Raw genomic sequence first — 57,671 nt, 5'->3', positions numbered from 1 at the left:
GGCTGGGGCGCCTTTTTGTTCCGCCACGGGGGAGAGGTGTTCCGCCGTACTTCATCGCTTCCACACCGTTCACCGAGTTGTCCTAGCCTTTTACCGATGCGTGGAATATACTTTCATTAACACGTTGCTTCGTGAAAGGAACATTCATGATTTACACGCTCACTGCAAATCCCGCCATTGACTACAACATCGCCTGCGACGGTCTTGCTGCCAACACCGTCACGCGTACCCGCAACGCGGTCTACACGCCCAACGGCAAGGGCCTCAACGTCTCGTTTACGCTTGACCACTACGGCGTCGACACCACGATCCTGGGCTTTTTCGCCGGTTTCTCGGGCGAGTTTATCGTTAAGGGCGCCGAGGCCCTGGGCGTGCCCGTCAAGCCCGTGTGGACCGACGGCATTACGCGCGTCAATGTGTTCCTCAACGCCGGCCCCGACACCGAGTACAACATGGTCAACGCCGGTGCCGCCATCAACGAGGCCAACGAGCGGGAGATGTTTGAGCTCATCGATTCGCTCGATGACATGACCTGCCTGGTCATCAGCGGCTCGCTGCCTCCCAACACTTCCGAGGGCTTCTTGGCCGAGGTCCTGCGCCGCGTCAAGGCCAAGGGGGCCGAGTTCGTCCTCGACATCTCGAGCCATCAGCTGGCAGACCTCATTGCCATGGAGCCGCTGCTGATCAAGCCCAATGACGATGAGCTGCTCGACATCTTTGGCATTAAGGTGAGCGGTGGCGACGACGAGTCCGTCAAGGGCGCGATGGCCGAGCTGCACGCCAAGGGCGCCAAGAACGTGCTGCTGACCCTCGGTGGCGCCGGTGCGTACTTCTCCAACGGCGAGCATATCTGGTTTGCCAACCGCACCTTCGACGTCAAGCTGCTGTCGACCGTCTGCGCCGGCGATTCCTCGCTGGCCGCCTTCCTGTCCGTGTGGCACGACGCCCCCGAGCGTGTTGAGGATGCCTTGCGTCTTTCGATGGCCACCGGCGCCAACGTGGTCGAGTGCCCCGGTCTGGGCGATTTTGCCAAGGTGGACGAATATAAGAAGCACATCGAGGTTCGCCAGGTCTGCTAACCGCATCGTTACATCGTTGCCGAACACCCGCTTTGGATCTCCGAGGCGGGTGTTTTTTGCTCGCTGAACGTATGTGGCGTCTGCTGTCTCGTTTTATCTAATCGACGACGCGATTGCGTGTGCGCGCTTTCTCGTTTCTTGTTAGACTTCTTGAGAACTATCGATTAACGCTCACAAGTGCAGGAGGCCATAGGCATGTGCAATGTTTCGCTCAACGGTACTCAACCGTCCGATGCGTCCCTGCGCGTCCTGCGCGCGCTTGAGGCAGCTGGTCTTGAGGCTTGGTACGTGGGCGGTTGGGTGCGCGACGCCCTGATGGGTTGCCCCAGCCACGATGTTGATATGTGCTGTAGCGGCCTGTGGCAGGAGTCCAAGGCGGCGCTCGAGGCCGCTGGTATCGCGGTCGTGGAGTCGGGCATTAAATTTGGCGGCATCACGGCTATTTCCGATGGCGAGCGTATCGAGGTCACCACGTACCGTCTGGATGGCTTTTACACCGATGGTCGCCATCCCCAGAGTGTGGAACGTGCCGCCTCGCTTGAGGACGATCTGGCGCGCCGCGACTTTACCGTCAACGCTATGGCCTGGCATCCCGAGCGCGGGCTTGTCGACCGCTACGACGGCCAGGGTGACTTGGAGCGCAAGCTGATTCGCGCTGTCGGCGATCCCAAGCGTCGCTTTAACGAGGACGCCCTGCGCATGTTGCGTGCGGTGCGCTTTGCCTGCCGCCTGGACTTTATGATTGAGCCCGAGACTAAGCGCGCGCTTGCCGAGTGCGCGCCGCTGCTCGACGCCGTGGCGCGCGAGCGTGTGGGTATTGAGCTTGAGGGCATTCTTTCGACCGGTCATGGGGGAGACGCGATGCTGCGCTACCCCGAGCTCATCTGTGCCTCTGTGCCTGAGCTGGCAGCGGGTCGCGGCTTTGATCAGCGAAGTGTCTATCATGCGTTTAACGTTTACGAGCATATCGCCCGTGTGCTGACGGTGGCAGGGGAGCTCGCGCTGTGTGACGGCGTCGCGCCCTCGTCGAGCCTTATGTGGGCAGCGTTTTTGCACGATGTGTCCAAGCCCGAGTGCTTCACGGTCGATCACGCCGGCAGCGGACACTTCTACGGTCATCCCGAGCTCGGCGCCAAGAAAGCGCGCGTCATTATGGATCGCCTGGCGCTCTCGCACGACCTGGTGCGCGACGTGTGCCTGCTCATCAAATATCACGACAAGCCGCTGCGCCCAGAGCGCTCCTGCCTGCTCAATATGATGCGCGCGCTTTCGGGCGAGGGCGTCGACACGCCGCGTTTGATGGACGAGCTCATGGATCTTAAGCGTGCCGATACGCTCGGCAAGGCCCCGTCGTGCTTCTATTACGTAGAGACGATCGAGGAGATGCGCGCGATGGCGCACGAGCTACTGGAGGCGGGGGAGCCCTATACGCTCAAGATGCTCGCCATCAACGGCGGCGACCTGATCCACGCCGGTGTGAAGCCGGGACCCGAGCTAGGCCAGCTACTCAACGCCGCCTTCGATGCCGTGATCGAAGACAACATTCCCAACGAGCGCGAAGCTCTTTTGGTCCATCTCAACTTGAATTAGCTACCCAGTTTACCTGCGTGTTCCATAACCTGCCGACAATTTTTCGGCAATTTGGAATTTCTTCTTGCGCTGACGTTTTTTGTCCCGTAATATATTTCCTCGCAGCACGGCAGTGCAGATGTCATGTGGCCCGTTCGTCTAGCGGTTTAGGACGCCGCCCTCTCAAGGCGGAGATCACCAGTTCGAATCTGGTACGGGCTACCATTCTTTTCTGCTGAGGCTTATGGCCCGTTCGTCTAGCGGTTTAGGACGCCGCCCTCTCAAGGCGGAGATCACCAGTTCGAATCTGGTACGGGCTACCACGCATCTGATACCCGGTCTTCCCACGGAAGTCCGGGTTTTTTATTATCAAACAGCCGTCTGCAATTCCCGTTTGTACCAGAGCTTTGCGTTCTGCTTATGGCCCTTACGGGTACAATATCCAAGAAATTTTGACTGTTAGAAGGAGCCTCATGACGGAGTCCTCTCAGCATACGTTTAAGCCCCAGGTCGAGGTTGAGGCCTCGGGCGGCGATGACAATAAGAGCGCACGCCGCGGCGCCATCTTTATCGGCGTCGTGCTGGTGGGTTATATCGTCTATCTGGTGGTAACCGGGCAGATGGGGCAGTTCTGGGCCGCAATGTCGAGCGTCCAGGCGCCTTGGCTCTTTGTCGCGTGTCTTTGCATGTTCATGTATCTGTTCTTTGGCATTGTGGCCTATGCGATCGCTGTCTGGCTCGACCCCAATTCACCCGTCGGCATTCGCGACCTGATCTCGGTCGAGGCGAGTGGCATCTTCTTTGGCAACCTCACGCCTATGATGATGGGATCGACTCCCGCCCAGATCTACCGTCTGACCAAGGCGGGCCAAAATGTCGGCGAGGCTGGCGCCACGCAGTTCACACGCTTTATCGTGTACCAGTTTGGCCTCGTTGCCTGGGGCGCTATCCTACTGCTTGCTCGCATGCCGTTTTTTGCCGAGCGCTATGGCGACATGACGCTGCTGTGCGTCTTTAGCTTTGGTGGGCACTGCTGCATCTTGCTGGGCATCTTCGCCGTCGCGCTCATGCCTAAGACCGTCACGCGCGTTGTCCATTGCATCATCAATTGGCTTGAGCGCATTGGTGTCTCGGCCACTAAGATCGAGGGATGGCGCACGTTTGTCGATGGCGAGATCTACTCCTTCTCCGAGAAGTTCAAGCTTTCGGCCGGACATTTTTCTTCCATGCTGCTCACCGTGTTTATTACCATGCTGCAGCTCGCGTTTTTCTATCTGGTTCCGTATTTCCTGATGCTTGCCTTTGGCCACCACGAGGTCGACTTTTTTTCGGTCATGGCCGCGAGCGCCTTTGTCCAGTTGCTGAGCTCTGCGGTCCCCTTGCCCGGTGGTACCGGCGGTGCCGAGGGCGGCTTCGCACTGTTTCTGGGTCATTTCTTTGGGTCGGCTTCGACCGCCGGTTATCTGCTGTGGCGCCTCATTACGTTTATTGCGCCGACCATTTTGGCTGCGCCCCTGCTGGGACTTAAGAGCGCCCACAACGAGAGCATCCATGCGCGCTGGGATCGCGTGATGCGCAAGCTCGGCCGCACGCCTCAGATACCCTCTGTGGCCGCGAAGCCGCACCCCACGAATGCTGTTACCGTTGATCCCAAGAAGCACGCTCAGAAGGCTTCTGGGGCCGCTAAGCCGGCTCATAAAGCCTATGTGCGTCAGACAGGCGATGGTATTCGCGTATCTCCGTCGGCACTCAATAAGAAGAAGCATCCTAAGTCGCAGTAGGGCAGTCGTGCGTTCTTCATGACGCGGGGCATATTTGTGCCGTATGGGGGATAATCCTCTTACGTAGATTATCTCTCATCTGTTGATGAATGCTCGCATATCGAAGGGACACGCCCATGGCAACCAGCAAACCGCGTCTTGACCGCCGCATCGTTCGCAGCCGCAATGCCATCCTTTCTGCTTTCGAGCGCCTGCTCATGGAAAAGCCGCTGGCAGACATTACGGTGAGTGCCATCGCGCGCGAGGCCAATGTCGACCGCAAGACCTTTTACGTTCACTTTGGCACGGTTGACGGCCTGCTCGATGCCATTGCCGTCGATGTGGTGGAGATGATTGTCGACTCGGTCGAGAAAACGCTTGCTTCCATGGACGGTGACACCAACGAGCGCGCTCTTGGCGCGGCGGCGACCTTCTTTAAAACCGTTAACGAGGCGCTGTGCAACAACTTGGTGCTCAATCGTCAGTTGATCGAGAATATTCCGCTCGATGATTTCATGGCTCGTCTTCGTGCGCCGCTCGAACACGAGATTGCCGAGCGCGATCTGCTGCCCCAAGGTCTCAAGGACGAGATGTTCGACTACTATCTGGCGTTTTTGCTGTCGGGCATTATCGGTATCTATCGCACGTGGGCACTGTCTGACGGCTCGGTTCCTATCGAGCGTGTCTCTGAGGTCGCCAACGATCTGACTCTCAATGGTCTGTCGAGTCTGGAATCTCGCTTGGATTAGGCCTAGTTGGGCTCGTCGGCGTGGAAATACCTGTTCACGAGGTTCTCCGGCGCCTTGTAGACCTCGCCGACGTAGGAGCTGTAGCCTGAGGATCCCTAAAAGAAAGTCCAGTTTATCCTTCCCACTCCAATTTGGAATCCTCCGATGCGCCTTCGCACGCTCGCATGACCTCGATACCATGCGAGCGTGCGAACTCGACGAGCTCTGCGTTGCGGGCGTTTATGGTGCCGAAGGCGGCGGGGCACACGATAAGGCGCGCGCAGTGGACGAGGAGCTCTTTGGCGCGGGCTATGGTTTTATCCCCGATCGGCTCAAAGGCGCGCTCGGCCACGCATTCCGTCGCCAGGTCGCGCGCGAGCTCGCAGTCGATGTCCCCTTCGTGCAGAACGCCCGCGTAGAACGCCTTGCCCTGCCGGATGAGCTGGCGAAACACAGCTGACCCCGTACCTGCGCCGGCGATGACGAACGTGTGCGCATCGCCGTGCGGGCGCCCAATTTCCACGCTGCCGAAGCGCTCGTTGAAGGTGCCATGTTGAAGGCCGTAGAGCTCGCCAATCGTCTCGCGCGTGAATATGTCCTCGGGTGCGCCGGCGCTGAAGACCCGGCCGTCCTTCACGCAAATCACCTTGTCGGCGCTTTTCTGCGCGAGCTCGAGTTCGTGGATGGACATGATGACAGCCACATTCCGCGATTTCGCAAGGTGGCGAAGTATTCGCAGCAGGTCGATCTGGTAGCGGATATCGAGATACGACGTGGGCTCGTCGAGCACGAGCACACGCGGATCCTGCGCGATGGCGCGTGCGAGCATGACGCGCTGGCGTTGCCCGTCGCTTATCTGCATGAAGTCGCGCTCGGCGAGCTCTTCCACATGCGCGGTTTTCATGGCCTCATCGACCCGATTATGGTCGTCAGGCGTGAGTGTGCCCATTCGCCCGGTGTAGGGATGCCTTCCCGCCTCTACGATATCGCGGCAGGTGAGGAGCTCGGTCCGGGGGCGATCTGTCAGCATAACGGCAAGGTTCCTTGCGAACTCCGCCGTCTTCCATCGGGAAATCTCTCGCCCGTCGAGCTCGACCGCGCCGGCAAGCGGTGCCAGATGGCGTGTGATGGTTTTCAAGATGGTCGACTTGCCCGAGCCGTTCGGCCCGATGAGCGCCACGACGTCGCCCGCGCGAACCTCCAGATCGACGCCTTCGACTACGACCTTCTTGTCGTAGCCCGCCGACAGGTCGCTTATGCGGAAAAGCGGCGCTCCGTCAGTCTGCGTTTTGGGCCGCGGCACGAATTTCCCCATCTACCTCACCCGCTTCTTCAACATGAGTGCGATAACCGCCGGCGCGCCAAAGATAGCGGTGACGGCGCTAATGGAAAGCTCGACGGGAGAGAACAGTGTGCGCGCGATCAAATCGCAGCCCGCGCAGAAGATGGCGCCTCCCAAGAAGCACGCAGGAATCACGCGGATGGGCTTCGACGACTTCAGCGCCGACTTCACGAGATGTGGAACCGCGATGCCTACGAACGATACCGGACCAGCGAACGCGGTCACGCAGGCGGAGAGCATGCTCGCTAGTAAGACGAGCACCACGCGGAAGCGTGCGACGTTCACTCCGACGCTTTTCGCGTAGGCTTCTCCCAGCTGGAAGGCGGAAAGGGGCTTCGATATCGCGAATACGCATGCGCTCACGGTGATCACCACGACCGCGATGACCGCGACGTCGTCCCAGCTCGAACCCGAGAAGCTACCTAAAGACCAGTTGTGCAGGTTCACGATGGACTGGTCGTCGGCGAAGGCGATGAGAAAGTTCGTCGCCGCCGAGCAGATGTATCCCACCATGACGCCTGCCACGATGAGCATGGCCATGGAACTTATGCGCCGTGCGATGAGGAGCACGAAGCCGATGGTGATAAGCGAGCCCAGAAACGCTGCGGCCACCATGGCCGGCGAGGACATGGCCTGGTTCGCGCCCAGAAGTACGATCATCGTAAGCGCGACGACGAACTTTGCGCCCGAGGAGACGCCCAAGATGAACGGGTCGGCGATGGGGTTGTTAAAAAACGTTTGCAGCAGGAACCCGGAAAGCGAAAGTGCTCCGCCGAGAAGCACGGCTGAAAGCACGCGCGGAAGGCGAATCTCCCAGATGACCTGGCTTTCCATGGAATTGGCCGCGCCGCCCGAAAGGATGCCGGGGATGTGGTCTGCGGGCACGAGCACGCTCCCGATGCACAGGTTGGCCCCGACGAGCACGATGAGGGCAACAGCGAGCAGCGCCGTCACGACGCGACACCGCGCGGCGCGCCCCGATTCGTCGTATGCCATGGAAAGTCGGCTTCTCATGGCGCTAGCCGAGCTTTCTCAGATAATGGAAGTCGCTCGCGTCATCGCCGGTGAACGCCCCGTGCAGCTCGTCGATAATGTCGGCGGTAGAAGTCATCTGCTGGTACATGTCGGCGCTTGTGACCCAGACGTTGCCGTTCTTCACGGCTTTGAACTGCGACAATAGTGCGTTTTTGCCTACGAAGTCGTTCAAGGTGGCAACCGATTCGTCGATGGTGCCGTTGTAGACGATGATGTCGGCATCCTTCGCCGTCGCGTAGAAGCGCTCCATTTCGAGCGTTACTGACGAACCTGACGTCGACGCCGTCTGCGCGTCATCGAGCGCGTAGCTGCCGCCTGCAAGCTCGATCATCTGCGCCACGTAGTCGCCCGCCCGCCGCGTGACGGCGGCCCCGTTCGAGTTAATGTAGAAATACGCCACGGTTTTACCTGACGACGCGAGCCCCGACGTTTGCTCGACGCGGGCCTTCTGCTCGTTGAACAGGTGCGCGGCCTCGTCTTCCTTGTCGAACAGGACGCCGAAAAGCTTAATCCACTCGACGCGCCCGAGTGCTTCGGGCTCGCTCGACGACTGTTCGGTGAGCACGACGAGCCCGAGCTTCTGCAGCTTTTCCTTCACATCGGGCGTGTGGTTGATCATGGTGTTCTCGATGGCGAGCGTGCAGCCCGAGGCCGATATTCGCTCGTAGTCGGGCGCGCTGTACTTGCCGCCGTAGGCGATCGCCCCACTTTCGAGCGCACTTTTGAAGCCCGCGACCGAGCAATCGTCGGCCTTCGTGCCTGACATGATGATATTGTCGTTCGCATCGAGCGCGTCGACCAGGCACATCGTCGCCGACGACACGAGGTACACCTTGTCGGCGGGGCGCCTTATGACCGCGATGTCGGAGCTCAACCCATCAGGTACCTTCGCATCTTGCGGCACCACGAGGAAGCGCTCCCCGTTCGAAACGCAGATAAGCCGCAAGCCGCCTTCGAACTCGTCGACAGTGAAGTGCTTGGCGTATTCAAGCTGAAGCGCCCCCGTCGGCTCCCAGCCGCAGCCCAAATCGGCGTTGTGGAAGTCGGCCGCGGCGCTTGAAGCCGTTCCCGCGGGGGAACCGCCGCTTGCATCGTCGCTCGATTTCTCCTTCATGGTGGATGAGTCGAAGTGGAGCGTGTAGTCGATGGTGTGCGGCGTCGACATGGCGACGGTCTCGGCCGACACGGCTATGTCCTCGTCGAGCGTGACGGGTATCTCGAACGTGGAGTTGCCGCCGTCGTTTACGGGCGCGTAGTCCACGCCGTCGACGGTCATCTTGTCGTAGTTCGAACTCGACCAGGTGATGGTCGCGGTGTAGGAGTCGCCATCCTTCACAATTGTGGTTGGTGAGGCGATGCTTGCGCGCCCTGACCCGCCGGAAAGCGAGACGCTCACAGTGTATTCCTGAGAGCCCGCCGTGCCACCGGTCGCGTTCGGACTCGCACTGCACCCCGCGAAGGGAAGCGCGAGCAGGGCGACGAGAACGTAGGCGATCGCGCGCGCTGCGATGCTGCGGCGCTTCCTGTTTTCCCCCTTGGGAAGAATCGACCGCATGGCGTTACTTCAGTGCGTCGGCGCGCAGATCGACGCCAGCGGATTCGAATACGAGCGTGCGGTCGTACCACCGCTCCCTTCTAATGCTCCACGCGGCGCAGGCGGTGTCCTCGTCGAGCGCATCAACGGGCACGTCGTAGGTGTACTTGCCTTCCGCGTTTTCCACATAGGGGATGAAGTCGGCCTCGCTTGCGGCGGCAGCCTCGTCGCCCGTGCCCATGAAGAGCTTGCCGTAGCCCGTGCCGGAAAGTGTCATCACGCAGTGCATGGAGCCGTTTTCCACGATGAGCTGGGCGTCCACAATCCTGAACATGTTCGAGCTGGAATCTACAGTGATCGGATAGGTGCCGTCGGCCACTTTGTCGGCGGTGATGGGGGCAGTGCTTGCGCCCTCGGGCGCATCGGCCGCCTGTTCGGTCTTTTCCTGGGAATCGGCATCGCTTGTCTTTGCGTTGTCGATTGAATTGCCGCCGCAGCCGGCGAGCGAGAACGCGAAAAGCGCCGCCGACAGGGCGAAGGCGAGGGTTTTCTTCAACATGGAGGGGTTCCTTTCAATCGCTTCGACCGCCCGCGCCGTGCGGTGGGCGGGATGCGAATGCAACGGGCATGCGCCGTCAGTCGGGGAAGGCGCATGCCCGTTGCACGGGGACGCGACCGGCGCCCCCGTGCGCGGCGAGTTTACAGCTTGGCGATGGCGTCGTCCACGTGCGAGACGTAGATGTCGTCGACCGCGACGTTCTGTCCCAGACCCTGGAGCAGGCACGTCACTTCGAAGCCGGCGGCCACGAACTTCGCAGCCCAGCTGTCGGGGTCGGTCTCGTCTGCCATGTCGTTGTTCGCGTGGTCGCCCGCGACCACCATGAACGGCGCGAGCACGGCCTTCTTGTAGCCTGCGGCGCTCGCGGCGGCGATAACATCCTCGCAGGTCGGTTCAGCCTCGACGGTGCCGACGAAGAACTGCGTTAAGCCCTCGTTCTTAAACACTTCCTGCATCTTGGCATAGTCGGCGTTGGAATCGGCTTCGGTGCCGTGGCCCATGAGGCACAGCGCCGTCTTGCCGTCGTCGAAGGACGCCATGTTCTCCTTAATGGCTGCGGCCACCTTCTTGTAGTCGTCGTCGGAGGTGAGCAGCGGGTCGCCGAGCGAGATTTTGTCGAACTTGTCGGCGTACTTGTCGAGCTCGTCTTTCACGTCGGTGTATTCCAGGCCACCCATGAGATGCGTCGGCTGCACGACGATTTCCTTCACGCCGTCTTCCACGCAGCGGTCGAGCGCCTCGGTCATGTTGTCGATCGTGATGCCGTCGCGCTTCTTCAGCTTGTCGATGATGATCTGCGCGGTGAAGGCGCGGCGGATGTCGTAGTCCTGCCAGTACTTCTCGCGGATAGCGTCTTCGATGGCGCCGATGGTGATGTGGCGCGAGTCGTTGTAGCTCGTGCCGAAGCTCGTGACGAGGATGACCGGCTTCACGGCCTTCTCCTTTTCACTCGATTTCTCGGAACTCGCGGAGGTGTTGGAGCAGCCCGCGAGCGCGACTCCGGCGAGCGCGACGGCTCCGGTTGCTGCGGCGCCCATGAAGCCGCGGCGTGACATCTGGTCGGACATGGTTTTCCTTTCCTCGGTTTGCCGGTCCCCCGGCGACAGTTGCTTGTCGGCACAAGCGAAAGAAAAGCGCACCCCTCGGGGTTCACAAGGAGCTAACGCCACGGCGATGCCGTGAGGAAAAGGCGAAGCAGTCTGGCTTGGGGCGCGAGGCGGTTCGCCCGCGCGTCCTATACAGTAATGTCCCTTGCCCAGGATTCCCACCTGGTTCCCTCCGCAAGCCAGCGCGGGCTGTGCGGGCGCCGCGCCGGTCATTTCCTTTTATCCGATTGTCATATGCTCGTTGCCGAAACTTTTACTATCATAGTGGGCACTTGTGAACGTGTCAAAGCCAGGGCGGGCAGCATTGCGCCTCCTGCCTGCGTATTTGCGCCGATTGCCGCCGCATGCGCCGTGTTTTGTCCGCTGCGCGAATGGCGGCGTAAACGGTTGCGATGAGAAACGGGAAGGGAAGGCTCGGATGATTCATATCGTTGGCGCAGGCTCGGGCGCCGCCGACCTTATCACGCTGCGCGGGGCGCGCCTTCTGCGCGCGGCCGACGTGGTCGTTTGGGCGGGGAGCCTTGTGAACCCCGAGCTACTCGCCGAGTGCAAGGAATCCTGCGTCGTCTACGACAGCGCGCACATGACCTTGGAGGAAGTGCTCGACGTGATGTGCGCGGCAGATGCGCGGGGCGAGGAAGTGGTGCGCCTGCACACGGGCGACCCGTGCCTGTACGGCGCCATCCAGGAGCAGATGGACGCGCTCGACGCGCGCGGCGTGGACTACGAGGTGGTGCCCGGCGTGTCGAGCTTTTGCGGTGCCGCGGCGGCGCTTCGCCAGGAATACACGCTGCCGGGAATCAGCCAGTCGGTCGTGATCACGCGGCTTTCCGGACGTACCCCCATGCCCGCGGGCGAGGGCATACGCACCATGGCGGAAAGCGGCTCGACTATGGTCATCTTCCTGAGCTCGGGTATGCTCGCCGAGCTTTCCGCCGAGCTTTTGGCCGCGGGCCGCAGCTCCGACGAGCCGGCGGCGCTCGTGTACAAGGCGACCTGGCCTGAGGAGCGCGTGGTGCGCTGCACAGTGGGCACGCTCGCCGATGCGGGCGCGCGAGAGGGCATCGACCGCACGGCGCTCGTGGTGGTGGGCCGCGTGCTCGGAGCTCGCGGCGGGCTTGCGCACGACGGCGCGCAAGCGGAGTCGTACGAGCGCAGCAAGCTTTACGACCCTTCGTTTGCCACGGGATATCGGAAGGCGAGCAGCTAGCGTGGCCTTCGAGCACTACATATATACCGGGACGACCCGCCTGCGCTGCGGCTATACCACGGGGAGCTGCGCCGCGCTCGCGGCGAAGGCCGCCTGCGAGATGCTCTTGTCACGAAAGCCCGCCGGCCGCGTGTCGATCGTCACGCCCGGCGGGCTGCCCGTCGAGACGGACGTGGTCGACGCATGCATCGGCGAGGGGTGCGCCCAGTGTGCCGTGCGAAAGGACGCAGGCGACGATGCCGATGTGACCGACGGCGTGCTCGTGTACGCGCGCGTGGAACATGCGGGGTCGGGCACGGGCGCTGCGGGCAGCAAGGGCGTGCCCGCGCGCGAATCGGAAGTTTCCGTCGATGGCGGCGTGGGCGTGGGGCGCGTGACGTTGCCCGGGCTCGAGCAGCCGGTGGGGGCGGCCGCCATCAACGCGACGCCGCGCGCGATGATCACTTCGGCGGTGCGCGAGGTGTGCGCCGCGCACGGCTTTTCTGGAAACATTGCTGTGACGATTTCGGTACCCGAGGGCGTTTCCCTTGCCGAAAAGACCTTCAACCCGCACCTGGGGATAGAGGGCGGCATCTCCATCCTGGGCACGACGGGCATCGTCGAGCCGCGCAGCCTCGCTGCCTTGCGCGACAGCATCGAGCTCGAGATCCGGCAGCATGCGGCTATGGGGTGGCGCGGAGTCGTGCTCACGCCCGGCAACTACGGCGGGCAGTTCATCTCGGGGCATTTCCACCTAAACGGTGCGCCGGTGGTCTTCATCTCCAACTTTGTGGGCGATGCGATTGATTGCTGCGTTCGCGAGGGATTTACCAATGTCCTTCTTGTGGGACACATCGGCAAGCTGGTGAAGGTCGCGGGCGGCATCATGGACACCCATTCGCGTACCGCCGACTGTCGCGCGGAGATTCTGGCCGCCCACGCGGCCTTGGCCGGCGCGGGCGCGCAGACCGTGTGCGAGATCATGTCGTCGGTCACGACCACGGCGGCGCTCGAGGTAATCGAGGCCGCGGGCGTGGGGGACGCTGCGCGCGCCTCGCTCGCTGCGGCAATCGAGGACAGGTTGCGCCGTCGCGCGGCGGGCGCATGCGACATCGCCGCGGTCGTGTTCGACGCCGAGCGCCGCGAGCTTTTCCGCACGTCGGGCGCCGATGCAGTTATCGGGGAATTGGGGGCGACGTATGAGTAAAGGCGTGCTGTACGGGGTGGGCACGGGGCCTGGCGACCCCGAGCTGCTCACGATCAAGGCCGTCCGCACAATCGAATCGTGTCCGGTCATCGCCGCACCGCAGACGGCAGACGGGGTCATGGTCGCGCTCGACATCGTGCGCGGCGCCGTCGACCTTACAGGCAAGATAGTGATCCCCGTGCGATTCTCGATGACGCGCGACGCCGAGCGCCGCGCGGCCGAGCATGCCTCGCTTGTTCGCGAGCTTGTCGCGCACCTGGATGCGGTCCGCGACGTCGCGCTGCTGAATCTGGGGGACCCGAGCATCTATGCCACCTTCCAGCGCATAGCGCCCGACGTGCGCGCCCGCGGGTTCGAGGCGCGCGTTATTCCCGGCGTGCCGAGCTTCTGCGCGGTCGCCGCGGCGCTCGAGCTCGACCTCACGCCCGAGATGTCGTCGCCTCTGCACATCGTGCCCGGCGGCTACGACGACGTGCGCCGCGCAATCGGCTGGCCGGGGACGAAGGTGGTCATGAAGGCGCGCCGCTCGCTTGCGGACACGAAGCGCATCCTTCGCGAGGAGGGCGCCTTCGACGGTGCCGAGCTCGTAGAGGACTGTGGGCTTCCGGGCGAGCGCGTGTATCGCTCGCTCGACGATGTGCCCGATCGGGGCAGCTACTTCTCGACGATGGTGGTGCGCTAGATGAGGGTTTCCTGCATAGCGTTCACTGAGAGGGGGTATGCGTTGGCGGAGCGCACCGCACGCGCGCTTTCCGATTGCGCGCAGACAGGTGAAGATGACCCTGGCTGGGACGTTTCCGTTTCGCGCGGGTTCGGCGAGGGGAAGGTTGACCTGCGCGCATGGACGGCGCTCGCGTGGGAAGCGTCGGACGCGCTTCTGTTTGTGGGCGCGGCGGGCATCGCAGTGCGGGCGATCGCGCCGCATGTCGCCTCGAAGACAAACGATCCCGCGGTTGTGGCGATCGATGAGGCGGGGCGCTTTGCCGTCCCGCTTTTGTCGGGGCATTTGGGCGGTGCGAACGAGCTGGCGCAAACTGTGGCACGCGTGGCAGGGGCCATCCCCGTCATCACCACGGCGACCGACGTCCGCGGCGTGTGGGCGGTGGATACGTGGGCGCGCCGTGCGGGGCTCGCCGTTTCGAATCCCGAGGCCATCAAGCGAGTGTCGGCGCGGCTGCTTTCGGGCGGGCGCGTGGCGCTCTATTCCGACATGCCGATTTCGGGACAGCCGCCTGAGGGGGTTGACATTGCGTCCGACCGCGCTCGGGCCGATATCGTCGTGTCGCCGTTCGCTGGCGCGAATGCAGGTGCGTCCGTTTGCGCGGCGGAGACAACGGGCGTGGTCGTGCCCGCCGGTGAGACGGGGAAGCCGGCGGGCGTACGGGCGCAGCCGCCTGCGCCCGAGCCGCTTCGCCTTGTCGTGCCCTGCATCGTTGCGGGCATAGGGTGCCGTCGCGGTGCGTGCGCCGAAGCGATCGGGGAGGCGTTTCTTCTCGCGTGCGGGCAGGCGGGCATCTCGCCTTCGGCCGTCCGCGAGGCGGCGACGATCGACGTGAAGGCGCACGAGGAGGGTCTGCTCGCCTTCTGCCGCGCGCGCAATATCCCGCTTGCGACGTATTCCGCAAAGGAGTTGTCGCAGGTCGAAGGCAGCGTTTCGCCATCTGATTTCGTGCGCGCGACGGTGGGGGTCGACAACGTGTGCGAGCGCGCGGCGCTCGTGGGCGGGGGCAAACTTATCTTCCCGAAGCTCGCTCACGGCGGCGTGACCGTCGCGTTTTCCAAGGCAACTATCGAACTTTCGTTTAAGGAGCGGTGATGGGAAAGATCTTCGTGGTGGGGATTGGCCCGGGCGGCCCCGACGGCATGACGATTGCGGCTCGGCGCGCGCTCGAGGCGGCCGACATCGTTGTGGGGTACACGAAATACGTGGAGCTCGCGCTCGCCACCGTGCCCGACGCGGCGCATCTCGCGACGCCGATGATGCACGAGGTCGAACGGTGCCGCCTGGCGCTTTCGCGCGCGCAGAGCGGAGAAGCCGTGGCGCTCGTGTGCAGCGGTGACGCGGGCGTGTACGGCATGGCGAGCCCCGTGCTGGAGCTTGCGGAGGACTACCCCGATGTAGACGTGGAAGTTATCGCCGGGGCCACCGCGGCTCAGAGCGGGTCGGCGGTGCTCGGCGCCCCGCTTGCCCACGACTTCGCGGTCGTGTCGCTCTCCGACCTGCTCACACCGTGGGAGGTCATCGAGCGCAGGCTCGCCGCCGTGGCGAGCGCCGACTTCTGCATCTGCTTGTACAACCCGCGCAGCAGAAAGCGCGCCGACAGGCTCTTGCGCGCGGCGAAGATTATGCTCGAATGGAAGGCCCCCGACACGCTCTGCGGCTGGGTTCGTAACATCGGGCGCGAGGGGCAGCAGTCGGGCATGTGCAGGCTCTCCGAGCTGGGGGAGCTCGACGCCGACATGTTCACCACCGTGTTCGTCGGCAATGCGGGCACGAAGCGCGTAGGCGGCCGTATGGTCACGCCGCGCGGGTATCGGGAGATTCCATGCGAAAGGTAACGATCATCGGGGCGGGGCCCGGAAACCCCGACTTGCTCTCGCGCGCGGCGCTCGACGCGATCGACATCGCCGACGTGGTCATCGGCGCTCATCGCGCGCTTGCCGGCATCGACGTGCCGCCCGACGTGGTGAGATGCGAGCTCGTAAAGACGGCGGACATCGTCGCCGCGCTCACCGATGCGGCGTCGTGGCAGCGCGCCGTGGTCGTGATGACGGGCGATGTGGGGCTGTTCAGCGGCGCGCGCCGCCTGGTGGAGGCGCTCTCCGGCGACGCGCGGGTGGACGTGCGCATCATTCCCGGCATAAGCTCAGCGTCGTATCTCGCCGCGCGCCTCGCGCGTCCATGGCAGGATTGGCGCTTTGCGAGTGCTCACGGCGTGGCGTGCGACATCGTGGCCGAGGCCGAGCGCGCAGGTGAGCTCTTCCTCGTCACGTCGGGCGGGGAAGACCCCTCGCGGCTTTCGGGCGAGCTTGTGCAGGCGGGCTTCGGGGACGCACGCGTGACGGTGGCCGAGCGCCTGTCGTACCCCGACGAGCGCATCACCTGCGCGACCGCAAGTGAAATCGCAGGTCAGACTTTCGACGACTTGAACGTGATGCTTATCGAGTTCACAGGCGGCGCCGGGTCGCCTGCGAACTCCCGCTGGCCGTACGCTTCCTCGGGCATTCCCGACGAGCTCTTCATCCGCGGCGACGTTCCCATGACCAAGCAGGAGGTGCGCGCCGTCGCGCTCGCGAAGCTGCGCCTTGCCGCGACCGACACCGTGTGGGACGTCGGCGCCGGCACGGGGAGCGTGTCGATCGAGGCGGCGCTCGTCGCGCGAGCGGGGTCGGTATGGGCGGTCGAGCGCAACGCGACCGGCGTGCGGCTCATCCGAGAGAACGCGGATGCATTCGGGTGCGGCAACGTGCATGCGGTCCCCGGCGTCGCCCCCGAAGCGCTCGCGAAACTGCCCGTCCCCGACGCCGTGTTCGTCGGCGGGAGCGCGGGCGAGCTTCCCTCCATCGTGGAGGCGGCGCTCGAGAAGAACTCGCAGGTTCGCCTGTGCGTGCCATGCGTTACCGTTGAGACGCTCACCGAGGCGTGCGCGCTCCTCTCGGGTTCGCGCTTTAAGGGGTTCGAGGCGTGCCAGGTGTCGGCCGCCCGCGCCGAGGCTGTAGGCTCGCACCATCTTATGAAAGCGCAAAACCCTGTGTTCCTCGTCAGCGCGCGTGGTGCAGGTGGGGAAGGCGGCGCCCGGTGAGCACGACCATCCCGCGCTTCATGGTCGCTGCGCCCTCGAGCGGGAGCGGCAAGACGGTCGTTACGTGTGCGCTCCTGCGCGCGCTCGCGCGCCGCGGCCTCGCATGCGCGGCCTTCAAATGCGGCCCCGACTACATTGATCCGCTCTTCCATCGCCGCGTCGTGGGCACGCGCTCGGGCAACTTAGACGGCTTCTTCACCGACGCCCCGACGCTGCGCGCCCTGCTCGCACGCGGCGCCGCGGGCGCGGATGTCGCGGTGCTCGAGGGGGTCATGGGCTTCTACGACGGCATTGCGCCCGGCGTGGCCGACGCGAGCAGCTACCAGGTTGCGCGCGATACGGAAACGCCGGTCGTTTTAGTGGTGAACGGGCGTGGGGCGTCTTTATCGCTTGCCGCCGTAATCCGCGGCATCGCCGAGTTCCTGCCTTGTGCGAACGTGCGCGGCGTCGTGCTGAACAAGACGAGCGCCGCTGCCTGCGCCTACGCGGCCCCTGCGATTGAGAAGCACACGGGCGTCGCGGTTTTGGGGAATATCCCCGCCGACGAGGCGTTCTCGCTCGAAAGCCGGCATCTGGGGCTTGTGACCGCCGACGAGGTCGAGCAGCTCTCCGCGCGCATCGACAAGATGGCCGAGCTGGTGGAAAAGAGCGTCGACGTCGACCGCTTGCTCGAAATAGCGGCGACGGCACCCGATATCCGCGAGGAATCTTACCGGTTGGAGCCGATTGCGGGAGCGCGGCCCATCGTCGCCGTCGCGCGTGACGAGGCGTTCTCGTTCTACTACGAGGAGAACCTGCGCGCGCTCGAGGACCTGGGTTGCGAGCTGGCCTTTTTCAGCCCCCTGTGTGATAGCGAGTTGCCCCGGGGGACAAGCGCCCTCTATTTGGGGGGCGGCTACCCGGAGCTCCATGCGCGGCGGCTCTCCGAGAACGCGCCGATGCGCGAGGCGGTGCGGCGCGCGGTGGAATCCGGCATGCCGACGGTCGCCGAATGCGGTGGGTTTCTGTACCTGCAGCGCGAAATCGCCGATAGCGAGGGGCGGCGCTGGCCTGTTGCGGGCGCCCTTGAGGGCGCAAGCGAGAACGGGGGAAGGCTGTCCCATTTCGGATACGTGGAGCTTACTTCCCAACGCGACGGGCTCTACGGGCCGCGTGGCACACGCATCCGCGCGCACGAGTTCCACTACTGGCAGTCCACCTGTCCGGGCGGCGACTTCTGGGCGCAGAAGCCCCGGCGCGACAAGGGCTGGCCGTGCATGACGACCACCCCGTCCCTCGTGGCGGGCTTTCCGCATGTGTACTATCCTGCGAACCCCGACGTTGCGCGCGCGTTCGCGTCTGCCGCAGCGTCGTTCGCAGAGAGGAGACGGCATGGCTGAAGCAACCGAAACCGCGCTTGCCTGCATCCGCGAGGAAGTCGAGCGCGCGTTCTCGTCGGCGCCGGGCGCCGTGCTCGAAGCCGCGCTCTCCCGGATCGTGCCCGCAGACGAGTGCGCCCGCGCCGCCGCGTACGCCGCGTGGGACTCCATCGCGCACCCCTTGGGGGGATTGGGCGACTTTGAAGACGCCGTCGCTTCTATCGCCGCAGCTCAGGGGAGCGCCGAGGTTGCCGAGTTTCCCCGTGCGCTCGCGGTATTCTTCTCCGACAACGGGGTCGTTGCCGAAGGCGTGTCGCAAAGCGGGCAAGACGTGACGCGAGCCGTCGCGCGCAACATGTGCGAGGGGGCCACGAGCGCCTGCCGCATGGCGACGTTCGCGGGTGCCGAGGTCGTGCCCGTCGACGTGGGTATGGCCCGGGGCATAGAAGACGCGCGCATGGTGCGCGCGAACGTGCGACGGGGGAGCGGCAACATCGCGCACGGCTCCGCTATGTCTCGCGATGGGGCCGTGCGCGCGATCGAGGTCGGAATCGCCGTCGCGTGCGGACTTGCCCGCGCCGGCGTGCGCCTTCTCGCCGCGGGCGAGATGGGCATCGGCAACACGACCACCTCGGCGGCGGTGGCCGCAGTGCTCATCCGGGCGGACGCGCGGAGCCTCGTCGGGCGCGGCGCGGGGCTCTCGGACGCCTCGCTCACGCGCAAACGCGACGTGGTCGAGCGCGCTATCGATGCGAACTCGCCCGATCCCGCCGACCCGATCGACGTGCTCTCGAAGGTGGGCGGCTTCGACATCGCGGCGATGTGCGGCTTCTACCTGGGGGCCGCGGCCTCGAAGGCGCCGGCGCTCCTCGACGGGGTCATATCCTGCACGGCGGCCCTGTGCGCGGCGCGCCTGTGCCCCAACGCCTTGGGATACCTCGTGGGCACCCACACATCAAGCGAACCCGCAAGCCAGGAGCTTCTTCGCGAGCTCGGCATAAAGGCACCCCTCGACGCAGGCATGCACTTGGGCGAGGGCGCGGGCGCCATGGCGTATCTGCCTCTTCTGGATTCGGCGCTGCGCGTGTACCGGGATGGGAAGACGTTCACGGCGACTGGCATGACTGCTTACGAGCATTTCGAGGTCGGGAAATGACGGTGACGTTCGTTATCGGCGCCGCCGCGAGCGGCAAGAGCGCCTATGCCGAGTCCCTGTGCCTCGGACACGACGGCCCCCGCGTGTACGTGGCAACGATGGAGCCCTTCGGGGAAGAGGGCGCCCGCCGCATCGCGCGCCATCGGGCGCTGCGCGAGGGCAAGGGGTTTTCCACTCTCGAGTGCACGCGTGACGTGGGCGCCGCAGTGTCCGGGCTTCCGCGCGGCTGCACGCTTCTTTTGGAGGACGTGGGCAACCTGGTTGCGAACGAGCTCTTCGCGGAAGGCGGCTTGTCCCCACGTGATCCCGACGCTGCGGCGCGCGAGGTGCTCGGAGACATCGAACGGCTCGCTCAGGCCGCTGCGTATACGGTGGTGGTCTCCGTCGACGTGTTCGCCGATGGGATGCGCTACGATGAGGGGACCGAGGCATGGAGTCGCGCGCTCGCGCGCGTGAACGCGGGCGTGGCGGCGCTGGCCGACCGCGCAGTCGAAGTGGTATGCGGGATTCCCGTGTGGATGAAAGGCGAAGGACCTACAAGGTGAAGATAGCAGAGGCAATCGGCGCGGCGTTCGGAACGTTCTCGCGCATCCCCGTCCCGAAATCGGCCTGGACCGATTTCGGATCAACCCATGCGCTTGCTGCGTTTCCCCTGGTGGGCGTTGCGGAAGGCTTCCTCATGACGGCGTGGGGGCACGTGGCGAACCTACTCGGCGTGCCCGCGACCATTGTCGCGGCCGTGCTCGTGGCGTTGCCTGTGGCGGTGACGGGAGGCATCCACCTAGACGGGCTCTGCGACACCTCCGATGCGCTTGCAAGTTGGGCCCCGCGCGAGCGAAAGCTCGAGATCATGCACGACCCGCGGGCGGGCGCCTTCGGGGTCATTGGTGTTGTCGTGTACCTTATTTTGCAATTTTCCCTGTTCACCGCGCTGCCGCTTACGGCGGGGGCGTTCCTCGCGCTTCTGTGCTCGCTCGTGTTCTCCCGCGCGCTTTCGGGGCTCGCCGTAGAATGCTGGCCTGCCGCGCGGGCGGACGGCATGGCCGCGGGGCTCTCGCCTGCGAAGAAGCGCGCGGAGATCGTCGTGCCGCTTTGCGCTTTCGCTGCTGCTTCGGCTGCAGGGATGGTCGCGTGCGCTCAGGCCGTCGGCGCCCTTATAGCGGTGGCGGGGCTTTTGGTGCTCGCGTGGTACCGCCATGTTGCCCTGTCCCGCTTCGGCGGGGTGACGGGTGATTTGGCCGGATGGTTTCTGCAATGGGCCGAGCTCGCGATGCTTGCCATGCTGGTGGCGGGGGGCATGCTCCTATGATTCTCGTGGTAGGTGGCGCGCATTCGGGGAAGAGGACCTTCGTGCGCGAAAAGCTCGGGTTCGCGGCGGACGATTTCGTCGACGCGGCGCAGCTTGCGGAGGGCGGCGTGCCCGCGGCTTTTGCCGGCCGTGTCGCGTACCGTGCTGAGGAACTCGTACGCGCGCTCGACGCTGACCGGGCGCTCGAGCGGCTGATCGGCTTCGACGCAGTGATTCTGCCCTTGGTCGGCTCGGGGGTCGTCCCCATGCGTGCGGAAGACGCCCAACGGCGCGAGCGCGCGGGGCGCCTGGGATGCGCGCTCGCTGCGCGCGCCGACGTCGTCGTGCGCATGACGTGCGGGATTCCCCAGGTCATCAAAGGAAACCTTGCCGATGCACCTCGTGGGACGCAGGGTGCGGGCGCGCCTTTGGAAGTCGTCTTCGTGCGCCATGGTTCCACGGCGGGCACGGAAGACCATCGCTACAGCGGGGCGGGCACCGACGAGCCCCTGTCGAGCGCGGGCGAGCGCGCTTTGCGCGACCTCGCGTGCGATCGTGACGTGTTCCGTGTTATCACGAGCGGCATGGCCCGCACCGACCAGACGGCGCGCATCCTCTTCCCGAATGCGGAGCTTATGGCGTGCCCCGGTCTGCGCGAGATGGATTTCGGCGACTTCGAGGGGCGAAGCGCCGCCGAGCTTAAAGAGGATGCGCGCTACCGCGCCTGGGTAGACTCCTGGTGCGAGACGCGCTGCCCGCATGGCGAGGGCAAGATCGATTTCACCCGCCGCGTCGTCGCGGCGTTTCGGGAGGCGTGCGAATCGGAGCGTGCCCAGGGGAGTGGGCGCGCCGTCTTCGTCGTTCACGCGGGTACCGTGAAAGCGCTACTCTCCGAGCTAGCTGTCCCGAAAATGGGATACTTCGACGTGCATACCGAGCCGGGCGGCGCATGGGCCGCCACCTGGGATGGGCGCTGCCTTCGCGACGTTCGCCCCGCTTCGGGGGGCGATGCCCGGTGATGACGATTCTTGCCGTCGCCGCCGGGTTCGCGGCCGACCTTACCTTCGGCGACCCGCGCTGGCTTCCCCATCCCGTCGTCGCCATGGGGCACGCGATCACGTGGGCCGAAGGCCGCCTGCGGGGCGTATTCCCGCAAACGTCCGCGGGCACGCGTGTCGCAGGGCTTGTGCTCGCCGTGGCGCTTCCGCTTGCGTGTGGGCTTTTGACCTGGGGTATCCTACATCTTTGCGGCATGGTTCACTCCGGCTTGCGCTTCGTGGCCGAGGCATGGGCGAGCTATCAGATTCTCGCGGCATGCGAGCTGCGCCGCCAGAGCCTGGCCGTGGCCCGCGCGTTCTCGAAGGGCGGCCTTGTCGCGGCGCGCGAAGCCGTCGGGCTCATCGTGGGACGCGACACGTCTGTTCTCGACGAGCAGGGGGTCGCGCGCGCCGCCGTGGAAACGGTGGCGGAGAACGCGAGCGACGGCGTCATCGCGCCGCTTTTCTACCTTATGATTGGGGGTGCGCCCTTGGGCATGGCGTACAAGGCGGTGAACACGCTCGACAGCATGGTGGGCTACAAAAACGAGCGCTACATCGACTTCGGCTGCGCCTCGGCGCGCCTCGACGATGCGGTGAACTGGATTCCCTCGCGCTTATCGGCCTTGTTCATGATCGCCGTGTGCCCGATCGTCGGGCTCGACGCGCGCGGGGCGGCGCGCATCTGGCGCCGCGACAGGCGTCGCCATGCGAGCCCGAACGCGGCGCAGACCGAGTCATCGTGCGCGGGCGCGCTCGGGCTGCGCCTGGCAGGACCCGCGGTGTATTTCGGCAAGCTCGTTGAGAAACCGACGATAGGCGACGCGTCCCGCGAAATCGAGTGGGGCGACATCGCCCGGGCGACAAGGCTCATGCTCGCCGCGTCCGTATGCGCGCTCGTCGTCTTCGGCGCCGCGCGCGCGGCGGTCGTGCTCGTCGTGGGGGCGATGGTATGAGGGAAGACCACGCCGCGCTCCGGGCTACCGGGGGAATCCTGCGCGCCCGTACGCATGGGGGCAGCGCGCAATCGCTCGGCATCGGTTGCGAAGGGGGCGCCTCCGACCTCATCGACTTCTCGGTGAACGTGAATCCGGCAGGCCCCTCGCCGCGCGCTGTCGCCGCAGCTTGCAAGGCGCTTTCTCGAATCGACGCATACCCCGATAGGGAAAGCCGCGCCCTCGTTCGCGCCCTAGCGCGCGCCCAGGGCATTCCCGAAGATACTATCGTCTGCGGCGCGGGCGCGTCCGACATCATCTGGCGGCTCGCTGCGGCGGTGCGCCCGAAACGCATCGTCGTGTGCGCGCCGACGTTCTCTGAATATGCGGAGGCGGCATCGTACTACGGCGCATGCGTGCAGGAGTTCCCGCTCTCCGAAGCGGACGACTTCGACGTGCCCGCCTCCTTCGCCCGCGCGATTGAGGGGCCGGGAGACGTGGCGTACCTCTGCAATCCGAACAACCCGACGGGGCGCCTCGTCGACCCCAGCGTGATCGATGCCGCGGCTTGCCGCTGCGAGCAGGTGGGCGCGCTGCTCGTCATGGACGAGTGCTTCCTCGGATTTGCGCCCGACGCCCGCGAAAGGAGCGTGGCCGCACGCGCCGCGTGTTCGCGCCATGTGGCCGTGCTCTCCGCGTTCACCAAGCTCTACGGAATGGCGGGGTTGCGGTTGGGATATCTGATCAGCGGAAACGCCCAACTCATCGAGGGGATTCGCCGGGCGGGGCAGGCGTGGCCCGTCTCGTCGGTCGCCGAGGCCGCGAGCATCGCCGCCCTGAAAGACGTTGAATACGTCTCGCGCACGCGCGATGTATTGGCGGGCGAGCGAGCGTGGCTTTCCCACGAGCTCTCCTCGCTCGGGCTTTCCGTCGTGCCGTCGGATGCGAACTTCCTTTTAGTCCGCACGCCGGCGAAAGACATCCCCGAGCGCCTGTATAAACAGGGGGTTTTGGTCCGCACGTGCGACTCGTTTTCGGTACTGTCCCGTTTCTGGTGCCGCGTCGCGGTGCGCACGCGCAAGGAGAATGCCCGGCTTGCGATGGCGTTCAGCCGCGTGCTTCGGGCGGAAGGCGCATCGGGCGAAGGCGAACCCGACGAACGGGGCGGCGCTTCTTGCAGCGGCGCTATGGCGGGCGCGGATGGCCGTGGCTCGGCGAAGGAGGTCGATACCCGTGGGTAGGGCGAAGCCCATCATGATCCAGGGTACCATGTCGAACGCGGGGAAGAGCCTGCTTGCGGCTGGGCTGTGCCGTGTGCTTTCGCAGGACGGACTGCGCGTGGCTCCCTTCAAGAGCCAGAACATGGCGCTCAACAGCGGTGTCACGGCCGATGGGCTCGAGATGGGGCGCGCCCAGATCATGCAGGCCGAGGCGTGCGGCATCGCGCCCGACGTGCGCATGAACCCCATTCTGCTCAAGCCCGAAAACGACCACCGAAGCCAGCTCATCGTGGCCGGCAAGGCGCAGGGAGCCTTCGCTGCGAGGGACTACTTCGCGCGAAAGAAGGCGCTCATGCCGCAGATTTTGGAGGCGTTCGATTCGCTCGCGGAGGAAAACGACGTCATCGTCATCGAGGGCGCCGGCAGCCCCGTCGAAATCAACCTTGCCAAAAACGACATCGTCAACATGGGGCTCGCGCGCGCCGTGTCCTCCCCCGTGCTGCTCGCGGGCGACATCGACCCAGGCGGGGTGTTTGCCCAGCTCTACGGCACGGTCGCGCTCTTTGCACCCGAGGATCGCGCGCTTTTGCGGGGGCTTGTGGTGAACAAGTTCCGCGGCGATGTGGAAATCCTGCGCCCGGGTTTGGCCCCGCTCGAGAAGATGTGCGGGGTTCCCGTCGTGGGGGTCGTGCCGTATCTTACGCTCGACCTAGACGACGAGGACTCGCTTGCACCGCGCCTATCTGCCCGCGAGGCGCGCGGCGTCATCGACGTCGCCGTCGTGCGCCTTCCGCATCTGTCGAACTTCACCGACTTCGACCCGCTTTCGCGCGTGCCCGGCGTGGGCGTGCGCTATGTTTCCTCGACGACCGATCTGGGCAGACCCGACCTGGTGGTGCTCCCAGGCTCGAAGACCACGCTCGACGACGCACGCTGGCTTGCGGCTAGTGGCATCGGAGCCTGTGTACGCGCGCTTTCGGGCGCGGGCACGCCGGTGCTCGGCATATGCGGAGGCTACCAGCTTTTGGGAGACGAGCTTTCCGATCCGCACGGCAGGGAAGGCGCTGGCACCGCGCGCGGGCTCGGGCTCATCCCTGCAAGTACGGTGTTCAAGGAGGAAAAGCGCCTCGCCCAGTCGGAGCTTCGTATCACGGGCGCCCAAGGCGCGTTCTCGGTGTGGAACGGCATGACGGCTCGCGGGTACGAGATTCACGACGGCGAAACGACCGTCTCCTGCGCCCCTGCGGGCACGATTGGCGGCAAACCAGAAGGCGCGGCCTGCGGAAACGTGTTCGGAACCTATCTCCACGGCCTGTTCGACGAACCGGGGGTGGCGCTCGCCCTCGCGCGCTCGCTTGCGCGCATGCGCGGCCTGCCCGAGAGCGTCGTGGGTGCTGCGGGCGCGGCGTCCGCGGCCGATCACCGTGCGCGCGAGTTCGACCGCCTGGCCGACGGCGTGCGCGGGGCGCTCGACATGGAGTATGTCTACCGCATTATCGAGGAGGGCGTATGATCCACGTGTATCATGGCGACGGCAAAGGCAAGACCACGGCGGCGATGGGCCTCGCCCTTCGCATGCTCGCCGCAGGCCGCCGCGTCGTCGTCGTGCAGTTCCTGAAAGACGGCGAAAGCGGGGAGGCGCGCCTGCTCGCCGAGCATTTCGGCGTGCCCGTGTTCGCGGGGAAGGTGTCGGACAAGTTTACCTGGTCGATGACGTCGGAAGAACTTGCCGCGACGTGCGAGCTGCACGATGGGAACCTCGCTTCCGCGCTCGCCGACCTCGAGGGCGCTCAGGAGGGGCTGCTCGTGCTCGACGAGGCGCTCGACGCGCTTTCGAAAGGGCTTGTCGACGAGGCTCTCGTGGACCGCGCGCTCGATATGTCCGCGCGCGGCGTCGAAGTAGCGCTCACCGGGCGTGCGCCTTCCCGCAAGATCGTGGAGAAGGCCGACTACATAACCGAGATGCGGTGCGAGAAACACCCCTATGCTCAGGGGATATGTGCAAGGGAAGGAGTGGAGTACTAGATGGATTCCAAGGAGATGGCGCCCGGCGTCATCGAGCGGCGCAGCTTCGAGATCATCACCGAAGAGCTCGGCGGCCGCACGTTCCCGCCGCTCGAAGAGCCCGTCGTGAAGCGCGTCATCCACACCACTGCCGACTTCTCGTACGCCGATTCCCTCGTGTTCACCCATGACGCCGCGCACTGTGCGCTCGACGCACTGCGCGCAGGGGCCACGGTGCTCACCGACACGAACATGGCGCTCGCAGGCATAAGCAAGCCCGCGCTCGCGAAGCTCGGCTGCAAGGCCGTGTGCTACATGGCCGACCCTGATGTCGCCGCGGCTGCGCGCGCCGCGGGCACGACTCGCGCCGTTGCGAGCATGGACAAAGCTTGCCGCATTGAGGGTCCGCTTATCGTGGCCGTCGGCAACGCTCCCACAGCACTTCTGCGCCTCGCCGAGCTCATGGACGCGGGGAAGATTGCGCCCGCGCTCGTCGTTGGGGTGCCGGTCGGGTTTGTGAACGTGGTCGAGGCGAAAGAGGAGCTACTCGCGCGACGCGTGCCGGCCATCGTCGCGAGGGGTCGCAAGGGCGGCTCGACCGTGGCGGCCGCCATTATGAACGCGCTGCTCTACCAGATCACGCGCACGGGTGGCGCGAAGTGACGGCCCCCGCATCCGCGTCGGCGCTGCGCATCTTCGCCGGCACCACCGAGGGCCGCCTTCTGTGCGAATGGGCGAGCGGGGCGGGCATCCCCGCCCGTGCCTACGCGGCAACCGAGTACGGAGGCGAGCTTTTGGGCGAGCTTCCGGGCATCGAGGTGCATACGGGCAGGCTTGACGAGGCCGACATGGAGCGCGAGCTTTCCGGCGCGCGCATCGTCGTCGACGCCACGCACCCCTTCGCTACGCTCGCAAGCGGCAACATCCGGGCCGCTTCGCTCGCCGTGGGTGCACGATGCCTGCGCCTTGCGCGCCCGGTCGAGGCGCTGCCCAAAGGCGTCGTGCCGGTCGCGTCGATCGCCTGCGCGGCGCGCTTTCTCTCCGAGAACCCGGGTCGCGCGCTTCTCACGACGGGGAGCAAGGAGCTTGCTCCCTACACGCGCGTCGCCGATTTCGCGGAGCGCTTCTTCGTGCGTGTGCTCCCGCTGCCCGGTGCTATAACGAAGTGCATCGATGCGGGGTTTTCGCCGTCGCACGTCATCGGCATGCAGGGACCCTTCACCCGCGAGCTCAACGAGGCGATGCTTCGGCAGGTGGGCGCCCAGTGGCTTGTGACCAAGGACTCGGGAACCGTAGGCGGCACGGCCGAGAAGCTCGCCGCCGCGCGCGACGCGGGAGCGCGCTGCATCGTGGTCGCCCGTCCCGCCGAGGGAGGCGGGGTCCTTTCGCTTCGGGAAGTGGAAGACGCGCTCTTACGGGAGTTCGCGCGCTAGGTGCTCACCGCGCCCTCCCGCCCGCGAGGAGGAGCGACCCGAGCAAGCTCGATCCGTACAAGCCCGTCATCCGCCAAAAGCTCGAGGACGACGCCCGGAACTGGCGCAAGTAGCCCTTCAATAAGTTGCGGTGAAATAGTGTCTGTTTTTGCTGCTAGATAGCATATTCAGTCCATAATTCACCGCAACTTATTGGTGGTGGCTTACTGGTAGCGTAGACACTCGACGGGGTCGAGCTTTGCTGCGCGGCGAGCGGGGTAGAAGCCAAAGATTACGCCGATGCCGACGGAGACGGCGAAGGCCAGCAGCACCGTGGCGATTGAAAAGCTCGGTATGATTTGCCCGCTGGCTCCGAGCTCGCCAAGAATCCCGGATCCGGAGGCAAACATCGCGAGGCCCCAGGCTAGCAGATAGCCTATCAGGACACCCAACAGTCCGCCGGTGACGCACAGCGCCGAAGACTCGGCCAAAAACTGCGCGGTGATATCGCGACGACTGGCGCCCAGAGCGCGGCGGATGCCGATCTCGCGAATGCGCTCCGTTACATTGGTAAGCATCATATTCATAATGCCGATACCGCCGACAAGCAGCGAGATGCTGGCGACAGCACCCATGATGAGCGAGAACGCGCCCATAAAGGAGTTGAGTGCATCGATGGCGCTTTTCATGGATGTCGCCGATACACTGTCGTACTCATCCTCCTCCGCGATGCCCTTCATCGCGCGCACCTTGGACTCGATGGTCTTACAAAGCTCATCCATGTCCGTGCCCTCGGCGGCAAGTGCCGTCACACTGGGGAATGAAGGATTCTCGTCGCCAAACAGCCCGGCGATGGTTTCGCGTGGCATATACAGCGTGAGCGAGCCCATGGAGTCGCTGCCGCCATCAATCACGCCTACAATCTGCACCTCGCCGTTGGACACCTTGATGGTTTTCCCCAGCGCATCCTGTTCGTTGCCGTAAAGCTGATCGGCGCCGCCGCGGCTGATGAGCGCCACGCGCGAGCCTGATTGGGACTCGGCCTGGGAATAGGTGCGCCCCGCAACGAGCTTGCTGGCCCCCACGGCGTCGAGCATGTCGCTATCGACACCCTGTGCCATGACGGTATAGCTTTTATCGCCGGTCTTGTACTCGGTGTACGCGCTGTCGACAATTCCGATCTGCTCTATCTGCGGCACTAGTTTTTGAAGCTTCTGAACGTCAGAATCGGTAAGTTCTTGGGACGAATAGATCTGCACCATGCGCGCCGCATTGAGGCCCAGGCTGTTGACCAGGCTGTTTTGGATGCCGCCGATGAGCGAGGTCATTGCAATGACTGAGGCGATGCCGATGACAATGCCCAGGATGGTGAGCAGGCTGCGCCCCTTGTTGGCCTCGAGCGAGTGAAGGGCATCCTGGATGAGATCGTGGGCGCTCATGCCACCACTCCTTTCGGCGGGTTGGCGGAGGCGGAAATCATGGGCAGGCTATCTACGGCGCTGCGCAGGGTCCGCGGTGCATGTGGAATATACGCGCCGTCGTGAATGCGACCGTCGCGGATGGTCACGGCACGGTCGGCCTCGGCGGCGATGCCGGGGTCGTGTGTGATAAGCACGATGGTTTTGCCGCGCTTCTGGAGCTTATGGAAGGTCTCCATCACAAGCGCTCCAGTGGCGGAGTCCAGGTTTCCCGTTGGCTCGTCGGCCAGGATGATGGGCGGATCGTTGACGAGGGCGCGCGCGATTGCGACGCGCTGCATCTGGCCGCCCGAGAGCTCGGATATGCGGTGGTCCCAGTGGTCGACCGGCAGCGTGACGGCTTGCAGGGCGTGGACGGCGCGCATTTCGCGCTGGCTACGGGGCACATTGGTGTAGGCCAGCGGCAGCATGACGTTTTCGATAACCGACAGGCGCGGCAGCAGGTTGAAGCTCTGAAAGACAAAGCCAATGCTCAGGGCGCGAACTTCGGTCAGCTCGTCATCATCGAGCTCGGCCACGTTGAGCCCTTGCAGGTAATAGTCGCCCGCCGTCGGCTTATCCAGGCAGCCCAGGATGTTCATGAGCGTTGATTTGCCTGAGCCCGAGGGGCCAGTGATAGCGACGAATTCGCCGCTCATTACCGCAAGGCTCACGTTGTGCAGGATGTGGGCGCAACCTGCCTCGCTCTCAAAGATGCGGTGCACGTTGCGAATGTCGATAACGGGACGCATTACATGCCCTCATCGGCAGACATGCTGCCCGAATCCGCGCTGTAGCCGCCATCCGCCGTTGCGTCCGCTCCGGTGTCCATGACGAGGGTGTCGCCATCGCGCAGCTTGGTAACCGGCACGTTGGGGTTGATCTCGTTGCCCTGGTCGTCGCGCTTGACCTGTGTCTTGCCGACTACGGCTTCGTTGTCGTTTTGCGTCACGACGGTCACCTTCACGCGACGGGTTTGCTTGCCCTCGTCATCGGTTGCCACGTTGACGTAATAGTGTTCGCCGTCTTCGGTCATGAGCGCCATCGTCGGCACCATTACCACGTCGTCGAGCTGCTCGGTCACCACCGATACCTCGGCTGTCATGCCCGGCTTCAGGCGTGTGTCGGGTGCCTCGATGAGAATGTCGACGTTAAAGGTTACGCTGCCGCCGCCACCGTTGGCGGCGTCGGAGTTTGCCACCGATGCGATAGCCGTGACGGTGCCCTGGCTCACGATATCGGGAAACGCGGGATACGTGACGTTGGCGCTCTGCCCAACGGCGATCTTGGCGATGTCCTTTTCGCCCACCTGCACGGTCACCTTCATCTTGGATAGGTCGGCGATCTGCATGCACTGTTTGCCGCCGCTCGTATCGCTTTCGCCCATGATCATGCCGCCTGTTACCGTGGCGCCCACCTTGGCGTTGAGCTCCACGATACTACCCGAGCTCGGGGCCGTGACCGTGCGACTGGCGGCCTTGGCGTTCGCCTGGTCGAGGTTTGCCTGGGCCGATGCCAGGCTGCGCTGCGCGGCCGATACGGCGTTCGTGTCCGCTGATGCGGCGGAGACGCCAGCCGCTGTGGAAGCTTCATCGACGTCCGTCGTTGGGGTGGCCTGCGCGGCAGCTGCGGCTTTCTGCGCGTTGGAGAGGTCTTCCTGAGCGGCTGCAACTGCACGCTGCGCCTCGGCAACGTTGCGATCGAGCTCGTCGTTTTTAATGGTCATAAGCACGTCGCCCTCGTTGACGGATTGGCCTGCCTGCACGTTGATCGAATCGACCGTGCCGTCGACAGAAGGGGAGACCACTGAGGATGAAATGGGTTTGAGCTGGCCTTTCGCCTCGACCGTTGTGCTAAACGTGCCCTCGGTCACCATGTCGGTCACAGGCCCGCTAGCGCCCTGTGGCTGCGCATTGATAACCAGGGTTGAGACAATGGCAATGAGCGCGATGGCAACTACGACGCCGGCGGCAATACCGCGTCGAATCAGCTTTTTACGTCGACGTTCGGCACGCTTTGCCTTGAGCTTGGCATATGCCTCTTCATCGGAAATCTCGGCCGTATCGTTCGTGCGTCCGCTCTGTTTGTCGGCATGTACGTTTGTAATCAGAGGAATCGTTTCGGTGGCACCTTCGGGCGTGCGCTCGGTATCATCTGGGCCCGGGGTGATCGTGGGGACATTCGGCATAGCGTCTCCTTTATAGAAAGTACCTTGATAAGTATATGCGCCCACCGGTTGGGGCGGGCGCATAGGACGGTTTCTTTCGGAACTGTTAGATTGGTCGCAGCGGTTCCACGTTATAGGAATGCGCGCGTTGCACTACGAGTGGACAACCACGCACAGGCCGACTTTGATGCAGTCGTGAAGTGCCTTGGCGTCTGCCAGGCGTAGGTTGATGCAACCGTGGCTGCCGCACCACTTGTACGACTCGGCATTATCGAAGCTCTTGTCGTTTTGCCATGTAGCGTCGTGGAAGCCGATCATATTGCCCTCGAACGGCATCCAGTAGCTCACCGGGCTCTCGTATTTGGGCTTACCGGTCTCGGGGTCCTTGGCTCCGATCAGGGTGCTGCCGCCGTCGTTGCTGTTGATCTGCCAGACGCCCTCGGGCGTGGCGTCCTCGCCCGGCTTGCCCGAGATAAAGTTGGCCTCCCAAACGATATTTCCGCTCTCGTCATAGTAGCGCGCGTGCTGTTCGGACAAGTCGACGTCGATATACGCCTTCCAGTCGGGCTCTCCCTTTGCGGTAAAGGTGTCGGCCTTCTGGGAGTACTTGATCTCGATTTCGCCGGTCTGCTTGTTGTTAATGGCGTCCTCGACCTGCTTGGCGAGCGAGCTGCTGTCGATGGACCAACCAAAGTCGCCGCCTTCGACGGCGCACTGCTTGCCATCGGCGCGCGTCCACCAGCGAGTGGAGCCCACGGTATTAAAGCCGTTGGCGAGCTCGGCTGCCCAGCTGCTGATCTGCGACGTATCGAGCGTGGGATTGGCCGGATCGGCAAAGCTGATCCACTGCAACACGGAGCTGCCATCAACCTTGCCGGCATCCTCGCCGTTGAGCTTGAGGGTCACGTTGACGCCCAGGAAGTTGTTGGCGGCATCGCATGCGGCCTGAATCTGATCATCGGTCAGCGTTCCATTGAGCGGCTCATAGGCATCGTTGCCGAGCTTGGAAAGATCTACGGTCTCGGCCAGCGAGGCAAGCTCGAGCTCGGCATACTTAATGACATGCTCGCGGTTGAGTTTTTCGTTGGAGCGCGCCTTCTCGACGGTAAACTTGCCGGCCTGCTCGTCATAGGAGCTGTTGGCCTCGAACGTGCCCGAACGGCCTTCGTTAAACTCGTCGATGGCGGCGCCCAGATCCTTCTCAAACTTCTTTTGGTCAAAGGTGTCGGAGAGCATGGACAGGTCGACGTCTTGATCAAGATCGACTTCGTTGGAGGTAGCGGTTGTTTTGGTCTTGCCGCTTAAGGATTCCACAAGGCGGACCGGCCAAATAAAGGCTTCGTTGTGGTTGATGATTTCTTTTGCGGCAGCTTCGCCATCGACGATGGGTTCATCGGACTCGGGCTGATAGGTCCAGCTAAAGTCATCGCCTGTCACGGTGAGCTTATAGTGCTTCCATGCCGAGTTGACCTTGGTGGCGGCAGACGATGCGTTGGAGAACGAGACGTCGACGCCGGCAATGGTGGTGTTGGGGTAGGCTAGCTGCGAAAACGCTACGATGCCAACGATATAGACAATGGCGATAAGACCCAGGACGACAAAGAGCGTCGTCTTTTTGCCCGACTTATTGTTGCCGGCGGACTTGCGCGCGGGGCCGCGATCGCCTCGACCATGCGTGGGGGGCTGCTTGGGCGCATTGCCGTTTACCTGGCGCTGCTGACGTTGTTGACGCTGCTGTCGCTGTTGGTTCTGGCGTTGGGAAGCGTTTGCCGCACCACGCTGCTGACCGTGGCTCGGCGCGATAGGACGCGGTGACTGAACGCCGCCGGTGTGCCTGCTCGGCTGCTGCGGATCGGGAATCAGTTGAGTTCGATCGTTTTGCGACATCGTATGCATATCCTTCGAATTTCGCCTTATGGCTCATCGTGTTTTTACTGGGCTTGCATTATAGCGATTGCCTTGCTGTTTGTGGTACGGAAACGGTGGCATTCAAAAGAGGTGGGACATTTGTCCCACCTTTGAGTCATTCTTTGCCGTTATCCGCACACGCCGCATTTTGCACAGGCCGAAAGTGCTGCTGGAGCCTGCGCAATGCCGCCCTTTGCGGTTTCGCGCAGGGTTGCGGGCAGCGCGTGACCCACCGAGAGCATGACATGTGCCATCTGGTCAAACGGTACCAGGCTCTTAATGCCGGCGAGGGCGAGCTGCGCCGAGCTAAAGGCCGCGGCCACGCCGATGGCGTTACGGTTTTGGCAGGGCACCTCAACGAGGCCGCCTACGGGATCGCAGACTAGGCCCAGCAGGTTACTCAGCGCGATGGAACTGGCGTCGAGCGCCTGCTCGGGCGTGCCGCCGAGCATCTGCACCAGCGCGGCGGCTGCCATGGCGGCGGCGCTTCCCACCTCGGCCTGGCATCCGCCCTCGGCGCCGGCAACGCAGGCGCTCGTGGTGAGGTTGAGGCCGATGGCGGCTGCGCAGTAGAGCGCGTCCATGATCTGCTCGTCGTCGAGCTGGAGGTGGTCGGCGAGCGCCAGCACGCAGCCGGGCACGACACCCGCGGAGCCTGCCGTGGGGGCGGCGACAATCACGCCCATGGTGGCGGAGCGCTCGAGCACGCCCATGGCGCGGGCCACGGCGTCGGTCTGGACGGCGCCCATCAGGCTTGTGCTCAAATCGTTGCGTCCGGTGGCATCGACGAGTTTGGCCTCGCCGCCGATAAGTCCACCGAGCGATCGCTGCGGATTGGCGATGGGGGCCGTGGTCTCCTCGCGCATGACGTCGAGCACGCGGCGCATGGCAGCGACGGCGTGGGCCTCACCGGTCAGGCGCGCCTCGCGCACGGCCATGACGGCGCCGATGCTGAGCCCCAGTTCCTCGCACGCATCGAGCAGCTGCTCGCCGTCGTCGAAGATCTCCTTGGCTGAGACGCCGGGGGAGAGCGACGAGGCAGAACCGGGGAGCTCGATAAAGGTCGCGTAATCGACATTGTCGAGCTTGCGCAGCATGGGGACGACGGTGTCGTCGGGCGCGCCGTCGGTCTCAAAGACAGAGTAGGCCTGACCGCCCACTTCGGTGCGGTAGGTGCGGCAGAAGGCGATGTTCACGTGGGCGTAGGCGAGCAGGTTCGTGAGCGCGGCGAGCACGCCGGGGACGTCGTAGTGCGCCACGAAGAGTGTGGAGTACATGCCCGAGATGTCGACGCCGACGCCGTTAATGCGGCTGATGCGCATCTTGCCGCCGCCCAAGCTCTCGCCGCGGACCTGTGCCGTGGCACCCATATTGTCGTGCATGTCGATGTCCACGGTGTTGGGGTGGATTGAGGCGTCGTCGCCCTTAATGTCAAAGTGATATTCGAGGCCCTGCTCGCGTGCGAGGTTGAAGGCCTGCTTGATGTTCTCATCGTCGGTGTCGAGGCCCAGGATGCCCGCGACGAGCGCGCGGTCGGTGCCGTGGCCGCGGTAGGTATGGGCGAAGGAGTTCCACAGGCCAAAGGTGACCTTGGTGATGCGGCCTTCCAGCAGGCTGGCGGCAACCTGGGCGCAGCGAAGGGCGCCGGCGGTGTGCGATGAGCTGGGGCCGACCATGACGGGGCCCAAGATCTCGAATGCCGAGGTCGTAGCTAGTGTTTGCGGCTTGCCTGCCATGGCTGCTCCTTTTCTATCCCGTCGTCCCGAGGGGCGGGGCATAAGGTCGCCTGCTCGGACAGTCCTGCTCGCACGGAGAGCACATTAAGTGCTCTCCGGCTCGTGCGGAACTCGCGATCGACCTTATGCCCCGCCCCTCGAGACTAAGGATACATGGTAGAAGTGCGTGTGCTGCAAAATTCATTAGCTGGCGACGTAGCGTAGTCTCATATCGAAACATCTTCACTACCGGATTAAAAAAAAGAAGTACCGCTTGGGAGCGGTACTTCTTTTGAAAGCGTGTACGTGTTGTGACCTTGCTGGTTCCTAATTACAGCCCACAAGCTGCTTTGAGTTCTTCGACGCGGTCGGTCTTCTCCCAGGTGAAGTCGGCGTCTTCGCGGCCAAAGTGACCGTAGGCTGCGGTCTTCTCGTAGATGGGGCGACGCAGGTCTAGGTCACGGATGATGGCACCCGGGCGCAGGTCGAAGGTCTTCTCTACGGCCTCGACGATCTTGTCCTCGGCAACATGCGCGGTACCGAAGGTGTCGACCATGATTGAGAGGGGCTTGGAAACGCCGATGGCGTAGGCAAGCTCAACTTCGCAGCGGTCGGCCAGACCGGCGGCGACCACGTTCTTGGCGACCCAGCGCGCGGCATACGCGGCGGAGCGGTCGACCTTGGTGCAGTCCTTGCCGCTAAAGGCGCCACCGCCGTGACGGCCGTAGCCGCCGTAGGTGTCGACGATGATCTTGCGGCCGGTCAGGCCCGTGTCGCCCATGGGGCCGCCCACGACAAAGCGACCAGTGGGGTTCACGTAGATGTCCGCGTTGTCCCACGGCATGTTCTCGGCGGCCATGACCGGGGTGATGACGTGCTCAATGAGGTCGGCCTTGATCTTGCCCATATCCTCGATCTCGGCGGCGTGCTGCGTGGAGATGACGATGGTCGTGACCTCGACGGGCTTGCCATCCTCGTAGCGCACGGTGACCTGGGTTTTGCCATCGGGACGCAGATAGGCGAGGGTGCCGTCGTGGCGCACGGCTGCCAGGCGCTCGGCCAAGCGGCTGGCAAGGTAGTGTGGCATGGGCATGAGGGTCTTGGTCTCGTTGGAGGCATAACCGAACATCATGCCCTGGTCGCCGGCACCGATAAGGTCGATCGGGTCGGTGGTGGCGCCGGTCTGGGTCTCGAAGGACTCGTCAACGCCCTGGGCGATATCGGGCGACTGCTCGTGGATGAGGCTCATAACGCCGCAGGTGTCGCAGTCAAAACCGAACTTGGCACGGTTGTAGCCAATGCGGCGGATAACACCGCGGGCGATTTCCTGTACGTCGACGTAGGCCTGGGTGCGAATCTCGCCGGCGACGATGACGGTGCCGGTGGTCACGAGGGTCTCGCAGGCGCAGCGGACGTTCTCCACGTTGGCGGGCACGCCGTTGGGGGCGATGTAGCCCTGCTCCTGGAGCTCTATTTCTTTGGCGAGGATTGCGTCGAGGACGGCGTCGCTGATCTGGTCAGCGATCTTATCGGGATGACCTTCGGTCACCGACTCCGACGTAAAAACAAAGGACCCGTGTTGGGGCGGGATGGAACGAAGTTCTTCTGACATGATTGTCCTTTCAAAAACGTGTCCCGGCGACCGTTACCATTCCGCCGGGCTCTCTATGCAAGGGCACATCATAGCGCGTAAATCAAACATTCACACCCTTTCCGCACCTACTCATTGGGTACTCATTGGGGACAGACTTAAATGATCAGCCTTACCTAAGTGCCGACAGGTTGCCCAAAGAATGGTCATTTAAGTCTGTCCCCAATGAGTAGGTCGGTGCCCTTTGTGCGGAGGTTGCTTTGATGCTTTATACTAATGCGGTTAGACATCCATCCTGCAATCGAGGAGATTTCCATGGCATCAGACGTTCGCGTCCGCTTTGCACCCTCACCGACGGGCAAGCTGCACATCGGCGGCGCCCGCACCGCTATCTATAACTGGGCTTTCGCCCGTGCAAACGGCGGCACGTTCATCCTGCGCATCGACGACACCGACCCCACCCGCTCCACCGACGAGAACACGCAGATCATCCTGCGCGCCATGCGTTGGCTGGGCCTGGACTGGGACGAGGGTCCCGAGGTGGGCGGCGACTTTGGCCCCTACGCCCAGACCGAGCGCTTGGACCTGTACAAGCAGGCCGCCCAGAAGCTTTGGGACGAGGGCAAGGGCTATCCCTGCTTCTGCACCAAGGAGCAGCTCGACGCCGACCGCAAGGCCGCGCAGGAGCGCAAGGACCCCTTCCAGGGCTATCAGCGCCGTTGCCGCGATCTTGATCCCGAGGAGGCCCGCCGCCGCATCGAGGCCGGCGAGTCCTACGTCCTGCGTATTAAGGTGCCCGAGGACCGCGGCGACGTCGTCATCCACGACGCCGTCCACGGCGAGGTGACCTTCGACGCCAAGGAGCTCGACGACTTTGTCATCTTCCGCTCCGATGGCACGCCCACGTACAACTTCGCGACCGTCGTCGACGACGCCATGATGAAGATTACCCATGTCATCCGCGGCGACGACCACCTGTCCAACACCCCGCGTCAGGTCATGGTCTACGAGGCCCTCGGCGCGCCCGTGCCTACGTTCGCCCACATCTCCATGATCTTGGGTGCCGACGGCAAGAAGCTCTCCAAGCGCCACGGCGCCACCTCGGTGGAGGAGTACCGCGACGCCGGCTACCTGTCCGACGCCTTCGTCAACTACCTGGCGCTGCTCGGCTGGTCGCTCGACGGCGAGACCACGATCATCCCGCGCGATGTCCTGGCCAGCAAGTTCTCGCTCGACCGCATCTCCAAGAACCCGGCGACCTTCGACCCCAAGAAGCTCGATTGGGTCAACGCTGAGTACATCAACGGCATGTCCGATGCTCAGTTTGCCGACGAGATCATGGTCCCCGAACTGCACGAGGCGGGTCTCATCGAGGGCAATGTCGAGTACGGCGAGGATTGGATCGACGCGCTTGCCGCCATCGTCAAGCCGCGCACCAAGATGCCGGCCGACGCCGTGACCGTCGCCGCTCCCATCTTCGCTACGGCCGAGACGCTCGAGTATGACGAGAAGTCCGTCAACAAGGGCCTGGTCAAGGAGGGCATGGGTGCCATTCTGGATGCCGCCAAGGCCGCGCTCGAGGGTGTGAACGAGTGGACGGCTGCCAACATCGACGCCGCTCTTGAGCCACTGCCCGAGCAGATGGACCTCAAGAAGCGCGTGGTGTTCCAGGCCGTGCGCGTCGCCGTCTGCGGCAACATGGTGAGCCCTCCGCTGGGCGAGACCATGGCGCTCGTCGGTCGTGACGACTGCCTGGCGCGCATTGACCGCGCCCGCACGATGGCGCTGTAATCGCTGCGCAAACGTATGTATCCGAGCCCCGTTCACTCAGAGCGGGGCTCTTGTTTCTGTAGACGCATGGGATAGGAGGTGCTGGGGCCATGGCCGAGCAACTTTCGCTGTTTGGTTCGCCGGAACCGGAGGAGACTCCGGCGGCACCGGCATCCGCTGCTGCCTCGGCCAAGCCCGAGCCTGCGCCTGAGCCCATCGCCGCCTACACGAGCGTGGTTCTCGACATCCCCACCCGTGCGCTGTCCGAACCGTTTGCTTACGGCATCCCTGAGTCCCTTGCCAACGAGGCCCAGGTCGGATCGACGGTCCTGGTCCACTTTGGCAATCGTGCCGCCGCAGGCTACATCGTCGATATTGCGGCCGAGCTTGGTGACCTGCAAGGCAACAACGCCCTCGACCCTTCGCGCATCAAGCCCGTCGAAGCCATCCTCAGCAAACCGCTCTTTACCGCCGAGGCTGCCCGCATCGCGCGCTGGATGAGCCGCGAGTATGTCGCGACGCTTTCCGAGTGCCTGCGCCTGTTTTTGCCTCCGGGCGGTAGCCCGCGCGTGGTCAAGGGCGATGACGGCGCATGGTCGGTTGAACGTCCCGCCGTCAAGCCTATCCAAAACCGCTGGGTCATGCTCACGCCCGAGGGATTTGACTATACGCCGCCCAAGACCGCCGTTCGCCAGCGTCAGCTCATCGAGGCGCTCCAGTGCGGACCGGTCACGACGCGCGACCTCAACCTTCTCTATAACAGCATGTCGGCGACTATCAAGGCGCTCGAAAAGCGCGGCGTCGTGGTGGTGGAGGAGCGCCGTGCGTGGCGTGGCTGCAGCGAGCAGACCACGCTGTCCTCGGCAAGCGGCAAAGCGCCGGTCGCACTCACCAACGGCCAGCAGCAGGCGCTCGCGCAGATTGAGCGCGCCCGTCTGGACGCTCATGGCGACGTGGTGCTGGTCGACGGCGTCACCGGCTCCGGCAAAACCGAGGTGTACCTCTCCGCCATCGAGCGCGTGCTGGCGGCCTGCCGTTCGGCCTGCGTGCTCGTGCCCGAGATCTCGCTGACGGCCCAGACCGTCGGCCGTTTCCGCTCGCGCTTTGGCGAGACGGTCGCCGTGTTCCATTCGCGTCTTTCTGCTGGCGAGCGCCTGGACCAGTGGGATATGGTCGCCAGCGGTGCGGCTCGCGTGGTCGTCGGCGCCCGCTCGGCGCTCTTTTGCCCGCTCAGCGGCTTGGGCCTCATCATCATCGACGAGGAGCACGAGACCAGTTACAAGCAGGGCTCCAGTCCGCGCTACCACGCGCGCGAGGTAGCGGCCGAGATGGCGCGCCGCTACCGCTGCCCGCTCGTGTTGGGCTCCGCTACGCCTTCTGCTGAGGCCCTCGATCGCTGCCGCCGTGGCGCCTACAACGGTGCCACCTGGACGCGTGTCGAGATGCCCGAGCGCCCGGGACACGCCGTGTTGCCCACAGTCCGCGTTGCCGACCTTCGCCGCGAGTTCTCGCACGGCAGCCGCTCCATGTTTTCAAAACCGCTGATGGAAGGCTTGGAACGCGTGGTCGAGCGCCGCGAAAAGGCCGTGTTGCTGCACAACCGGCGTGGCTTTGCGCCCTTCCTGATGTGCCGCGAGTGCGGATGTGTCCCCACGTGCAACCACTGCTCCACCGCGCTCACGTACCACGAGCGCACGCACACGCTGCAGTGTCACACCTGCGGTTCGTCGTGGCGCGTGCAGCCGTATCCCGCGCCCACGAGCCGTTGCCCCAAATGTGGCAGTCGCTACCTGGCAAAAATGGGTATGGGCACTCAGCAGATCGAGGACGCACTGCACCAGATGCTTCCCGAGGACGTCGCCATTATTCGCATGGATGCCGATTCCACGCGCGGCAAGGATGCGCACAAAAAGCTGCTCGAGCAGTTCGATGCCGCCGATTGTGCGGTGCTGCTGGGCACCCAGATGATCGCCAAGGGCCTCGACTTTCCCGAGGTCACGCTCGTGGGCGTGGTCAATGCCGACTTTGCCCTCAAGCTGCCGGACTTCCGCGCAGGGGAGCGCGCCTACGATCTGCTGGAGCAAGTCGCCGGCCGTGCCGGTCGTGGTGATCGCCCCGGCGAGGTCATCATCCAGACCTACCTTCCCGATGACCCGGTAATTCGCGCCGTCGCTGAGCACGACCGTTCGATCTTTATCGACTACGACCTGGACCAGCGCCGCGACGCGCTGTACCCGCCGTTTGTTCGCTTGGTCAACATCTTGGTGTGGTCGGCGAACCGAGACGACGCGCAGGACTACATCGGGCGCATCGCAAAGCTCCTCAAGCGCCGCTGGCATGCCGCCGCTCCCGACTTTTTGAGGGCGGGGAGCGCGGTGCCGCAGGTGCTGGGCCCGGCTTCATGTGTAATCGAGAGAGCCAAGGACCGTTATCGCTTCCACCTGCTTGTGAAGTCGCCCGTGGGGTACCATGTCTCTGATGATATTGACGCCTGCCTCAAAGAGGTGGGTTCCGTGCGCGGCGTGAGCGTGAGCGTTGACGTCGACGCCTATGACTTGATGTAACAACCCGAAAGGATGGCCATGGAAGCCAACGGAATCGTACTTTCGCCCGACCCTCGTCTGCGTCAGGAGTGCGCCGTCATCGAGGAGATCACCCCGGCGATCGAGGTACTTGCCGAGAAGATGAAGAAGATGATGTTCGAGAACGGCGGCTGCGGCCTGGCTGCTCCGCAGATCGGCGAGCTCATTCAGCTTGTCACCATCGACTGCGACTACAGTGACAAGAACGACTATGACCCGTACGTGCTCATCAACCCTGTCATCGTTGAGCAGAGTGACCATCTGGTGCCCTTTAGCGAGGGCTGCCTGTCCATCCCCGGCATTAGCTGTGAGATCGAGCGTCCCGATCACGTTGTCGTCGAGGCGTACGACTTGGACGCCAACCTGATTCGCTATGAGGCCACGGGCGACCTGTTCTGTGTTTGCCTGCAGCACGAGATCGATCACCTGCACGGCAACACCATGTTCGAGCGACTGAAGCCGATGCAGAGGATCAAGGCTGTCAAGGAGTACCAGGACGCCCTGGCCCGCGGCGCTCGACCGGGCGAGACGGAGTAGGTCCCACCGTCCCCGGTGCTGAGCGCCCACATATCATCCCGTGCTCAAACATTCTCGCTTTGCTGCGAAACTGCGCGCGGGACGATATGTAGGCGCTCAGCACCGGGGACTGCGTTTACGTGCTCGTCTCTCCCGGGTGCCGTTGGGCCAGGGAGGGGCGTCTTCGCTGATAATTGCTTTGTTGGGAGGGCTGCTTTTGCTGCAGTCCTTTCTTTGTTTTTGGGTATATTTGAACGTGTTGAATTGATCTGGCGTCTTGGTTGGGACTTGGCCTGGCGCTGTTATTTGTAGCCTTCTTGGCTCTGGGTTTGAGGGGTCTATTTTATGCGTATTGTGTTTATGGGCACGCCTGATTTTGCTGTGCCTTCGTTGACTTCACTTGTTGAGGCTGGGAATGAGATTTCGCTTGTAATTACTCGTCCTGATGCTGTTCGTGGGCGTGGTAAGAAGCTTGAGCCTTCTCCTGTTAAGGCCAAGGCGCTTGAGCTGGGGTTGCCGGTTGTTGAGGCTAATCGCATGACGCCGGAGGTTGTTGAGGCGCTCCAGGCTGCGCAGGCTGATATTTTCTGCGTGGCTGCGTACGGCTGCATTTTGCCTGATGAGGTGCTACATATGGCGCCGCTTGGTATTGTGAATGTTCATGCGTCCTTGCTGCCTCGTTGGCGTGGCGCTGCTCCTATTCAGCGTGCCATTCTTGCTGGTGATGAGGTTGCTGGCGTCTCCATTATGCGTATTGGGCATGGTGTGGATACCGGTGCTTATTGCACCCAGGCTTCCACCTCGGTTGCCGGTAAGCATGCCGAGGCGCTGACTTTGGAGCTTGGCGAGCTTGGTGGCAAGTTGCTGGCCGATACGCTTCCTTCGCTTGCCGACGATACTGCCGTTTGGACTGAGCAGGATGAGTCGCTTGTAACCCATGCTGCGAAGATATCCAAACAGGAGATGCGTCTGGATCCTCAGATGGCGGCGCTTGATTGCGTGCGCCATGTGCTGGCTTCGTCCGATACCGCGCCTGCTCGTTGCGTGATTGCCGGCAAGACCGTGCGTGTGCTTGATGCTGTGCCTGCCGACGTGTCGCTTGATGAGGGTCAGGTGCTCGTTAAGGCCAAGCGCGTTTACCTTGGCCTTTCCGATGGTTCGGTTGAGCTGCTTGAGGTTAAGCCCGATGGCAAGCGTGCCATGGCTGCCTCTGCTTGGGCTGCTGGCCTGCAGGGCGCCGATCTTACCTGGGGTGTTTTGTCATGAGCAAGTTGTCTCCCGCGCGTAAGCTTGCACTCGATGTGTTGATGGAGGCCGATCGCCGCGGCATGTACGCGCGCGATGTGCTGTCCTCCCGTGCTTCCGCCAAGGCCATTGACCAGCGTGATTCCGCGTTTGCCGCGCGTTTGGCGCTCGGTGTTGCCGCCACGCAGGGCATTTTGGACGAGCTGCTCGACCAGTTTCTGGATAAGCCTAAAAAGGTCGCGCCGCGTGTACGCATGGCGCTTCGCATCTCGGCCTTCGAGATGCTCTACCTGCATACGCCGGGCCGCGTGGCGGTTAGCCAGGGTGTTGAGCTCGTGCGCAGCGGTGCTAAGTCCGCTGCCGGACTGGCGAACGCCGTACTGCATAAGGTTGCGGATAACGTTGAGGATTTTGCTACGGCGGCCGATGCCGATGAGTCCGAGCGCCGTTTGGTTCGCCTGTCGCGCCTGATGGGCCTTCCGCGTTGGCTGTGCGCTCGCATTATGGCGTCCTTCGACACGCCCGAGGGTGCGCTCAACTTTGCCGGCAATCTGGCGCCTGCGCCGCTTGCTCTGCACGAAAACGCTTTTGTGACCAAGCCAGATCCGTATATCTCGCAGCTCGTCGCGCCTGTCTTTCCGGGCTGCCATGCGCCGGTCGATGCGCAGGTCACGGTTGCTTCGGGTGTGTTTGAGCGTGCTGCCGCGGTGGCATCTGACCTCAATGCGCAGCTCATCGCCACGGCCGCCACGCGCCCCGGAAGCTGCCTTGAGATCGGCGCCGGTCGTGGCACCAAGACCTATGTGATGATGTGCCAGGCCAAACGTGCCGGTTATGAGCGTCAGCATACTGCGCTCGATCTGCACGACCGCAAGTGCGACCTCAATCTCGCGCGCCTGCACAAGGCGGGCATCAAGGGCGTGCGAACTGTCTCGGGCGATGCCTGCGAGCTCAACGAGGTGCTGACTTCTTTTGACGCCATGCGTGGCGAGCAGGTCAAGTTCGATACCGTGTTTATCGATGCGCCGTGCTCGGGCACCGGAACTATGCGCCGTCATCCCGAGATCCCGTGGCGCTTAACCGAGGGCGATGTGACGACTGAGCTGCCCAAGCTGCAGCTGACGATGCTCAAAGAGGCCGCTGCCCGCGTGGCTGCCGGCGGTGAGCTTATCTACGCCACCTGTTCGGTCTTTGATGAGGAGAACACGCAGGTGGTAGACGCGTTCCTGAGCTCTCCCGAGGGCGAGGGCTTTTCCGTGGCGCCGCTCTCCGAAGCCCAGATCCTGCAGCTGCCCGAGTTCGAACAGGCCAAGAAGCTCGTATCCGTCCGCCAAAACGACCGAGGCCTCTTCCAAAGCGTCCCCATAAACGCCGACTCCTACGACGGCCACTTCTGCGCCAGACTTGTCCGCAAATAAACCGGAGCCCAAGGGTAGCTAATTTGGGACGGGGCTATTTTAGCTACCCCCGCTTGTTGGATGATTTTTCTGGGACGGGGATGAAAAAATCATTGTGTACCTAATGATTTTTTCATCCCCGTCCCAGAAAAATCATCCGGAGCATTCACCCTGACATAGGGTAGCTAAAATAGCCCCGTCCCAAATTAGCTACCCTGGCAGCAAAAAAGGCCCCGCGATCGGTGTTGATCGCGGGGCCGTGTTGTTTCTAGTGGTTATGCGGGCAGTTGGCGCAGCAGCCGCTCGTGGCGTTGGTGCTGGAGCCGCCGCTTCGCTGGTCGGTGTTGTAGAAACCGCTACCCTCAAATTTAATGCCGCTGGCCGAGAACGTCTTGGCCGCCGGGGCACCGCAGCTCGGGCACACGACCTCGGGAGTCTCGGACATGGGATGCTCAACCTCAAACACGTTGCCGCAGCTCGAGCACTTGTAATCGTAGCGCGCCATAATACTTCCTTTTCAGCACAAAGCGGGCAGATTACTCTGCCCGCAAAAATTCAAACGTCTGTAACTGTACCCTATATCGGGGGTTTTATCACGCTTCGCCCCAGAATCTATGGTTGTTGCGCAGGAGCTGTGCGGTTTTGTCCTCAGCGGCTGCAATGTCCGCCTCGTCAGCCTGCCAGGTCCAGTTGCCCGTGGCCACGCCCGGAACGTTCATGCGCGCGTCGTCGCCAAGCCCCAGGATATCCTGTAGCGGCATCATCACTAGGGGAGCGTCGCTTGCCAGCGCGTCGCTCATCAGCTTGGCCGCCACCTCAACACCGCTCGGCTCGTCGCCGCCCGCAAAGGAACGCGTGCACCAGCCGGCCAGCGTCGACGTATCATGCGTCGAGGTGTACAGGATCTTGCCGGGCGTGGGTTGCACGCCGCAACGGACGTCGTAATCGCTAAACTCCAGCACGTCCATGCCGGGGAAGCCGCAGGTCGAAGCCATGGCACGAACGCCAGGCGTCAGATAGCCCAAGTCCTCAGCGATAAAGTTGAGCGGACCCAGCTCGTCATAGGCGGTCTGGAAAAGGTCCTTGCCCGGGCCTGCCAGCCAACGCCCGTCGGCGCAGGCCTTGCCCGCGGGAATGCTAAAGTAGCTGTGGAATCCCAGGAAGTGATCCAGGCGCACACGGTCGTAGAGCGAGAACGCGCGGCGCAGGCGATCCATCCACCAGTTATAGCCGTTCTGCTTCATGTGGTCCCAGCGGAACGTCGGGTTGCCCCACACCTGGCCCTCGGGTGCAAAGTTGTCGGGCGGTGCGCCGGAAATCTCAATCGCCTTGCCGGTATCGGACAGCCAGAAGTTCTCGGGCTCGCTCCACGCATCTGCAGAATCGTCAGACACGTACATAGGAATATCGCCGATAACCTCGACGCCCTTCTTGTGCGCATAGTTCATGAGCTCGCACCAAGCCAGGTCAAAGCGGTACTGCATGTACGCCTGAAGCTCGGCCTCGTCGTGGAAGCGCTTGTCGTCGATCAGATGCTCGTTGTAGCGCGCGACATCTGCCGGCCAATCGTGGCGCGACTCGCCCTCAAAGTACTTCTTAACGGCCATGTAGACGCAGTACTTCTCGAGCCAATCGGCATTGCGATGTTTAAACGCGGTGTACAGCGGATCGGCATCCTCGCCGCCGCGGGCCTTCCAGGTCTCAAAGTCGGCGGCCAGCTCCTCGTGGCTCTCGGGCAGCAGGTCGATATTGCCTGCAAAGGCCGAAGGACCGGCGTAAGGGGAGCGGAAGAAGTCCGTGGGGTTTACGGGGAGAACCTGCCAGTAGCGCATGCCCATGGCGGCCAGATGGTCGATAAAGCGACGCGTGGGCGCGCCGATCGTACCGGGCTTGCCGTCGTCGGTCGGCACCGATGTGATATGGCACACAACACCCGCACCGTGATCGAGCGGCTCCTGCAGGCGCTGCTCGGCATGGTGATAGATGATCGACGAGCCCAGCGGATACAGATCGAGCGTGACCGTACCGTTGTGGATCTCGCACTCGTGACCGCTGATCACGTCACTCGCACATTCGTCGAGCGCCGGAATCGTCACGCGGTGCGAGTTGCGCAGGCTGCGGTTGATGATGACTGTCGCGGACTCGCCGTCTTTACCGGTACGGTTGTAGGCCAGCACCTCGTCATTGAGCGCGAAGGCCTTGATTTCACCGTCGATCATAAACGGCAGCGCGCGGCGCACAGCAGATGCGTTCTTGACGATCGCAAACGTATCGAAGTCGTGCAGGTTTTCCTTGGTCGGCATGGTGCGACGATTGCCCGGATCGGTGAGACCCTCCAAGCCGTACTCGTCACCGTAATAGATTGAGGGAACGCCCGGGAACGTCATCTGCATGAGCGTCGCGAGCCAAAAACGGCTCTTGGCCAGGCCCATCGCGTTCTCGTCCAGGCGCCACTTGCTGCGCTCGCACTCGGGCAGCTTCGACTCGTCGGGGCCGCCGCCGAGCACCGAGATGATGCGCGGACGGTCGTGGCTCGAAAGCAGATTAAGTGCGCAAGACAGGGCCTCACGCGGATAGTTCTCACGTAGGGTCTCGATATCCTCGGCAGCTTGGTAGGCGTTTTTGTAGCCCATCAAAAAGCCGATGACCATGTCACGGAAGGGGTAATCCATGGCCGAATCGAGCTCGGAGCCTTGAAGATAGCGACGCAGATGACCGTAGCTGATCTTATTGGAGGCGTCTTCCCAGACTTCGCCGAGCAACAGCGCGTCAGACTTTTCGGCGAGCACGGCCTTTTTGATCTCGGCCAGGAAATCGTCCGAAAGCTCGTCGGCCACATCCAGGCGCCAGCCGTGAGCGCCGGCGCGCAGCCATTTACGGATCACGCCGTCCTTGCCCAGGATCCGCTCGCGCACCAGCTCGGAGCTCTCATTGATGGCGGGCATATTGCCCACGCCCCACCAGCAGTCGTATGAGCCGTCCTCGTGGAAATAAAACGCATCGCGCCACGGCGAATCCTCGCTCTGCCAGGCACCGACGCCGGGGTAGTTGCCATAGCGGTTGAAGTAGATTGAATCGTCGCCCGTGTGGTTGAACACACCGTCCAGGATGATGGAAATGCCCAGCTTTTCGGCCGCCTGGCACAGCTCGGTAAAGTCCTGCTCGGTGCCCAGGATCGGGTCGATCTTGGTGTAATCGGCCGTGTCGTAGCGGTGGTTGCTCGCGGCTTCAAAGATGGGGTTGAGGTAGATGGCCGTAAAGCCTAGCTCGGCGATGCGAGGCAGGTCTTCCTGTATACCCTTGAGCGATCCGCCGTAAAAGTCCCAGGTCTTGATGGAGCCGTCCTCGGCGCGCTCGTACTCAGGCGGCTCGTTCCAGTCCTCGACCATGCGGCGCTGAATGCCCTTACGCGGTTTCTCGACCTCGGCCAGCGTGCGCTCGCGCCAGTGCTCGTCGCGGGCATAGCGATCGGGGAAGATCTGGTAGACCATACCGCGCTCGTACCACTCGGGTCGAACTTCGCGGTGCTTGTAGACGGTAATCTGGAAGGATGGAACCTCGGCGTAGTCGTAGGTTACGCCTTCGCCGCCGGTGCGGCCCTGTGGTGCGCCCAGGCGAACCTCGGGCTGGCCCTCGATGTTGCAGATAAAGCTGTACCAGATAAGACAGGGCTCGGTGCATTTGAGCTCGCCGGTAAAAATGCCATCGCCCTCGTGCTCCATCGGAATCAGGGTCTCGCCGACGCCATCGACCCAGGTGCGCAGGGTGAGCGTTGCCTGGTTGGGATCGGCGTCCTCCAAAATCACCGAGAGTGCAACGGAAGTTCCAGTGGTCACAGCGCCAAACGGAATGCGAAACTGCGGCAGACGGCTGTTGTGTATCAATCTCATAGTACGGTCCAGTTCTATACATTCATGGCCAACGGGTCATGGACTTAACGCACAGTTCTTAAGTATATCGTTGTACTTTAGTTGTCTAAACCACAGCCGTTCACTATCGGCGAACGGTTGTCCTAGAAAATCGTTTTACCAAATCTATAGAACAAGGGGGCGTCGCGGTTAACGACACCCCCTTGTATGGTGATGTTTGGGTTTTGGATCGTCCGGATTAGCGACGCTTGCGGGTGGCGGTTGCCTTGCGGACGGACGTCTTCTTGGACGGGGCCTTTTCCTCGGCCGGAGCGGCGGGGGAGACCGGAGTCACCTTGGCGGGCTCGGGCTTTGCCTCAACCTTGGCCTCGGCCTTCGGGGCGGCCTTGACCTCGGGCTTGGCTTCTGCCTTGAGGGCAGCGGCCTTGGTCGTGGTCTTCTTGGCCGTCGTCGTGGCGCGCTTGCGCGTGGTGGTCTTGGCAGCGGGCTTGGGCTCGGCGCCTGTCTCCTCAACCTTGGCAGTCGGCTTTGCAGCGGCCTTGGGGGCAGCCTTCGTTGCAGCGGCCTTGGTGGTCGTTGTCTTCGAAGCCGTGGTCTTCTTGGCAGCGGTGGTCTTAGCGGCGGTCGTCTTCTTGGCTGCGGTCTTAGCCGGAGCCTTGGCGGCCGGCTTGGCCTCGGTGGCAGGAGCCTCAGCCGTGGCCTCGGCCTTTACCTCGGGAGTAGCCTCAACTTCGGTGGCCTTCTTGGCGGCAGCGGTCGTGCGCTTGCGCGTGGTCGTTGCTTTGGCAGCGGTCGTCTTGGTAGCAGCAGCCTTGGTCGTCGAAGCGGTCTTGGTGGCAGCCTTCGTAGTAGTAGCCTTCTTGGCCGTCGTCTTACGCGTCGTGGTCTTCTTGACGGCAGGCTTCGCAGCCGGCTTGGCCTCGGGTTCGCGAGCATCCTCTGCCTTGGGCTCAGCCTCAGCCTTCACCTCGGGCTCAGCCTCAGCCTTCACCGCAGCATCCTCAACCACAGCCGCCGGCCTCTCAATCTCCGGATGCATAAAGAAGTACAGGTCCAGATACTTATCGGCCGAGCGTGTCCAGCTAAAGTCCTGGCTCATAGCCTGCGTGACCAGCTGGTTCCAGGCCTCGCGTTTGTCCCAGAACAGACGTGCCGCGCGGAACACGGCGTCGCCCATCTCGTCGCCGTTAAAGTTGCTAAACGAGAAGCCCGTGCCCTCGCCGGTAAACTCGTTGTACGGGATCACCGTGTCCTTCAGGCCACCGGTCTCGCGCACGATGGGCAGGGTGCCGTAGCGCATGGCGATGATCTGCGACAGGCCGCAGGGCTCAAACTTCGAAGGCATCAGGAACATGTCGGCAGCGGCGTACATACGCTGCGACAGCGCCGGGTCAAACTCGATGCGCGCGGCCATGGTGCCGGGGTATTTGTCCTGGAAGTAGCGCAGACCGTCCTCGTAGTCGCGGTCGCCGGTGCCCAGTACCGCCACCTGCACGCCGCCGGCCAGAATGCGGTCAAGCGCGTACATGACCAGGTCCATGCCCTTCTGGCGCGTCAGGCGCGTGACCATAACCATCAGCGGGCGGTCGTCGCGAACCTCGAGCCCCAGCTCCTCCTGCAGCTTGGCCTTGCATACGGCCTTGCCGGAGCGGTCCTCCACGGTGTAGTTGGCGGCAATGCGCTTGTCGGTCTCCGGGTCAAAGCCCGCGACGTCGATGCCATTCAAAATGCCCTGCAGCGCGTAAGAACGCTCGCGCAGCACGCCGTCCAGGCCCTCGCCAAACTCGGGCGTCTGAATCTCGTTGGCATAGGTGGGGCTCACCGTGGTGATGGCGTCGGCATAGCGAAGCGCGCCCAGCATGTAGTTGATGCTGCAGGCGTCGCAACGCAGCTGCGAGGCGGCCGCCGGAACGTGTGCCACACCCAGGATGTCCTCCATCACGGTATCGCTAAACTGGCCCTGGAACGCCACGTTGTGGATCGAGAACACGGTCTTCACGCGGTCGTACAGCGGCAGACCCTGGTAGAACTCGCGCAGGAACACGGGCGCCAGCGCCGTCTGCCAGTCGTTGCAGTGCAGGATGTCGCACTCAAAGCCGGCCGGCAGGTGCTGCAGGCTCTCGGTGATGGCCTTGGAGAAGAACGCAAAGCGCTCGCCGTCGTCAAAGAAGCCGTACGGATAGTCGCGCGCAAAGTAGCGCTCGTTGTCGATAAACATATAGGTGACGCCGTCGTGCTCGAGCTTCTCCAGCCCGCAGTACTCGTTGCGCCAGCCCAGGCTCACGTAAAAGTCGGCAAAGTGCTCCATCTGCGCCTTGTACTCGTCCTTGATGGTTGCGTACTTGGGCACCATTACGATGACTTCGGCGCCGGCGCGCACAAGCGCCGCAGGCAGCGAGCCCGCCACGTCACCCAGGCCACCGGTCTTCACAAACGGTGCGCACTCGGCCGAGGCAAACACGATCTGCATCTTTTTGCTGGTTTCTGCCATATTGTCTCCCATGTTGCAATTCGAGAATAGCCGCCAGGTACAAACCGGGCGGCTATTCTTCAGTTTACGTGCGATTATGCGACGCCAATGTTAACGAGCGATGGTGGTATCGGAAGTTAACGGAGCCTTGCCCAGCACCAGGATGTTCTCGGGCGTGCCGCGAAGCTCGGTGTTGACGGGTACCACGTTGTTCTTGTCCAGAATGGCGTTCTCGACGCGGGCGCCGCTCTTGATGACGCAGCTCTGGTTGATGATCGAGTTGGTCACCGAGGCGCCTTCCTCAACCACAACGCCGCGCGACAGGATCGAGTTGCGCACGGTGCCCTTGATGATGCAGCCGGCCGAGATGATCGAGTTGCAAGCGTGGCTGCCGGTCGCATAGTGTGAAGGGGGCACGTCGTGGGCCTTGGTCAGGATCGGGCGCTCCGGATCGAAGAGCTGGTCTGCCACGGTCTGGTCGAGCAGGTCCATGCTGCGGCGGTACAGCGAGTTCTCGCTAAACACGCCCACGACCTCGCCTTTGTACTCGTAGCTGCACACGTCGATGTTGCCAAAGTCGCTCTGGAGCGCCTCGAGCAGGTCCAGATAGTCGGCGGCCTGGTAGTGATCGATAATCTCGAGCAGCGTGTCGCGGTTGACGATGCAGCAGTCCATGGACGCGTTGTCGCCATACACGACGCCGGCGCTCACGCCCGTCAGGCGGCCGTTCTCGTTAATCTCGAGCTTGGTCTCGTCATCGACGTTGCGCGTGGCCTTGCAGTACACCACGGTCATCTGGGCACCGGAGTTCTCGTGCGCGTCGATGATGGTGTTGAGGTCCATGTTAAAGATGATATTGGTGCCCATCATCACAACGTAGGGCTTGTCCGAGCGCTGGAACAGCGTCTTGTTGGAGATGATGTCGCGCAGCAGGAAGCGCATGCCGCCCTTGGTGGTGCCATATGCGTTGCCGGGCACCATGAACAGGCCGCCCTTCTTGCGGTCCAGGCCCCAGTCCTTGCCCGAACCAACGTGGTCGATCAGCGAGCGGTAGTTGCCCGGCATGACGACGCCGACGGTCTTAATGCCGGCATTCATCATGTTGGACAGCGGGAAGTCGATCAGGCGGTAGCGGCCCAAAAACGGGACGGACGCGATGGGGCGGTCCTTAAGCAGCACGCTGCCGTAGGTCGAAGAGTAGTTAGCGGTGATGTAACCGATGGCCTTGCGATTGATCATCGGATCATTCCCCCTTCCCGATAACGACGTCATTTCCAACGACGGCCGTATCCTTGGTGGTATCGACAGAGCCGAGCTTCACGCCCTCTTCGACCGTGGAGTTCTCGCCCAAAATAGCGCGGCAGATGTGCGCGCCGCTCTTAACGTGCGCACCCGGCAGCAGCACGGAGTCCTCGACCACAGCGCGCTCCTCGATGATGACATCGGTCGAAAGAATCGAGTGGCGCGCGGTGCCGTAGATCTTGCAGCCGTTGGAGACCAGGCAGTCGTCCAGGCGGCCGTCCGGGCCAATGTAGTGCGGCGGACGCGTGGTGATGTTGGACATGATGGGGAAGTGCTTGTCGAATAAATCGAACTCGGGGTTGTTGCCCAGCAGGTCCATCGAGGTCTCGTGGAAGCTGGCGATGGTGCCGACGTCCTTCCAGAAGCCATGGAACTCGTAGCTGTACAGGCGCTTGTCCTCGCCGAGCAGCTTGGGGATGATGTCCTTGCCAAAGTCGTGGCTCGAGCGCTGGTCCAGAGCGTCCTCCTCGAGCGCCTTGATCAGCACGTCGGCCGAGAAGATGTAGATGCCCATGGAAGCAAGGTTCGAATCGGGCTTTTCGGGCTTCTCGGTGAACTTGGTGATGCGGCCGTCCTCGGGGTCGGTGGTCAGGATGCCAAAGCGGCTGGCCTCCTCCCAAGGCACGGGCATAACGCTCACCGTGAGGTCGGCGTTGTTTTCGATATGCGTCTTGAGCATCTTGCGGTAGTCCATGCGATACAGATGGTCGCCGGACAGGATCAGGACGTACTTGGGGTCGTTGGCCTTAATGTAGTCCAGGTTCTGCGTAATGGCGTCGGCCGTGCCCGCATACCACGCGCCGCCGGTCTGCGTCTCGTACGGCGGCAGGATCGACACACCGCCGTCGCGGCTGTCCAGATCCCACGCCTCGCCGGAGCCCACATAGGCGTGCAGCAGGTAGGGACGATACTGCGTCAGAACGCCCACCGTGTCGATGCCCGAGTTAGAGCAGTTGGACAGCGAAAAGTCGATAATGCGGAACTTGCCACCAAAGCTAACCGCCGGCTTGGCGATCTTTTGGGTGAGTGCCCCCAATCGGCTGCCCTGTCCTCCTGCGAGGAGCATCGCGATGCATTCTTTCTTACTCATCGATTTCTCCTTCTGTCATCGATGTTTCTAAACCCATTAGCGACGGGCGCGGCGCAACGTCACGCCCGTCGAGTAATGCCGTGCTGGCATAGGGGAGCTCGCGCGCCTTTACGCGTGCCAGATCTCGTCGCGGTACTCGCGAATGGTGCGGTCGCTCGAGAACCAGCCGCTCGAGGCGGTGTTGAGCAGCGCCTTGCGGTTCCAGGTCTCCTGGTCGCCGTAGCTGTCGGTGAGCTTCTCCCACGCATCCACGTAGCTGCGGAAGTCGGCCATGACCAAATCGGGGTCGTTGTTGTTCATGAGCTCGTTGTAGATGCTCTCGAAGTTGCCCGAAAGACCCGCAAAGGTGTTGTCCTTGAGCTCGTCCATCACGCGGCCCAGACGCTCGCGGTCGCCGTTGAGGGTATCCCACGCAAAGTAGCTGTTGGATGCCCAGAGCTGCTCGACCTCGGGGGCGGTCAGGCCAAAGATGGCCTCGTTCTCGCGGCCGGCCAGGTCGGCGATCTCGATGTTGGCGCCGTCGAGGGTTCCCAGCGTAATGGCGCCGTTCATCATGAGCTTCATGTTGGACGTGCCCGAGGCCTCCTTGCCGGCCGTGGAAATCTGCTCCGAGATCTCGGCGGCGGGGTAGATGAGCTGAGCGTTGCTCACACGGAAGTTGGGGATAAAGCAGACCTTCATGACCTCGTTCACGCGCGGGTCGTTGTTGATAACGTCGGCCACGGAGTTAATGAGGCGGATGGTCTCCTTGGCAAAGGTGTAGCTCGAGGCAGCTTTGCCGCTAAAGATGAAGGTCGTCGGCGTCACGTGGAAATTGGGATCGGCGATGCGACGGTTGTAGATGTCCATCACCTTCATGATGTTCATGAGCTGGCGCTTGTAGGCGTGGAAGCGCTTCACCTGAACATCGAAGACGGTGTTGGGGTCAATGACCAGACCGGTCTCGGCCTTAACGTAGGCGGCCAGACGCTCCTTGTTGGCGCGCTTGGAGGCACCCACGGCCTTCAGGAACTCGGTGTCGTCCTTAAACTCCTTGAGCTTCTCCAGCTCAAAGGCGTCCTTGAGCCAGCCGTCGCCAATGGCCTCGGTGACGAGCTTGGCGTAGGTGGGATTGGCCTCGGCAAAGAAGCGACGGTGCGAGATGCCGTTGGTCTTGTTGTTGAACTTCTCGGGCGTCAGGGCATAGAAGTCCTTGAGCACGATGTTCTTGATGATGTCGGAGTGGATCTTGGCCACGCCGTTGACGCTGTGGCTGCAGATCACGGACAGGTTGGCCATGCGAATCTCGCCGTCCCACAGAATGGCGGTCTGGCGCAGACGCTCCTGCCAACCCTCCTGCGTGGTGTCGAACGACTCGTGCCAACGACGGCTGATCTCGTCGATGATCTGGTACACGCGGGGGAGGAGCTTGGAGAACGTGCCGATGGGCCACTTCTCCAGAGCCTCGGGCAGGATGGTGTGGTTGGTGTAGCTCACAACCTGCGTCACGATGTTCCAGGCGTCGTCCCACTCGAGCTTCTTCTCGTCGATGAGGATGCGCATGAGCTCGGGGCCGCACATGGCGGGGTGCGTGTCGTTGGTATGGATGGCAACAAACTGCGGCAGCAGCTCCCAGTTCTCGCCGTGCTCCTTCTCAAAGGTGTCGAGCAGGCTGTAGATGCCGGCCGAGACAAACAGGTACTCCTGCTTCAGGCGCAGCAGGCGGCCGTGCTCGCCGGCGTCGTTGGGGTAGAGGATGGCGCTGATGGCCTCGGCCTCGGCGCGCTCGGCGTCGGCCAGGGCGTAGTCGCCGCGGTTGAAGGCCTCCAGGTCAAAGTGCTCCTCGACCGGCTCGGCGGCCCAGACGCGCAGCTTGTTGACGGTCTCGCCGGCATAGCCCACCACGGGGATGTCATAGGGGACGGCCAGTATGTCCTGCGTGTCCACCGTGCGGTAGAACGTGCGGCCGTTCTCCTCAAAGCCCTCAACGTGGCCACCAAACTTAATGGTCACGGCCTTGTCCTGACGGCGGACCTCCCACGGATAGCCGTGCGTGAGCCACTCGTCGGTGGTCTCCACCTGGCTACCGTTGACGATCTCCTGCTTAAACAGGCCGTAGCGGTAGCGCATGCCGTTGCCGTAGCCGGCAATGCCCTCGGCTGCCATGGAATCCAAAAAGCATGCGGCCAGACGACCCAGGCCACCGTTGCCCAGGGCCGGATCGGGCTCCTGGTTCTCGATGACGGACAGATCGAAGCCCATGTCGTCGAGCGCCTCGGCCACCATGTCGCGCACGCCAAAGTTGAGCAGGTAGTTGTCGAGCAGGCGGCCGATCAAAAACTCGATCGAGAAGTAGTACACGCGCTTTTTGCCCTCGGCGGTGGCGCGGGCGTCGCTCTTGGTGGCAACGGTGCGCGCCTTCTCGGCCACGAGCTTGGCCAGGGCGTTAACGCGGTCGAGGTCGCTGGCGGCCTCGATGCTCTTGCCGCTGATGCTCATGACGGCATCGCGATATAGCTCGGTAAACTCCTGCTTGTTGTCGAAGATCTTATTCATACGTTCCTTTCCCCCGGGGATGTTTCTCCCGGAACGATTATGACTTGTATCCTACGCCTCGGCGAGGCGGGTAATTACAGCTGTAACGGCTTTGTTACGCATCCTTGGCAGACGACTTAACAGAAGCAGACTTGGCCTTGGTAGTGGCCTTTTTGGCAGCCGGCTTCTTGGTCGCGGTAGCCTTAGCAGTGGGCTTTGCGGCAGCCTTAGCCTTGGCCTTGGTGGTCGTAGCCTTCGCCTTGGCCGGAGCCTTCTTGGCAGCCGCAGGCTTGGGCTTCACCGAGGACGTGCGCTTCTTGGGCGCAGCCTTGGGCTCCTCAACCACCGGCGGCTTGTAGCTGCTGGGACCGCGGCGCTTAAGCACCACGCCAGCCAGGCCGGGCACCTTGATCTCGATGGAGTCCATCTGCCCGTTCCAGGGGTAGGGCTCGCTCGAGCAGGTGTAGGGCTCTTCGCCGGCATATCCACTTCCGCCAAACTCGGGACGGTCGGAGTCAAAGATGACCTCCCAGTCTCCCTCGCGCGGCACGCCCACGCGGAAGCTCTCATAGCTCGCCGGGTCAAAGTTGATCAGGATCACCAGGTCGTCGTCGATGTCCTCGCCCTGGCGCACAAAGCTCACGATGGACTGCTTGGAGTTGTCCGCATCGATCCAGGTAAAGCCGTCGTCGGTGTATCCGCGCTCGTACAGGGCGGGCTCGGCGGTGTACAGGTGGTTGAGCGCCTTGATAAACGCCTGATGATGCCTGTGAGTCTCGTACTCCTCGGTTAGGAACCACTGGATTGACTCGTAGTAGCGCCACTCAATAAACTGGCCGATCTCGTTGCCCATAAAGTTGAGCTTGGCACCGGGGTGCGTCATCTGGTAGAAGGCCAGCGTGCGCAGGCCGGCAAACTGACGCCACCAGTCGCCCGGCATACGGCCGATGAGCGAGCACTTGCCGTGCACGACCTCGTCGTGGCTCAGCGGGCAGATAAAGTTCTCGGTAAAGGCGTACATGATGGAGAACGTGAGCAGGCCGTGGTTGCCGGGGCGCCACGGAAAATCGGTCTGCATGTAGTGAAGGGTGTCGTTCATCCAGCCCATGTCCCACTTGTAGTGGAAGCCCAGGCCGCCGTCCTGCGGCGGATAGGTCACGAGCGGCCACGCGGTGGACTCCTCGGCCATCATCATCACGTCGGGGAAGTGCGCCTCTACAGCGCAGTTGACCTGGCGGATAAACGCGCTGGCGTCCAGGTCCTCCTCGGTACCGTACTTGTTGAACTTCTTTTGGCCCGGATCGTCGATGCCAAAGTTGAGGTACAGCATGCTGGACACGCCGTCCATGCGAATGCCGTCCACGTGGAAGTTCTCGAGCCAGTACAGCACGTTGGAGACCAGGAAGGAGCGGACCTCGCCGCGGGCGAAGTCGAACTTGTGCGTGCCCCAGTTGGGGTGAATCTCGTGCTCAAACAGCATGTGGCCGTTAAAGGCGGCAAGGCCGTGGGAGTCGGCGCAAAAACCGCCGGGTACCCAGTCCATGATCACGCCGATGCCTGCCTCGTGGCACGCGTCGATAAAATGCATGAGCTGCTGAGGGTTGCCGTAACGCGACGTGGCGGCGTAATAGCCGGTCGTCTGGTAGCCCCAGGAGCCGTCGAAGGGATGCTCCATGAGCGGCATGACCTCGATATGCGTGTAGCCCATGTCGCGCACGTAGTCCACGAGCTCCACCGACAGGTCGTCGTAGGTGTAAAACTCGCCGCGCTGCGCGGGGAAGGGGTCCATGGGGCCGGGGTAGTTGCCATACTCGTCGGGCTCGCCCTGCGGCGCGTCGCCGTGGCGCTTCCACGAGCCAATATGCACCTCGTAGATGTTAAGGGGCTGCGACATGTGGTTGTGGCTTGCACGGCGCTTGAGCCATACGGCGTCGTTCCACTGGTAGCCATCGAGGGTCCACAGCACGCTGGCGGTACCCGGGGGGCACTCGGCCTTAAAGGCGTACGGATCGGCCTTGTAGAGCTTTTCGCCCTCGTTGGTCTCAATGAGGTATTTATAGAGCTGGCCCTGCTCGGCGCCAGGAATAAAGCCTTCCCAAATAGCGCTCGTATGCATGGGCACCAGCGGGTTGGCTTGTTCATTCCAGTCGTTAAATTCGCCAATGACGTGAACGCTCTTTACGTCGGGCGCCCAAACGCAAAAACGCCAGCCGCGCGTACGGTTCTGCGTATCGGGGTGCGCGCCCATCTTTTCCCAGCTGCGCTCCCACGTACCGATGCCAAACAGATAGACATCGTCCTTGGTGAGCTCCGGTGCGTGCGGGGCGGCTTTACGGGTAGCAGGCTTTTTGGTTGCTGGCTTTAGCTTTGTATCGCTCACGTTTGATCCCATCATGACGCGGCAGCGTGTTGCCTTGGTGACTAGATGCGAAAGGTCCAAGGCTGCACGAATCGAAGGGACGGCGATAGTTCTATGATTCGTTCCACCTCGCGTGCTCGGTGGAACTTTCGGCAAAAACTACGATAACACCTGTACGTTAGTTTTATGAACGAAAGCGGATTTGCGGGGGCGTTTAATCGGTAAGCGACATGTTTATACCACTGGCAGAATTGCCGTGGTAAAACTCTTGACAGTTTTACCAATTGGGGTTTCAAAACTGTTAGGCTGACGTTTGGTAAAGGTAGCGCGCAGAGATGTGGTGTAAGAGGCGGGGCATGCCCCGCCTCTTCTCTTTCTTGAAAGGGAGGGGACACCGC

The 57,671-nt window shown here is 63.1% G+C and carries 44 protein-coding genes and 2 tRNA genes; 28 read left to right on the top strand and 18 right to left on the bottom strand.

The features are described 5' to 3' along the window. The first annotated feature begins 146 nt into the window (after positions 1 to 146). The 6 genes from I1M21_RS06095 (at position 147) to I1M21_RS06070 (ending at position 5,157) form a co-directional block, all read left to right on the top strand. Complete coding sequence (locus I1M21_RS06095) at positions 147 to 1,079, top strand: 1-phosphofructokinase family hexose kinase (RefSeq protein ID WP_195192855.1); 933 nt, start codon at positions 147 to 149, stop codon at positions 1,077 to 1,079. A 195-nt stretch (positions 1,080 to 1,274) separates the two neighbouring features. Then, positions 1,275 to 2,669 carry a CCA tRNA nucleotidyltransferase gene (locus I1M21_RS06090; protein WP_195192854.1) on the top strand — a complete coding sequence of 465 codons (1,395 nt, stop codon included), beginning with the start codon at positions 1,275 to 1,277 and terminating at the stop codon, positions 2,667 to 2,669. 127 nt (positions 2,670 to 2,796) lie between these two features. Then, a tRNA-Glu gene (locus tag I1M21_RS06085) sits at positions 2,797 to 2,873 on the top strand. Positions 2,874 to 2,894: 21 nt separating this feature from the next. Beyond that, a tRNA-Glu gene (locus tag I1M21_RS06080) sits at positions 2,895 to 2,971 on the top strand. A gap of 150 nt (positions 2,972 to 3,121) precedes the next feature. Continuing rightward, positions 3,122 to 4,429, top strand: a complete 1,308-nt coding sequence (locus I1M21_RS06075) for a lysylphosphatidylglycerol synthase transmembrane domain-containing protein (protein WP_195192853.1) — start codon at positions 3,122 to 3,124, stop codon at positions 4,427 to 4,429. Between the two features lie 116 nt (positions 4,430 to 4,545). Continuing rightward, positions 4,546 to 5,157: a TetR/AcrR family transcriptional regulator gene (locus I1M21_RS06070; RefSeq protein ID WP_157757975.1), complete on the top strand. Its 612-nt coding sequence runs from the start codon at positions 4,546 to 4,548 to the stop codon at positions 5,155 to 5,157. A gap of 112 nt (positions 5,158 to 5,269) precedes the next feature. On the opposite strand, the gene I1M21_RS06065 is transcribed toward I1M21_RS06070, so the two are convergent. The 5 genes from I1M21_RS06065 to I1M21_RS06045 all read right to left on the bottom strand — a co-directional run bounded on the left by I1M21_RS06065 (position 5,270) and on the right by I1M21_RS06045 (position 10,673). Then, on the bottom strand, positions 5,270 to 6,451 hold the full coding sequence (locus tag I1M21_RS06065; RefSeq protein WP_229025646.1) for an ABC transporter ATP-binding protein: 1,182 nt from the start codon (positions 6,449 to 6,451) through the stop codon (positions 5,270 to 5,272). Further along, complete coding sequence (locus I1M21_RS06060; RefSeq protein WP_195192852.1) at positions 6,452 to 7,474, bottom strand: FecCD family ABC transporter permease; 1,023 nt, start codon at positions 7,472 to 7,474, stop codon at positions 6,452 to 6,454. A gap of 22 nt (positions 7,475 to 7,496) precedes the next feature. After that, on the bottom strand, positions 7,497 to 9,068 hold the full coding sequence (locus I1M21_RS06055; RefSeq protein WP_195192851.1) for an ABC transporter substrate-binding protein: 1,572 nt from the start codon (positions 9,066 to 9,068) through the stop codon (positions 7,497 to 7,499). A 4-nt stretch (positions 9,069 to 9,072) separates the two neighbouring features. After that, positions 9,073 to 9,606, bottom strand: a complete 534-nt coding sequence (locus I1M21_RS06050) for a hypothetical protein (RefSeq protein ID WP_195192850.1) — start codon at positions 9,604 to 9,606, stop codon at positions 9,073 to 9,075. A 140-nt stretch (positions 9,607 to 9,746) separates the two neighbouring features. After that, positions 9,747 to 10,673, bottom strand: coding sequence for a sirohydrochlorin cobaltochelatase (locus tag I1M21_RS06045; protein ID WP_022094564.1), 927 nt, complete (start codon positions 10,671 to 10,673; stop codon positions 9,747 to 9,749). A gap of 457 nt (positions 10,674 to 11,130) precedes the next feature. Between I1M21_RS06045 and cobM the strand changes: the two genes are divergently transcribed. The 17 genes from cobM to cobK are packed head-to-tail and all read left to right on the top strand — an operon-like array spanning position 11,131 to position 27,342. After that, on the top strand, positions 11,131 to 11,922 hold the full coding sequence (gene cobM, locus I1M21_RS06040; protein ID WP_195192849.1) for a precorrin-4 C(11)-methyltransferase: 792 nt from the start codon (positions 11,131 to 11,133) through the stop codon (positions 11,920 to 11,922). 1 nt (position 11,923) lies between these two features. Further along, the gene (gene cbiD / locus I1M21_RS06035; RefSeq protein ID WP_271763275.1) at positions 11,924 to 13,108 is read left to right on the top strand and encodes a cobalt-precorrin-5B (C(1))-methyltransferase CbiD; all 1,185 of its coding nucleotides are present in this window, start codon (positions 11,924 to 11,926) and stop codon (positions 13,106 to 13,108) included. Further along, positions 13,101 to 13,790 carry a precorrin-2 C(20)-methyltransferase gene (gene cobI, locus I1M21_RS06030; RefSeq protein ID WP_195192848.1) on the top strand — a complete coding sequence of 230 codons (690 nt, stop codon included), beginning with the start codon at positions 13,101 to 13,103 and terminating at the stop codon, positions 13,788 to 13,790. Before cbiD ends, cobI begins: the two co-directional genes overlap by 8 nt. Beyond that, the gene (locus I1M21_RS06025) at positions 13,791 to 14,924 is read left to right on the top strand and encodes a cobalt-precorrin 5A hydrolase (protein ID WP_195192847.1); all 1,134 of its coding nucleotides are present in this window, start codon (positions 13,791 to 13,793) and stop codon (positions 14,922 to 14,924) included. It abuts the gene before it with no gap. Further along, entirely contained in the window at positions 14,924 to 15,667 is a 744-nt protein-coding gene (cobJ, locus tag I1M21_RS06020; RefSeq protein WP_195192846.1) for a precorrin-3B C(17)-methyltransferase, read from the top strand. Before I1M21_RS06025 ends, cobJ begins: the two co-directional genes overlap by 1 nt. Continuing rightward, positions 15,655 to 16,911 (top strand): precorrin-6y C5,15-methyltransferase (decarboxylating) subunit CbiE, encoded by a 1,257-nt coding sequence (gene cbiE, locus I1M21_RS06015; RefSeq protein ID WP_195192845.1) that lies wholly within the window; start codon positions 15,655 to 15,657, stop codon positions 16,909 to 16,911. Before cobJ ends, cbiE begins: the two co-directional genes overlap by 13 nt. Next, on the top strand, positions 16,908 to 18,290 hold the full coding sequence (locus I1M21_RS06010; protein WP_271763278.1) for a cobyrinic acid a,c-diamide synthase CobB: 1,383 nt from the start codon (positions 16,908 to 16,910) through the stop codon (positions 18,288 to 18,290). Before cbiE ends, I1M21_RS06010 begins: the two co-directional genes overlap by 4 nt. Next, on the top strand, positions 18,283 to 19,425 hold the full coding sequence (cobT, locus tag I1M21_RS06005) for a nicotinate-nucleotide--dimethylbenzimidazole phosphoribosyltransferase (protein WP_195192844.1): 1,143 nt from the start codon (positions 18,283 to 18,285) through the stop codon (positions 19,423 to 19,425). The genes I1M21_RS06010 and cobT overlap by 8 nt, the downstream gene beginning before the upstream one ends. After that, positions 19,422 to 19,970 (top strand): bifunctional adenosylcobinamide kinase/adenosylcobinamide-phosphate guanylyltransferase, encoded by a 549-nt coding sequence (locus tag I1M21_RS06000; RefSeq protein ID WP_195192843.1) that lies wholly within the window; start codon positions 19,422 to 19,424, stop codon positions 19,968 to 19,970. Before cobT ends, I1M21_RS06000 begins: the two co-directional genes overlap by 4 nt. Next, complete coding sequence (cobS, locus tag I1M21_RS05995; protein WP_195192842.1) at positions 19,967 to 20,734, top strand: adenosylcobinamide-GDP ribazoletransferase; 768 nt, start codon at positions 19,967 to 19,969, stop codon at positions 20,732 to 20,734. The genes I1M21_RS06000 and cobS overlap by 4 nt, the downstream gene beginning before the upstream one ends. After that, positions 20,731 to 21,732, top strand: a complete 1,002-nt coding sequence (locus I1M21_RS05990; RefSeq protein ID WP_195192841.1) for a histidine phosphatase family protein — start codon at positions 20,731 to 20,733, stop codon at positions 21,730 to 21,732. The genes cobS and I1M21_RS05990 overlap by 4 nt, the downstream gene beginning before the upstream one ends. Continuing rightward, positions 21,732 to 22,706: an adenosylcobinamide-phosphate synthase CbiB gene (cbiB, locus tag I1M21_RS05985; RefSeq protein ID WP_195192914.1), complete on the top strand. Its 975-nt coding sequence runs from the start codon at positions 21,732 to 21,734 to the stop codon at positions 22,704 to 22,706. The genes I1M21_RS05990 and cbiB overlap by 1 nt, the downstream gene beginning before the upstream one ends. Then, a complete protein-coding gene (locus I1M21_RS05980; protein WP_195192840.1) occupies positions 22,703 to 23,926 on the top strand; it encodes a pyridoxal phosphate-dependent aminotransferase in 1,224 nt (407 codons plus the stop codon). Before cbiB ends, I1M21_RS05980 begins: the two co-directional genes overlap by 4 nt. After that, positions 23,919 to 25,418 (top strand): cobyric acid synthase, encoded by a 1,500-nt coding sequence (locus tag I1M21_RS05975; RefSeq protein ID WP_271763282.1) that lies wholly within the window; start codon positions 23,919 to 23,921, stop codon positions 25,416 to 25,418. The genes I1M21_RS05980 and I1M21_RS05975 overlap by 8 nt, the downstream gene beginning before the upstream one ends. Then, positions 25,415 to 25,930 (top strand): cob(I)yrinic acid a,c-diamide adenosyltransferase, encoded by a 516-nt coding sequence (locus tag I1M21_RS05970; RefSeq protein ID WP_195192838.1) that lies wholly within the window; start codon positions 25,415 to 25,417, stop codon positions 25,928 to 25,930. Before I1M21_RS05975 ends, I1M21_RS05970 begins: the two co-directional genes overlap by 4 nt. Next, positions 25,931 to 26,572: a precorrin-8X methylmutase gene (locus I1M21_RS05965; protein ID WP_195192837.1), complete on the top strand. Its 642-nt coding sequence runs from the start codon at positions 25,931 to 25,933 to the stop codon at positions 26,570 to 26,572. It abuts the gene before it with no gap. After that, positions 26,569 to 27,342, top strand: a complete 774-nt coding sequence (cobK, locus tag I1M21_RS05960; RefSeq protein ID WP_195192836.1) for a precorrin-6A reductase — start codon at positions 26,569 to 26,571, stop codon at positions 27,340 to 27,342. Before I1M21_RS05965 ends, cobK begins: the two co-directional genes overlap by 4 nt. A gap of 203 nt (positions 27,343 to 27,545) precedes the next feature. On the opposite strand, the gene I1M21_RS05955 is transcribed toward cobK, so the two are convergent. The 6 genes from I1M21_RS05955 to metK all read right to left on the bottom strand — a co-directional run bounded on the left by I1M21_RS05955 (position 27,546) and on the right by metK (position 36,180). Next, positions 27,546 to 28,760: an ABC transporter permease gene (locus tag I1M21_RS05955; protein WP_195192835.1), complete on the bottom strand. Its 1,215-nt coding sequence runs from the start codon at positions 28,758 to 28,760 to the stop codon at positions 27,546 to 27,548. Next, positions 28,757 to 29,530: an ABC transporter ATP-binding protein gene (locus tag I1M21_RS05950; protein WP_195192834.1), complete on the bottom strand. Its 774-nt coding sequence runs from the start codon at positions 29,528 to 29,530 to the stop codon at positions 28,757 to 28,759. The genes I1M21_RS05955 and I1M21_RS05950 overlap by 4 nt, the downstream gene beginning before the upstream one ends. Continuing rightward, positions 29,530 to 30,966 (bottom strand): efflux RND transporter periplasmic adaptor subunit, encoded by a 1,437-nt coding sequence (locus I1M21_RS05945; protein ID WP_195192833.1) that lies wholly within the window; start codon positions 30,964 to 30,966, stop codon positions 29,530 to 29,532. The genes I1M21_RS05950 and I1M21_RS05945 overlap by 1 nt, the downstream gene beginning before the upstream one ends. Positions 30,967 to 31,098: 132 nt before the next feature. Then, a complete protein-coding gene (locus I1M21_RS05940) occupies positions 31,099 to 32,832 on the bottom strand; it encodes a L,D-transpeptidase (protein WP_195192832.1) in 1,734 nt (577 codons plus the stop codon). Between the two features lie 149 nt (positions 32,833 to 32,981). Further along, entirely contained in the window at positions 32,982 to 34,589 is a 1,608-nt protein-coding gene (sdaAA, locus tag I1M21_RS05935) for an L-serine ammonia-lyase, iron-sulfur-dependent, subunit alpha (RefSeq protein WP_195192831.1), read from the bottom strand. Between the two features lie 310 nt (positions 34,590 to 34,899). Then, on the bottom strand, positions 34,900 to 36,180 hold the full coding sequence (gene metK, locus I1M21_RS05930) for a methionine adenosyltransferase (protein ID WP_195192830.1): 1,281 nt from the start codon (positions 36,178 to 36,180) through the stop codon (positions 34,900 to 34,902). A 294-nt stretch (positions 36,181 to 36,474) separates the two neighbouring features. On the opposite strand from metK, the gene gltX reads away from it, so the two are divergent. From gltX to I1M21_RS05905, 5 genes are all read left to right on the top strand, one after another. Beyond that, positions 36,475 to 37,950 carry a glutamate--tRNA ligase gene (gltX, locus tag I1M21_RS05925; protein ID WP_195192829.1) on the top strand — a complete coding sequence of 492 codons (1,476 nt, stop codon included), beginning with the start codon at positions 36,475 to 36,477 and terminating at the stop codon, positions 37,948 to 37,950. 89 nt (positions 37,951 to 38,039) lie between these two features. After that, the gene (gene priA, locus I1M21_RS05920; protein ID WP_229025644.1) at positions 38,040 to 40,493 is read left to right on the top strand and encodes a replication restart helicase PriA; all 2,454 of its coding nucleotides are present in this window, start codon (positions 38,040 to 38,042) and stop codon (positions 40,491 to 40,493) included. Positions 40,494 to 40,511: 18 nt separating this feature from the next. Then, complete coding sequence (gene def, locus I1M21_RS05915; protein WP_195192828.1) at positions 40,512 to 41,048, top strand: peptide deformylase; 537 nt, start codon at positions 40,512 to 40,514, stop codon at positions 41,046 to 41,048. Between the two features lie 324 nt (positions 41,049 to 41,372). Beyond that, a complete protein-coding gene (fmt, locus tag I1M21_RS05910) occupies positions 41,373 to 42,293 on the top strand; it encodes a methionyl-tRNA formyltransferase (RefSeq protein WP_195192827.1) in 921 nt (306 codons plus the stop codon). Then, entirely contained in the window at positions 42,290 to 43,690 is a 1,401-nt protein-coding gene (locus I1M21_RS05905) for an RsmB/NOP family class I SAM-dependent RNA methyltransferase (protein ID WP_195192826.1), read from the top strand. Before fmt ends, I1M21_RS05905 begins: the two co-directional genes overlap by 4 nt. Positions 43,691 to 43,937: 247 nt before the next feature. Here I1M21_RS05905 and I1M21_RS05900 read toward each other — a convergent pair whose 3' ends face one another. From I1M21_RS05900 to glgB, 7 genes are all read right to left on the bottom strand, one after another. Further along, positions 43,938 to 44,174, bottom strand: coding sequence for an FmdB family zinc ribbon protein (locus I1M21_RS05900; protein WP_195192825.1), 237 nt, complete (start codon positions 44,172 to 44,174; stop codon positions 43,938 to 43,940). Between the two features lie 88 nt (positions 44,175 to 44,262). Then, positions 44,263 to 47,559 carry a 4-alpha-glucanotransferase gene (locus I1M21_RS05895; RefSeq protein WP_195192824.1) on the bottom strand — a complete coding sequence of 1,099 codons (3,297 nt, stop codon included), beginning with the start codon at positions 47,557 to 47,559 and terminating at the stop codon, positions 44,263 to 44,265. 217 nt (positions 47,560 to 47,776) lie between these two features. Beyond that, positions 47,777 to 50,029: a glycogen synthase GlgA gene (gene glgA / locus I1M21_RS05890; RefSeq protein ID WP_195192823.1), complete on the bottom strand. Its 2,253-nt coding sequence runs from the start codon at positions 50,027 to 50,029 to the stop codon at positions 47,777 to 47,779. A gap of 90 nt (positions 50,030 to 50,119) precedes the next feature. Then, on the bottom strand, positions 50,120 to 51,247 hold the full coding sequence (gene glgD, locus I1M21_RS05885) for a glucose-1-phosphate adenylyltransferase subunit GlgD (protein WP_195192822.1): 1,128 nt from the start codon (positions 51,245 to 51,247) through the stop codon (positions 50,120 to 50,122). Between the two features lie 4 nt (positions 51,248 to 51,251). Next, positions 51,252 to 52,400 carry a glucose-1-phosphate adenylyltransferase gene (locus I1M21_RS05880; RefSeq protein ID WP_195192821.1) on the bottom strand — a complete coding sequence of 383 codons (1,149 nt, stop codon included), beginning with the start codon at positions 52,398 to 52,400 and terminating at the stop codon, positions 51,252 to 51,254. 108 nt (positions 52,401 to 52,508) lie between these two features. Then, positions 52,509 to 54,935 carry a glycogen/starch/alpha-glucan phosphorylase gene (locus tag I1M21_RS05875; protein WP_195192820.1) on the bottom strand — a complete coding sequence of 809 codons (2,427 nt, stop codon included), beginning with the start codon at positions 54,933 to 54,935 and terminating at the stop codon, positions 52,509 to 52,511. A 94-nt stretch (positions 54,936 to 55,029) separates the two neighbouring features. Continuing rightward, on the bottom strand, positions 55,030 to 57,309 hold the full coding sequence (glgB, locus tag I1M21_RS05870) for a 1,4-alpha-glucan branching protein GlgB (RefSeq protein WP_195192819.1): 2,280 nt from the start codon (positions 57,307 to 57,309) through the stop codon (positions 55,030 to 55,032). Positions 57,310 to 57,671 lie beyond the last annotated feature (362 nt).

The sequence above is a fragment of the Collinsella aerofaciens genome, assembly GCF_015546965.1.
Lineage (GTDB): Bacteria > Actinomycetota > Coriobacteriia > Coriobacteriales > Coriobacteriaceae > Collinsella > Collinsella aerofaciens_X.
The sequence above is the reverse complement of the archived record's forward strand: the minus strand, read 5'-3'. Positions and strand labels throughout refer to the sequence as shown.

Excerpts from the sequence above, each read along its gene's own strand:
- I1M21_RS06095 (WP_195192855.1), top strand. The coding sequence starts at position 147 with ATGATTTACACGCTCACTGCAAATCCCGCCATTGACTACAACATCGCC.
- I1M21_RS06090 (WP_195192854.1), top strand. The coding sequence starts at position 1,275 with ATGTGCAATGTTTCGCTCAACGGTACTCAACCGTCCGATGCGTCCCTG.
- I1M21_RS06075 (WP_195192853.1), top strand. The coding sequence starts at position 3,122 with ATGACGGAGTCCTCTCAGCATACGTTTAAGCCCCAGGTCGAGGTTGAG.
- I1M21_RS06070 (WP_157757975.1), top strand. The coding sequence starts at position 4,546 with ATGGCAACCAGCAAACCGCGTCTTGACCGCCGCATCGTTCGCAGCCGC.
- I1M21_RS06065 (WP_229025646.1), bottom strand. The coding sequence starts at position 6,451 with ATGGGGAAATTCGTGCCGCGGCCCAAAACGCAGACTGACGGAGCGCCG.
- I1M21_RS06060 (WP_195192852.1), bottom strand. The coding sequence starts at position 7,474 with ATGGCATACGACGAATCGGGGCGCGCCGCGCGGTGTCGCGTCGTGACG.
- I1M21_RS06055 (WP_195192851.1), bottom strand. The coding sequence starts at position 9,068 with ATGCGGTCGATTCTTCCCAAGGGGGAAAACAGGAAGCGCCGCAGCATC.
- I1M21_RS06050 (WP_195192850.1), bottom strand. The coding sequence starts at position 9,606 with ATGTTGAAGAAAACCCTCGCCTTCGCCCTGTCGGCGGCGCTTTTCGCG.
- I1M21_RS06045 (WP_022094564.1), bottom strand. The coding sequence starts at position 10,673 with ATGTCCGACCAGATGTCACGCCGCGGCTTCATGGGCGCCGCAGCAACC.
- cobM (WP_195192849.1), top strand. The coding sequence starts at position 11,131 with ATGATTCATATCGTTGGCGCAGGCTCGGGCGCCGCCGACCTTATCACG.
- cobI (WP_195192848.1), top strand. The coding sequence starts at position 13,101 with ATGAGTAAAGGCGTGCTGTACGGGGTGGGCACGGGGCCTGGCGACCCC.
- I1M21_RS06025 (WP_195192847.1), top strand. The coding sequence starts at position 13,791 with ATGAGGGTTTCCTGCATAGCGTTCACTGAGAGGGGGTATGCGTTGGCG.
- cobJ (WP_195192846.1), top strand. The coding sequence starts at position 14,924 with ATGGGAAAGATCTTCGTGGTGGGGATTGGCCCGGGCGGCCCCGACGGC.
- cbiE (WP_195192845.1), top strand. The coding sequence starts at position 15,655 with ATGCGAAAGGTAACGATCATCGGGGCGGGGCCCGGAAACCCCGACTTG.
- cobT (WP_195192844.1), top strand. The coding sequence starts at position 18,283 with ATGGCTGAAGCAACCGAAACCGCGCTTGCCTGCATCCGCGAGGAAGTC.
- I1M21_RS06000 (WP_195192843.1), top strand. The coding sequence starts at position 19,422 with ATGACGGTGACGTTCGTTATCGGCGCCGCCGCGAGCGGCAAGAGCGCC.
- I1M21_RS05990 (WP_195192841.1), top strand. The coding sequence starts at position 20,731 with ATGATTCTCGTGGTAGGTGGCGCGCATTCGGGGAAGAGGACCTTCGTG.
- cbiB (WP_195192914.1), top strand. The coding sequence starts at position 21,732 with ATGACGATTCTTGCCGTCGCCGCCGGGTTCGCGGCCGACCTTACCTTC.
- I1M21_RS05980 (WP_195192840.1), top strand. The coding sequence starts at position 22,703 with ATGAGGGAAGACCACGCCGCGCTCCGGGCTACCGGGGGAATCCTGCGC.
- I1M21_RS05970 (WP_195192838.1), top strand. The coding sequence starts at position 25,415 with ATGATCCACGTGTATCATGGCGACGGCAAAGGCAAGACCACGGCGGCG.
- I1M21_RS05965 (WP_195192837.1), top strand. The coding sequence starts at position 25,931 with ATGGATTCCAAGGAGATGGCGCCCGGCGTCATCGAGCGGCGCAGCTTC.
- I1M21_RS05955 (WP_195192835.1), bottom strand. The coding sequence starts at position 28,760 with ATGAGCGCCCACGATCTCATCCAGGATGCCCTTCACTCGCTCGAGGCC.
- I1M21_RS05950 (WP_195192834.1), bottom strand. The coding sequence starts at position 29,530 with ATGCGTCCCGTTATCGACATTCGCAACGTGCACCGCATCTTTGAGAGC.
- I1M21_RS05945 (WP_195192833.1), bottom strand. The coding sequence starts at position 30,966 with ATGCCGAATGTCCCCACGATCACCCCGGGCCCAGATGATACCGAGCGC.
- I1M21_RS05940 (WP_195192832.1), bottom strand. The coding sequence starts at position 32,832 with ATGTCGCAAAACGATCGAACTCAACTGATTCCCGATCCGCAGCAGCCG.
- sdaAA (WP_195192831.1), bottom strand. The coding sequence starts at position 34,589 with ATGGCAGGCAAGCCGCAAACACTAGCTACGACCTCGGCATTCGAGATC.
- metK (WP_195192830.1), bottom strand. The coding sequence starts at position 36,180 with ATGTCAGAAGAACTTCGTTCCATCCCGCCCCAACACGGGTCCTTTGTT.
- gltX (WP_195192829.1), top strand. The coding sequence starts at position 36,475 with ATGGCATCAGACGTTCGCGTCCGCTTTGCACCCTCACCGACGGGCAAG.
- priA (WP_229025644.1), top strand. The coding sequence starts at position 38,040 with ATGGCCGAGCAACTTTCGCTGTTTGGTTCGCCGGAACCGGAGGAGACT.
- def (WP_195192828.1), top strand. The coding sequence starts at position 40,512 with ATGGAAGCCAACGGAATCGTACTTTCGCCCGACCCTCGTCTGCGTCAG.
- fmt (WP_195192827.1), top strand. The coding sequence starts at position 41,373 with ATGCGTATTGTGTTTATGGGCACGCCTGATTTTGCTGTGCCTTCGTTG.
- I1M21_RS05905 (WP_195192826.1), top strand. The coding sequence starts at position 42,290 with ATGAGCAAGTTGTCTCCCGCGCGTAAGCTTGCACTCGATGTGTTGATG.
- I1M21_RS05900 (WP_195192825.1), bottom strand. The coding sequence starts at position 44,174 with ATGGCGCGCTACGATTACAAGTGCTCGAGCTGCGGCAACGTGTTTGAG.
- I1M21_RS05895 (WP_195192824.1), bottom strand. The coding sequence starts at position 47,559 with ATGAGATTGATACACAACAGCCGTCTGCCGCAGTTTCGCATTCCGTTT.
- glgA (WP_195192823.1), bottom strand. The coding sequence starts at position 50,029 with ATGGCAGAAACCAGCAAAAAGATGCAGATCGTGTTTGCCTCGGCCGAG.
- glgD (WP_195192822.1), bottom strand. The coding sequence starts at position 51,247 with ATGATCAATCGCAAGGCCATCGGTTACATCACCGCTAACTACTCTTCG.
- I1M21_RS05880 (WP_195192821.1), bottom strand. The coding sequence starts at position 52,400 with ATGAGTAAGAAAGAATGCATCGCGATGCTCCTCGCAGGAGGACAGGGC.
- I1M21_RS05875 (WP_195192820.1), bottom strand. The coding sequence starts at position 54,935 with ATGAATAAGATCTTCGACAACAAGCAGGAGTTTACCGAGCTATATCGC.
- glgB (WP_195192819.1), bottom strand. The coding sequence starts at position 57,309 with ATGATGGGATCAAACGTGAGCGATACAAAGCTAAAGCCAGCAACCAAA.